Source organism: Enterobacter sp. Ap-1006 (assembly GCF_011752835.1).
In the GTDB taxonomy this organism is placed as follows: Bacteria; Pseudomonadota; Gammaproteobacteria; order Enterobacterales; family Enterobacteriaceae; genus Cedecea.
Genome location: NZ_VWWU01000005.1, coordinates 341373 through 399043, shown reverse-complemented (window position 1 = coordinate 399043; position 57671 = coordinate 341373). Strand labels below are relative to the sequence as shown.

The window sequence follows — 57671 nt, the reverse complement described above, 5'->3', positions numbered from 1 at the left end:
GAATCGCGGTTAGAGAGATACACCGAAGGAATATTCAGCGCGCCCAGCGCATCACGTACGATGGCCGCTTCTCCGCGGCTACGAACCAGAATCGTCATGTCCGATGCCCTGAGCGGCCGGGCGTCATCCCCCTGCCAAAGCAGCGCATCCCCCCGTTGCCCGGCGGTGAGCCAGTCTCGAATTTGCCGAGCACACTGCGATGCCATCGCTTGTTGGTAATCACTTACACCGACGCCATCCCCCGGCTGGAGCCACATTTTCACCGCCGACTGGCTTTCACCCTGGACCGTAAACCGTAGCCCACCGTTACGGGGCGCTGATTTAACCGGCAGGAACGGGATCTGGCGGAATAAGAACGGGTTCTCAACCTGCTGGAACAGCGTGTTTACACCGTGGATCATTGAAGGAGACGAGCGCCAGTTAGTGTCCAGTGTGTAGTGGGCACTAACTTCCTGACGCGCCTTCATGTAGGTAAAAATATCGGCGCCGCGGAAAGCGTAAATAGCCTGCTTGGGGTCACCAATCAACAGCAGCGCGGTGTCCTGCTGCTTGATATACAGGCGGCGGAAGATACGGTACTGCTGCGGGTCGGTATCCTGGAACTCATCGATCATCGCCACCGGGAAACGGCTGCGGATCGCCGTCGCTAAGGCGTCGCCGCCGGGCTGATGCAGAGACTCATCGAGCCGACTCAGCATATCGTCAAAGCCCAGCTCGCCGCGACGGCGCTTCTCTTGCTGAACAATATAGCGAATTTCCGCCATGGCTCTGGCAATCACCAGGTCACGCAGCGTTAGCGGCTCTGCAAGCAATGCGTCGATGGCGGTAAACAGGCTATGCCGGGGCGCTTCGCCTTTTTTGGTTTTCTCTTCAAGCGTGCTTTGCGCAAACTTCGCCAGCGCCTCAGGGAGCTGATAACTGGTGGTTTCCAGCTGCGCCCACTGGCCAACAATTTCCAGCCAGTTTGGCAAATGTTTACTGCTGTAGCTGCGTTTATCCACGCCAGAATCGCCAATCAGGCTTGCCAGCTCACCTGCGGCTGCTCTCCACTGAGCTTTAACCCCGTCGATAGCGGCGATTATTTTTTCATGGCGAGCCAGCAGCGTTTCATCATCCGCCGGAGGCTGTTTCAACTGGGGCTGTTCACCCTGAAGCCAGCTATTGATATCCCTTAAAAGTGCTTCCGGACCCGACCACTCCTCACTCATCGCCTGCGCGACAGGTTTTGGCAGCGGGTAACAGTGACGCCGCCAGAAATCAGCACAGGCGTGACGGCGCAGCAAGGATTCATCCTCGAGTAGCTGCTGCTCGAACAGCATCCCGGACTCAAAAGCGTTGAGGCTGAGCATCCGCTGGCAAAAGCCGTGGATCGTGAAGATAGCGGCCTCATCCATCTGCTGTTCGGCTAACAGCAAGGTACGGGCAGCGAGCTGCTTGTCCGTAATCTGGGCAAGCAAGTTTTGTAGAAGTGGGTTTTTGGTGCGGTTACGGATACAGGCGATACGCAATTCGTGGATATTCGCCCGAATACGGCCACGCAGTTCTTCGGTGGCCGCTTCGGTGAAAGTCACCACCAGCAGTTCTTCAACCCCCAGCGGACGGGGGAAAGCATTCTCTCCCCCTAAGCCCAGCAGCAGCCGCAAATAAAGTGCGGCAATGGTAAAGGTCTTACCGGTCCCCGCGGAAGCTTCTATCAACCGTTCGCCGAACAGCGGCAAACTTAAAGGATCAAGGGGCTGCGCAGTTACATCGGTCATTATTTCTCGCTTACTAGTGGTAACGCCTGCTGCAGACTGCGTGCCCCCTCCCAGGTTTTCCACCCTTTTGGAGCTGCATACTCTGCTTTGCCGTTATGGCTGCCGGAAATCTGTGACAACACCGCCATCCCCTGGGGAGCTATCACCGCCTGATGGAAGAAATCAGCCAGCTTCTGCGGCGTTAATTTCTTAATTTCGGCTATCACTTTATCACGGGAATCAAACGCCATGTTTCGGCGGTCGAAATCTTTGCTCAGCTGCGCCGCTTCTTCCGCAAGCGTTTGAGGCGCCTGCTGCATCTGGGCAATCATCCCCTGCTGAATTTGGGCAAACTCGGCGTCGCTCATGCCGCGCAGCTTTTTCTCGATAACCGGATAAAACGCTTTAAACCGCTCATACAGGTAAGCTGGCTGCTTATCGCTGCTCTGAAGCAGGAACCCCACTCCCCACTGGCGACCAATGGACATAGGGAAAGCAAACACCGCATATCCAAGCTGCTCTTGTGTACGCAATTGATTATAGAACCAGGGCTGAATGATTTGCCCCAGCATTGAGCCATAGGCCGTGCTGGTGGCTTCGTTATAGCCTTTGGGTACATAAACCGCCGCCAGCGCCGAGTCGGTGCTGCTTCCGGCTTTTTCAAACATCGCCAGATGCTGCTTATTAATCAGCACATCGTCATTGCGGCACCATTCTCCCCCCTTCGGAGCCAGCTGGGCTTTGACGTTTTCCGCCAGCTGTTTGGTCTGCTCTGGAGACATGTTGCCAATGACCATAAACTCAGGCCGGGAATTGGTTTTCAACCGCTCACGATAATCCAGCACGTCCTTAAGCGTCAGCTCCGGCAGCAACGCCCGACGGGTACTACGCTCAAAATAAGGCACCTGCGAAACCATCTGCACCGGTGCAATCGCCTGCTCAAAGGCTTTGCCTTTGTCCGCCGAATCCATCATCTGCGCATACCAGGACTTGGCCTGATCCAGCTGTTCCTGCGTTGGGGAATAGCTGAAATAGCCCTTCAGCAGCGCTTCAAACAGCTGCGGCAGGCGCTGCGTATAGCCGTTGGCGTTAATCATCAGCCCGCTATTGGCGTTAGATGAGAAACTGATGCCGCCAACCGATGCCTGATTGCTGAGTTCATCCAGCGCAATGCCCGCAAGGTAATCATTGATGGCAAACAGCACCTGATTCTTCGCGCTGTTCATCACCTGAGGATTACGCAGCACAAGCGTCACGTCTGCTTTTGGCTCGTTGCCAAAATAGCGGCTCGGCATATACACCACGCGCAGATCCGGCTCGTGGATCAGCAGCTCAGGATGGTCGTACTGCTTCTGTGGCTTATAAAGCGTGAAGTCATCGGGAATGTAAGGATTCAGCTGAGGCAGCTCAAGCTTGATAGCATCTGCCTTCTGCTGCCAGTCGGCAAAGGTCTGCGCAGGAATTTTGTCAACTTCGTAAGGCGCATCAACGAAATAAGCCGTTTTATTGTGTGGCTCCTGCGGGCTGATATACCACACGCGGGCATTTTGCGGCGTCATCATATCCAGACGCGCTTTAATCGCGTCAGGATCGTACTGGTCAGCGATATTTGCGGAATCTAACGTATGGGTGACCGGGACGCGCAGCATGGTATCAGCCAGCCATTCGATGTAGTCCATATCACGGGTGATGGACGGGTAACGGAAGTCGAGATCCAGCACGTGTGCAAGCTCGTCAAAGTAACGTTTATCGATACCTTTGGCGCGCAACCGATCGAGATAGCTGAATATCGCCGCAACCACCTGGTCACGATTGGCCAGGCCTTTATCAGTCAGGGAGACGGAGATGGCGAAAACACCGCTGTTACCGGCCACCATCGGGTCAGAATCCGCGCGTATGCTCTCCGCAAGCCCCTGCTTTTGCAGCCAATCCGACAGCGTATTGTGGCTACGGTTGCCGATCAGGTACCCAATCAACTCATCGGTTTTGCTGCGGAATTTATCGCTATTGTTATCAATGCGAAACTCAACGCGAACCACCTTGCGCGGCATGACCGGCACATAGTGGATGAAGATACCTTTTTGCGCGTCAGTCACCACCGGTACATCGATAACCGGCTTTTCGATATTTTTGTCAGGAACGCGGCCGTAAGTTTCAGCGGCAATCTTCGCCAGTTCAGGCAAAGGCTTGTTGCTGTAGATAACGGCCTTCATCAGGTTTGCCGAGTAGTACTTATTTCTGAATGCCACCAGCGCGTCGAGCAACTTGCTGCCGGGTTTGTCACGCAGTGTTTCAAGGTTGCCGCCGGAGAAACGCGCCGCCGGGTGTAAAGGGTTGATTGTTTCGGCGCTAACCTGTGCCATGCGCATCCCGTCACGCGCACGGGCCATCGTCAACTCGGCGTTTACCGCGTTACGTTCACGCTCGGCATATTGTGCCGCGAGGTTAGGTTCAGCAATGGCGTCGGCCAGGCGGTCTACGGCACCGTCGAGCGCATCGTTTTCTACTTCAAGATAAAATGCGGTTCGATAGGTGGCGGTACTGGCATTGTGGCTGCCGCCATGTTTTTTGAGGAATTCAGACAGGCTATCCGGGTCCGGATATTTTTTGGAACCCATCAGCGTCATATGTTCCAGAAAATGGGCAAGCCCAAGGTGAGCATCTGGATCTTCCAGTGAGCCAACCGGCACCACCAGCGCTGACAGCGACTTCACCGCCTGCGGATCGGAAACCAGCAGCACGGTCATACCGTTATCTAAACGAATAGCCTGATACTGACGAGGATCTTTTTCACTTTTACGGATGGTGTCCTGAATCGGTTGCCATCCATTATCTGCCTGACTGCAGGGTGCCCAAAGAGCAACGAACAAGAAAAGCGCGGTAAACCAGGTGCTGCATTTAGGCATTCACAAACCTCGTCTTCACTAACTTACTCATCATTAACAACTTTTCGAAGCTATCCGTCGAACGCCGTTGTTATACTTCGCCAGCCCTGAGCAAGAAATCGCATCATAATTGAACTCACCGGGCTGTGCAATTTTTATACAATCCTTGTTCAGGATTGGTTGAATCTGAACAGAGGCAGCAGGTAGCGCTCGGCCTCTGCGATAATCGCTTCGTAATACTCGGCATCAAGGGTACGGTACAGACGTTGCAGCCAAATATCAGCCCCTTCCCCTTCCACCATATGGTTTCCTTCCCAGGCAGCAAGCAGCTTAGTACGGGCTTTCTGCTGCGTCTCCTCATCCCATAAAATGGCATCATTTTGTGGGTCATAACAGGTTTTTATCCACGCGCCACCGCTGTTATGCAGCAGCAGTAATGGCTGACGGAGACCTTCTTTATAACCCTCAATCAGTTGCAACAACCAGGCTTTAGCTTCGTCCTGTGCCATATGAGGGAAACGCCACTGTGAATCTTTGCGCCCGAACATTCGGCTTTCGCCCGAATAGCCGCTGGCACAGTAAACCAAATGTTCAATCCACAGCTGCATGCCATGAGCCACATTCAGCACCGAAGGGCGCCAGCGCAGCAAACCATCAGCCTGTACGTCCGACAGCCAGCCCGTCACTCTGGTTCCGTCTATGTGAAGATCCACTTCACAGCTTTCCCCTTTTTGCCGTTCGGCCAGCACTTTTTCAGCCAGCGTTTGCATTTCATTCCGCTGGTTTTCCCACAAGATTTCACCGAAGGCCCCGTAAGGTAAAACGCCAGCTGCCCGGTAACGCACAAACAGCTGGTGCGGATCATCTTGCTGAACCAGAGCATTAAGCAGGTGCTGGTTTAACTGAAAACGATCGAGTACATCGAGGGTAAAAGGCTCTTCATCCGGCAATTCGGTATCTTCCAGGCGGAAGTTAATGCCGAGACGCATTTGGAAAAATGCCCGCACCGGGTGCCGCCAAAAGCGCTGGAGCTGCTCAAGGGAGATGTCGTCCCAGGGCTCCGCAATCAAAGGCTGAATAAAGTGGGCATGCGCTACGCCACTGCCGCTTGCCGCTGGCAGCCACTCCTGAGCAAAGCTTTGCCCATCGCCTCCGGCAAGGTAGTTGGTGCTGTCAAAAGGTGTTCGGGCATGAAGTGTGACCAGATGCTTTCTCACATACTCACTGCTGTCATCTGCATTACATTCAGCATCTCCGGGGAGGTAGTGACTGCGAGCGATGTAATCCAGCAGTTCTTCCACCAGCACCGACGGGTAACGCCTGCTGTTGTCCTGAATCGAACGGCCAATATAGCTGATGTACAGCCGCTGCTGGGCTGAAATAAGTGCTTCCAGGAACAGATAGCGGTCATCGTCTCGGCGGCTGCGGTCCCCACGCTGCGAGTGCTGACTCATCAGGTCAAAGCCCAATGGCGCAAGCGTTCGCGGATAGACACCGTCATTCATGCCCAGCAAACAAACGACCTTAAAGGGAATGGCGCGCATTGGCATCAGGGTACAGAAGTTTACCGGCCCGGCGAGGAAGCGCTGGCTGATGCGCTCCTGGTCAAGACGCTGGGCCAGTTCATCACGCAGCAAGGTTAATGACACGGGCTGCTGGTAGGCTGCATCAGTGCCTTTTTCAATCATCTCCTGCCACTGCTGCTCAATCAGCGCCAGTGCGGCTTCTGTTTCACCATCAGGCAGGAAGAAGCTGTTCAGCATGTCCCTGCATAGCGGCAACCATTCGTCTAAAGGGCGCTCCTGAGTTAACAGCTGACGCCAGCGGTTCAGCTGCATCAGCAACTCCGCAAGCTGCCCCACCAGTTCGGCAATCAGGCCGCTGGACTCATCATAGGGCAGCACAGAATCCCAGACCCCAGCCTGGCTTTCCATCGCATAGCCAAGCAGCATCCGAGTCAGGCCAAACCGCCACGTATGCTGCCCGGTCGCAGGCAGATCCAGTTCTCGAACGTTGTCATCATCAATGCCCCAACGTACACCTGATTCATTCACCCATTTACGCAGATAGCGCAGCCCTTCTTCATCAATAGAGAAACGCGCCGCCAGGGCAGGCACTTCCAACAATGAAAGCACATCTTCTGCTGCGAAACGGCTTTCCGGCAAGCCAAGCAGTAAAATGAACGCCTGCAGGGCCGGGTGAGCCTGGCGCGCTCGACGGTCAGAAATGGCAAACGGCAGCCAACGCTCATCCTTCGCGCTACCAAACACCGCCTGGATAAACGGACTGTAGCTATCAATATCCGCAACCATCACAATGATATCGCGCGGGGTAAGTTCTGGATCGGCTTCCAGCATCGCCAGCAGTTGATCATGCAGCACTTCAACTTCTCGCTGCGGGCTATGGCACTCATGGAATGTCAAAGAACGATCGTTAAGATCCAGCAGCCGTTTACCGCCACTGTGTTCATACTCCTCAGCCGTCAGCCCTAGCACCTGCGAATCTTTCAGCTCCAACAGGTCATTTTGCAGGCCGTGGAGAAGGTTATCGGGTTCTAAATCGACAAAAACATCGATCTCTTCAAAACGCTCCAGCTCGGAAAGCAAAAACGCGTAGTCGCGCCCTAATTTCCCCCAAGAGGCCAGCAAGGAATTCCCCACATCCTGCTCACCAAGCTCATTGAACAACGAAGAGGCATTGTCGTTGTCCTTAAACAAGGTCTGCTCTTGTTCTGTCTGATGCCGACGACGACGGCGGCTGACAAGACGAGCAAGGAACGCGGGATCTTTAATATCCCCCCAGTAGTAGCGGCAGGGGTTGGTAAATAGCACATGGACGTCGATATGCTTACCCAGCGCCTGCAGAGCCTGGAGGTACACAGGTGGCAGAGCGGAAATCCCACAAATAAAGACGCGAGATGGGAGTCCCGTCGGGCAAACCTCGCTTTTCTCAAGAGCGCTAATAAAGCGCTGGTAGAGATTGGCTCGATGCCATTCAGGCTGCCCCAGCTCAGCGGTGTAGCGCACCAGTTCCGCCCAGAGCGGAGCCTGCCAGAGCTGAGACTCTCCCACACCTTCGACAAGCTCGCCCTTCTCCCAGCGACTTAGCCAGCCGGGACGATAGACAAGATACTGGTCATAAAGGTCGGCAATCCGGGAAGAAAGCTGAAACAGCTTACGGCTGCTGTCGTCTACCTGCAGATAGTGGTCAAGCATCCTGAACTCTGGCTTGTGGAGCATATTGGGGATAAGCGTCATCAGCTTCCAGCTCATGCTCTGCTTGTTGAACGCGCTCACTTCCGGAATATCGGGCAAGACCCTCACAAACATGTCCCAGATAAAGCTGGCGGGCAGCGGAAACTTGATGTTCGCCGCAATGCCAAACTTCTGTGCCAGCGTCATTTGCAGCCACTGCGCCATCCCGGTGCTTTGCACCAGTACCACTTCCGGCTCAAAAGGGTCCGGCAATGGCTGGCGCTCCACAATGAACTCCATAATGGCTTCCAGCACATCAAGGCGGTTGGAATGGTAGACACGCAACATGAAATCGCTACTCCTGACGTTGTTCTGACCGTTGGCACTCGAGCCGCGAAAGCTGCGCTATCCGGCCCTCTGGACTTGTTACAGTAACGTCGATGCTGACACATCCCAAAGACGATGTCTGCTGTCGATGTACATTCCATGCATCAGAAAGTGGCGGAACCTCTGGCTCAGTCTGCTCACGAACCACGCGCCACAGCTGCCTTAGCTGCCATTGGCTGGTGAAACCCTGCTGCAATACACCGTGGTACCCCAGCAATGCGGTCATCACTATCGCAAACAGCGCCAGGGCACATAGCACCTCCGGGAGGCTGAACCCGTGCTGCCGGGAAACTATCGAGGCAGTTTGCATAAGTCATCGTCCAGTAAAGGGCAAAAATCCAGCCAGCCCTGCGCGGAAGCCACTAATTTATTCCCCTGAAGCACACCCCAGCGCCACAATGTGAACGGTAGCGTGGGCCCTGCAACAGAACCGGAAGCAGCCAGTAAGGCCTCACCTTTATCGGTTAGATGCAGGCAGGCGTGCCACTGATTACGCGACTCAAACTGACATTGCCAGGTTCTCTGGGGTTGCCAGTTTTGTTTTTCCCCCCATGCCAGCGCAGATCTTGCAGCCGTCTGATTTTTAATAAACTGAATTTCGGCGGCAACCTCAAAGCGCTGGGCGCTAAGTTGTCGGGAAAGCCCACTCAGCATCAGAGAACCAACCGCAAGCAGCATCAATACCATCAGCAAAGAGGTGCTCCCTTTCTCTTGCTTGCCGCTCATGAATTTTCTCCACTCACCGTGTAGCTAAGCTCCACAGGACGCCCACCTTGCTTCAGATATGCAGCAAGACTCACGAGGAATAAAGGCCTGCCGGTTTTGCGATTCTGGCGAATCACGGAAAAATGCTGCACCACCAATTGCGTCGGGTCAGACATTCTTTCCCAGCCGTTGCCTTCACAATGCTCTACGCCCTTTTGAGTCTCCAGGCTGCCGTTACGCAATCGATAGCCCGTCTGTTCATTTTGACTACCAGGGTTCGTGTCCCACCGGCCATTACCGTTGGCATCCCACTGCAATACCACACAGTTTCCGTTGTTCATAAGCTTTACAGCCTCCCCCTGACACTTCCCTCGGCAATAACCCGCACGCTGTAAATTTTTTCCAACAGTGAACGCCATTTGCCAAAGCGCTTCCTGCTGGGCAACGTAGCTGTACTGGCGTAAAACCTCCCCCTGCAAAGCGGGGAAGAGCCTTGAAGTGCCAAGCAACAGCACGCTGCTCAATGCCATCGCAATAAGCGTTTCGAGTAACGTAAACCCTCTCTGAGCGCTCAACATGACTTGTCTCCGGACATTTCGCACAGCCGGATGCGCCCCCAAACCGAGAGCGTCACTTTCCAGCGCCCGACCTGACTTTTCACAATAAGGTGACCTGGCCAGGCTGTGTTACGAATACCGTAGAAACCTAACCCGGCAGTCATATCCTCCACGACGATATCGTCAAACTCGGGGGTAAACGTCAGATTTGAGTTTCCCGAACAGCTTTCTTCAGCGGCACGGCTTGTCAGGCACCAGCTTTTCCCCAGTTGATGCAGCGCCAAAAGATGGGTTTGGTTGTGCCAGTTGGCATCATTTCTTAGCCGCGAGAGAAAGTGACTCAGTTGCTGAGCCGTTTGCCGCAACTGCACTCTCTGCTGCCACTCGTGCCAGCCGTGAAGCCCACCAGCGCTGAGTACGGCAACAATGGCTATCACCACCATCACCTCAATAATGCTAAAACCACGTTGGTTGATTTTCATGGGAGGAGTGTGGGCCACAGAGGTTGAATCAGCCAGTTCGCAAATCAGATGATGCGACACATATCGGAAGATAATTAAGGTGTTACGGAGAGTTGCATACGCTCTGGAATCAATGCCGAAGAAGCAAAACTGGAGCAAAAAAAACCGGCGCACTCAGGCACCGGTTCTGTCACTCTGTCGGCAGGTTAAATGGCGACAGGCGCTTTGATCGCCGGATGCGGATCGTAGCCTTCAATCTCGAAGTCTTCGAAACGGTAGTCAAACAATGACTCCGGCTTACGTTTGATAACCAGCTTAGGCAGCGCGCGCGGTTCACGGGTTAGCTGCAGACGTGTCTGTTCCAGATGGTTGCTGTACAGGTGCGTATCGCCCCCGGTCCAGACAAAGTCACCCACTTCCAGGTCGCACTGCTGCGCCATCATATGCACCAGCAGCGCATAGCTGGCGATGTTGAACGGCAAACCAAGGAAGATGTCGCAAGAGCGCTGGTAGAGTTGGCAAGAGAGTTTGCCGTCTGCCACATAGAACTGGAAAAACGCGTGGCAAGGGGCCAGCGCCATTTTATCCAGCTCGCCCACGTTCCACGCAGAGACAATAATGCGCCGAGAATCGGGATCGTTTTTCAACTGGTTGAGCACGGTGGTTAGCTGATCAATATAACGCCCGTCAGGAGTTGCCCAGGAACGCCATTGCTTGCCGTAAACCGGGCCGAGATCGCCGTTTTCATCCGCCCATTCGTCCCAAATCGTCACCTTGTTTTCCTTCAGGTACGCGATATTGGTATCGCCATTCAGGAACCACAGCAGCTCATGAATGATCGAACGCAGGTGACATTTTTTGGTGGTAACCAGCGGGAAGCCTTCCTGCAGGTTAAAGCGCATTTGATGCCCAAAAATCGACAACGTGCCGGTACCGGTACGGTCCGCTTTTGGCGTGCCCTCTTCGAGCACTTTTTTCATCAAATCAAGATACTGTTTCATGTCACCTCACGAAAGTTGCTGCTGCGGACGGCGGTAAGCCCAGACCATCATAATGATACCGGCAACAATCATCGGAATCGACAGGATCTGCCCCATGCTGATGTACTGTACCCAGGTGCCGGTGAACTGCGCATCCGGCTGGCGGAAGAATTCGACGATGATACGGAACGCACCGTAGCCAATCAGGAACAGGCCAGAGACGGACCCCATTGGGCGAGGCTTACGAATAAACAGGTTCAGGATGATGAACAGGACAACCCCTTCCAGCGCCAGCTCATAAAGCTGAGACGGGTGGCGAGGCAGTACGCCGTAGGTATTGAACAGCGATTGCCATTCCGGGTGCGTAGCCAGCAGGCCAACGTCTTCACTGCGTGAACCAGGGAACAGCATGGCGAAGCGGAAGTTCGGGTCAACGCGGCCCCACAGTTCGCCATTGATAAAGTTGCCGAGGCGCCCAGCCCCTAAACCAAACGGGATCAGCGGCGCAATAAAATCAGAGACCTGGAAGAAAGTACGCTTGGTGCGGCGCGCAAACCAAATCATCACACAGATAACACCGATCAGGCCGCCGTGGAAGGACATACCGCCGTCCCAGACTTTGAACAGGTAGAGAGGATCGGCAAGGAAGACCGGCAGATTGTAGAAGAAGACATAGCCCAGGCGCCCCCCCAGGAACACGCCAAGGAAACCTGCATACAGCAGATTCTCTACTTCATTTTTCGTCCAGCCGCTGCCCGGACGGCTGGCGCGGCGCCCGGCAAGCCACATGGCAAACACGAACCCGACCAGGTACATGAGCCCGTACCAGTGCAGGGAAACCGGCCCGATGGAGAAAAGCACCGGATCAAATTCAGGGAAACGCAGATAGCCACTATTCATCTGTCACCACAAGCTATTGTTACCTCACCCAAAATAGAAGGTGAGTGGCAAGTACGCACCACTCTCGATGCGCTCCGAAAGCAGCGGATCATAGCACAAACAGCCAGAGTGATTGATTACGGAAGTTGTAAAAGATGTGTAATGTCCCGGTGGTACCGGGGCATTCAGGGCGTATCCGGGAGTGTGAACCAACACCAGGCATCGAAGAAAGCGAACAGGGAAACCCCTTTGGGGTTTTCGGAAGATGAGCCACAACAAGGGAAAAACCACGCTTTTTCCCTTGTTGTCAGACGGGGAAAATGTCCCGGTGAGATCGGGACATTGAGAACGGATCAGCGCCCGCCGCGAATCAGGCCACCCATGCCGCGGCGCTCCATAAAGGCCGCTACCTGGTGGCGCACTTCCGTCGCCATTTGAGCCTCAAGGGTACGCTGAGCAAGCACTTCGGCTTCTTCAAGCTGAATATGGCGTAACAGGTATTTAATACGCGCGACGGAACGGCCGTTCATTGAAAGATGACGGTACCCCATGCCCACAAGAATCGCGACGCACATCGGGTCACCGGCCATTTCACCGCACAGGCACAGATCGAGGTCATAGCGCTCGGCCTCACGGGCAATCAGGTTCAGCGTACGCAGCATCGCCGGATGCAGGCTATCGTAAAGGTTAGCCACCCTCGTGTTGTTACGGTCAACCGCCAGCAGATACTGAGTCAGGTCGTTTGTACCAACGGAAATAAAATCAATACGCCCGGCCAGATGCCCCAGCATGAACACCATGGAAGGCACTTCAACCATCACCCCAAGCCTGAACTTCGGCAACTGGTAGCCTAATTCCTCTTCGACTTCCCTGCCCGCACGATCGATAAGTCTGCGCGCATCATCGATTTCATCAATGCTGGTGATCATCGGCAGCAGGATACTCAAATTCCCCGTAGCCGCATTCGCACGCAGCATGGCGCGAACCTGGATCAGAAAGATCTCTGGCTGATCCAGCGTAATACGAATGCCTCGCCAGCCAAGACAGGGATTCTCCTCGCTGATAGGCATATACGGAAGCTGTTTATCCGCCCCGACGTCCAGCGTTCGCAGCGTCACAGGTTTGTCGTTAAACATCTGCAACATGCCCTGATACTGTGCAACCTGCTCTTCTTCGGACGGGAAACCGCTTTGCAGCATAAAAGGAATTTCGGTGCGGTACAGCCCGATACCGTCGATACGGCTACCAAGCTGTTCTTCATGCTCAGGACTAAGCCCGGCATTCAGCATGACCTGCACCCGCTCGCCGCTTTTTAACGCCGCGGGCTGCTCCACATCATCTTCCGCCAGGCGACTAAGTTCGTTCTCCTCGGTCACCAGGCGCTGGTATTCCTGCAGCAAAACCGGCTCAGGATCCACCAGCAATTCACCGCGATAGCCGTCCACGATCAGCATACGGCGATGTAGAGCCGATGGCTGAATATCAGCGCCCATGACGGTTGGGATACCGAGCGCACGGACCATAATGGCGGCATGAGAGTTTGCCGCACCATCGCGCACGACAACGCCCGCGAGACGGTTTTGCGGCAGTTCGGCAAGCGTGGTGGCTGAAAGTTCGTCGGCAACCAGCACAAAGCGCTCAGGCCAGGTATTCGGGCTTTGAATCGTGTCATCGAGGTGGAACAACAGGCGCTGCCCCAGCGCTCTGAGGTCGCCCGCTCGCTCTTTCAGGTAGCTATCTGAAAGGCTGGCAAACTGTTCAGCAAACTTCTCCACCACCGTTTTCACGGCCCATTCAGCGACCAGGCCTTTATCTACCTCAGCAAAAAGCTCACGCCGCAGGCGGGCGTCGGTCAGCAGGTGAGAGTAAAGATCGAAAATCGCCGCAGTCTCTTTCTGAGCCCCGGCGGCAAAACGCTTGCTGTAGCGGCGGAATTCCCCGGAAGCCTCTTCCAGCGCGGCGGTCAGACGCTCACGCTCAAGCGCCGTGTCCAGGGTCGACGCTTCAAAAACTTGCTCCATCAGCGGGACGGTTGTGTCCATCCAGCCTTCGGCAATCGCCACGCCAGGCGACGCAGGCAGCGCGCGGATACGGGTCTGGCGATACTGTCCAAACAGGGCCGCTAACTGAGACTGCGATAATATCCCGGCCATTTGCGTTGCCAGCGTAACGAGGAAAGACTCTTCGCTCTCATCGTACTGCCGGTGTTCACGCTGCTGAACAACCAGCACTCCCAGAAGCTGACGGCGCTGGATAATAGGCACGCCGAGGAACGCACGAAAACGCTCCTCTTTTACCGCGGGCACATATTTAAAGCTGGGGTGTTTTTGCGCATCTGCAAGGTTAATCGGCTCCGCGAGCCGCCCAACCAGGCCAACAATACCTTCATCAAAGGCAAGCGTGACGGTGCGGCCGCGCGGTTTCTTTAACCCGCGCGTCGCCATAAGGTAAAAACAGCGGCGCTCGTGGTCGGCGAGATAAACCGAGCAAACCTCGGTATCCATCGCAAGGCAGATGTCAGTCACCAAAATGTCCAGCGCCTCATTGAGGCGCGGGGCACTGGCGACCTTTTCGACTATTTCTCGCAGACGGGTGAGCATTTTTCGCGTGACTTAACCTCTTTTACGTCGCCATGCCGGCGAGTTATTGCGTGGTGGCGTAACTTCCTGCAGTGGCATCACCACGCTGGCGAACTCTTTCATTACCCGGCGATAGACATCGCGCTTGAATGAAACAACCTGACGGACCGGATACCAATAACTGACCCAGCGCCAGCCATCGAATTCCGGCGTACTGCTGGTTTGCATGTTGATCTCACCGTCGCTGCTCAGCAACTGCAAAAGAAACCATTTTTGTTTTTGGCCGATACAAACCGGCTTTGTGTCCCAACGCACCAAACGTTTAGGTAATTTGTAACGCAACCAGTTTCGGGTCGAGGCAAGAATGCGAACATCTTTTCTTTGTAGACCGACTTCTTCGAAAAGCTCCCGGTACATTGCCTGTTCAGCGGACTCGCCAGGATTAATACCCCCCTGGGGAAATTGCCAGGAATGTTGGCCAAAGCGTCGCGCCCACATCACCTGTCCCTGCCGATTACATATTACGATCCCAACGTTGGGGCGGTAGCCATCATCATCGATCACCGGACTACCTCAAAACAAACTTAGATTGCATCGATTGTTTCATACAAGTGTCAGGCGGTAAACCACTCTCTCGGCGGCGCTCGCATGGAATAACATTTGAATAACTCACAAAAGAGAGCCGGGTTATAAACAGGGGACGATCAAAATCGGCGGTTTTATTCACTTTTTCTGTGGATATAACTGTGAAGAACTACCGAATTACATCGGGACAACTCAGGACAACTAAAATAAGGAGCAATCCTGACACACATTAAAGCCTTTAAATTTCATAATCATAATACTATAAAAATGACACACGAGTTTCATAATGTGATGATCATCACATATGAAGATCGCCTACTGATGAAAGATCGCACAATGTTGTTTTTATCCACAGATTGTGCCAACAAGTTAGTCACAAATCGGTGATAAATTGTATTTTAGCGCCTCGTCAAGGCTGTAAATGGAACCAGTAGTCATGCTTTTTCCCAGTTATCCCACTTTTCTGTGGATAACATGGTGTAAGATCCTGTTCATTGTCAGTGACCAGATTTGGAAAAGCCTTTTTAATGTTGCTCCAACGAAACGGCTGCCTTTAAAAACTCATTATAAATCAGAATATTGTTAATCTTATCCTCAGACGACTAAACTAAGCTTTCGCTGTGCACAAAGTGCGTTCATTTTTTAACCAAAAAACATCAACGAGTTATGCAACCAATACGTCCGCTCATCACGCCCCCACGCAGTGAAGCCGAGCTGCTCCAACAGGCGCAAAGCGTCGCCGGTTATACTCTGGGCGAACTGGCCGCCTGCGCTGGCTTACAGACGCCGAAAGACCTGAAGCGCGATAAAGGCTGGATTGGCGTGCTGCTGGAGCTGTGGCTGGGTGCCAGCGCGGGCAGCAAGCCCGAACAAGACTTTGCCGCGCTCGGGATCGAACTGAAAACGATCCCGGTGGATAGCCTTGGCCGCCCGCTGGAAACCACGTTCGTCTGCGTCGCGCCGTTAACCGGTAATAGCGGCGTCATTTGGGAAACCAGCCATGTGCGGCATAAGCTCAAGCGCGTACTGTGGATCCCGGTTGAGGGAGAAAGGCAGATCCCGCTTGCCGAGCGGCACGTGGGTTCTCCGCTATTATGGAGCCCTTCAGAAGAGGAAGAACAGCAGCTGCGCCTGGACTGGGAAGAACTGATGGATTTGATCGTGCTGGGCCAGGTGGAACGCATTACCGCCCGTCACGGCGAAGTGCTGCAGCTGCGGCCAAAAGCCGCCAACAGCCGGGCGTTAACAGAGGCTATTGGCGCTGACGGCTCACCTATTCTCACGTTACCTCGCGGCTTCTACTTAAAGAAGAACTTCACTGCCGCTCTTCTCGCACGGCACTTCACGCTCTAATAGCCGCCGCAGAGAATGGAATCCAGGGTTCTGTCAGCAAGTGCCGGGGAATGTTACATTTCCCTCGCCCTATTAAGAATTTACCGCTTTCTTTCCCCTGTTCATCAGGTTATTACTAAACTTATTAATAAGATCCCTTCCTGACGAGGAACATACCGATGACTAAATGGGCAGTAGCAATCTCCGCCATTGGTCTTGCCTTTGCCGTTTCAGGCTGCAGCAGTGACTACGTAATGGCCACCAAAGATGGACGAATGATTTTGACCGAGGGCAAGCCGAAGGTCGATGAAGATACCGGCCTGGTAAGCTATCGTGACCAGCAAGGTAATGAAATGCAGATCAACCGCAACGACGTTTCCCAGATTATTGAGCGCTAATCTCGCAGGGTCAGCCCCTCGGCTGGCCTGATGATTTTTCTTCTTTTCCCCTCTTTCGCTTTGCTCCGGCCTCTGCCATGTTTATAGACCTTTTGTCGGGTAACGATGCCTGACGAGTCAAAAGAACAACAGGAAGCCGGCTATGCACTATCACCGTATCCCCCACAGTTCACTTGAAGTCAGCACGCTGGGGCTGGGAACCATGACCTTTGGTGAACAAAACAGCGAGGCCGATGCCCACCAGCAGCTCGACTACGCCGTCAGTCAGGGCGTGAATCTGATTGATGTCGCGGAAATGTACCCGGTGCCGCCGCGCCCGGAAACCCAGGGCTTAACCGAGAGTTATGTCGGCAGCTGGCTTAAAGCTCGCGGCAACCGCGAAAAACTGGTTGTTGCTTCCAAAGTCACTGGCCCAACCCGCAACAATGACGCGGGCATCCGCCCAAACCAGATCCTCGACCGGAAAAACATCCGCGAGGCGCTGGATGCCAGCCTCAAACGCCTGCAAACCGATTACCTCGACCTCTACCAGGTTCACTGGCCGCAGCGTCAGACCAACATGTTTGGCAAACTGGGCTACACCTGGAGCGACACAACCTCGCTGCCGGTAACGCTGCTGGAAACCCTTGAAGCGCTGACCGAGTGCCAGCGTGCCGGGAAAATTCGTTATATCGGCGTCTCGAACGAAACCCCGTGGGGCGTGATGCGCTATCTGCAGCTTGCGGAAAAACACGATCTGCCGCGCATCGTGACCATTCAAAACCCCTACAGCCTGTTAAACCGCAGCTTTGAAGTTGGCCTGTCTGAAATCAGCCAGCACGAAGGCGTTGAGCTGCTCGCTTATTCCTGCCTCGCCTTCGGCGTGCTGTCGGGCAAATACCTTAACGGAGCCAAACCGGCCGGCGCTCGCAACACGCTGTTTAGCCGCTTCACCCGCTACAGCGGCGAGCAGTCGCAAAAAGCCGTTGCGGCCTACGTAGAAATAGCTAAACGCCATAATCTCGACCCGGCGCAAATGGCGCTGGCCTTCGTTCGCCGTCAGCCGTTTGTGGCCAGCACGCTGCTCGGCGCCACGACGCTGGAACAGCTGAAAACCAACCTTGAAAGCCTGCATTTGACGCTAAGCGAAGAGGTGATTGAGGAGATTGAAGCGGTGCATCGCCTCTATACTTACCCGGCACCGTAAAAAACTAAGGCCCTCCAAAAGAGGGCCTTTTTGCTATTTATGTTTGATTTGCCACAGCCACAGGGCGCTAATCGCCAGCGCAAACACCGCCCCAAATCCAATGCCAATGCCAACGATGGACGCCCCGGTTTTCACCGCCAGTGAGAACAGACCCAGCATCAAAAGCATGGCCGTGTTTTCACCAAGGTTTTGCACGGCAATGGCGTTACCTGCCCCGACCGTGTGCTTGCCGCGCTCCTGGAGCAGCGCGTTAAGCGGCACCACAAAGAAACCGCCCAACAGGCCAATCAACACCAGCAAAGCGTAAGACGGCAACAGAGAATGCTGTAGAGCAAAAATCAGTACGCCAACGCCGATTAAAATCCCGGCGGGCATGCAGCGGGCAACGGTTTCCAAAGTCACCAGCTTCGCGGCTGCTCCGGCCCCCACCACAATCCCAACCGCAACCATCGCGTTAAGGTAAGTCGGCGTCGCGTTATCCGTGATCCCTAACGCCACCGGTACCCACAGCACCAGCAGGAATCGAAGCGTCACGCCCGCCCCCCAGAATAGGCTGGTGCCTACCAGCGAGAAGCGCGTTTCTCCGCTGCGCCAAAGGCTGCGGCAGGCGGAAAAGAAACTGTGCGTCATCGGCTTGAAACGCCACGACTGGCCGGGGCGCGCGGCGGCAAGTTTAGGGATAAAGACGTTGGCAACCACCGCCCCGCCGTAAACCAGCGCGCAGACAACCAGCGCCGCCGTCAGATTCCAGTCTGCCAGAACGCCGCCGGCAACGGATCCCAGCAGGATCGCCGCAATGGTAGAAGACTCCATCAGGCCGTTGGCCTTCACCAGCCGATCGCCAGTGGTCAGCTCGCCGAGAATGCCGTATTTAGCCGGTGAATAGGCCGCCGCGCCGATGCCCACCAGCGTGTAACCGACAAAAGGATTCAGCCCCAGCGCAATCACCGCCGCACCCACAAGCTTCATGCTGTTCGCCAGCATCATCACTCGCCCTTTGGCGAAACTGTCGGCCACCTGTCCCACAAACGGCGCAAAGAGGATGTACGCGCCAACAAACACCATTTGTAGCACGGGCTGGCTCCAGTCCGGGTAGAACTGCTGCTTGAGCACCGCGAGCGTGGCGAACAACAGCGCGTTATCGCCAAAAGCCGATAAAAACTGCGCCGCGGTGACCGCCATCATGCCCCGGGACCACAACGAACCGCTATTGCCAGCCTGTTCAGCCATGGGCTTTCTCCGCTTCATCAACCTGTGCTTTCAGGGTGACAAAATCTGGTTTTCCGCTGCCTAGCACAGGCAGCTGTTTGAGGAAGCGAATATCGCGTGGCACCGCCAGCTCAGGCACGCCGTGCTCACGCGCATAATGCAGAAGTTTTTCGCGGTTAAGCTCGCTGTCGGTGGTAAACATCACCAGCGCTTCGCCTTTAGCGGCGTCGTGCTTAACGACCGTAGCATGCAGTTTGTCAGGCGAAATGCCGATCGCCATCTGTTCGACCATCTCAAGCGACACCATCTCCCCGGCGATTTTGGCAAAGCGCTTCGCGCGCCCCTGAATCACGCAATAGCCCTGCTCGTCAAAGGTCACGATATCGCCGGTGTCGTACCAGCCGGGTTCCATCTCACCCAGGCCATTTTCAGCCTCAGGCTTCTCCAGCACGCCCGGATTTTCCACGCGCAGATAGCCGTTCATGATGTTTGGCCCTTTTAGCTGCAGCCTTCCGCCCTTTTCAATACCGGGCACCGCCAGCAGGCGAGCATCCATTGCCGGAAGAATGCGGCCCACGGTGCCCGGTTTCGCCGCCATCGGCACGTTGATAGACACCACCGGCGCGCACTCGGTCACGCCGTAGCCTTCCAGAATGCGCAGGCCAAACTTGTCCTGCCACAGCTGCTTCGTGCTTTCCTGCAGCTTTTCTGCCCCGGCAACTACATAGCGCAGGCGGAAGAAATCATACGGGTTAGCAAAACGGGCATAGTTGCCGAGGAACGTCGAGGTGCCAAAGACCACCGTGCAATTGCGGTCGTAAATAAGTTCCGGCACCACGCGGTAATGCAGCGGGCTTGGGTAAAGAAACACTTCCGCCCCGGTCAGCAGCGGCGTGAACAGCCCCACCGTCAGGCCAAAAGAGTGGAAGAGCGGCAGCGCGGACATAAACCGGTCATCGGCGGTGAAGTCCGCGATGGTGCGAATCTGCTCTACGTTGGCCAACAGGCTTTTATGGCTATGCACCACGCCTTTTGGATTACCCTCCGAGCCGGAGGTAAACAGCACCATCGCCGCCTCTTCCGGCTGCTGTTTCACCTGGGCCAGGCGAGGCGCAAGCAGATGAGCAAAGATCCACACTTTATCCTGCAGGGTGATGGTAGACCTTAAATCTTCCAGATACACCCAGCGCACCTGCGTCAGCTGTTCCGGCAAGTGCCACAGTTTGCCCTTATCCAGGAACTGCCGGGAGGTAAAGACCGTCTTAATTTGCGCCGCAGTAATCGCGCTGGTCAGCCCTTTTACGCCAGCCGTGTAGTTCATCATTGCCGGAATACGGCCCCGGGATGAAGCGCCAAAAATCACCGCCGCGCTGATCGCCGCATTCGGCAGCATCAAACCAATGGTTTCACCCTGTTCGCTGTATTTATCGAGGATTCGGCCCACAAACAGCGTTTTTTTCAGCAGCGAACTATAAGTATCTGGCTTGAAATTAATGTCTTCAATACAGTTTTTACGCGAGCCGTACCGATCCTTCGCCGCCAGCAGCGCCTCAAAAAGCGTCTCACGCGGGCGCACGGCCATGCGCGCTTCCATCATGATTTGGTGCAGCATCTCGCCGGCCATTTTACGGCGATCCCTGGCCCGTGGGGCTTCCGGCATTGCAATCGACGTTGGCGGCAGAAGATGCAGGGTAATACGCGGGAAAGCCCGGCGTTTTACCAGCCCTTTCAGGCGGCTAAAGAAAGTCAGCTCCGCGCCGTCAATGCGCAAAGGTACCACCGTGGCCTGTGCTTTGGCCGCCACAAATCCGGCTCCGTCGTAGATTTTCATCAACGATCCGGTCACGCTGATGCGTCCTTCCGGGAAAATCACTACCGGGCGCCCCTGTTCCACCAGGCGCACCAGGTGCTTGATAGACATTGGCTTGGTCGGGTCCAGCGGGACAAAATCAATGAGCGGCTTAAGCCAGCGCATAAACCACTGCTGACTTATTGAGGAGTAGACCGCAAATACGGGGCGCACCGGCAGAAAAAGTGCAACCAGGATCCCGTCCAGAAATGAGACATGGTTTGGCACAATCAGCACCCGCTGTCCTTGAAGCACCTGCGGATCGCCGGAAAGGGTTACCCGGAACAGAATGCGAAATAGCGCACGGAAAAAAGCAAGAAGCATAGCGACTCTCTTTGTCGTCTGTCGGTCAGCATTAAGTGTAGAGTCGCAGAGTACACCAGTTGCGTTAAGTGCGGGAGGGGGCTCAAAAAATGGCAAAAAAAAACCTGCGCATCTGCGCAGGTTGGTGCAAAAGAATTGTACTCAGCAGAGTACCAGGAATTCTCACCAATCAATACCTCTGGGATCTGAATTGTCTCGTGCCGCCAGCGGCGAAACCAGCGGCAAAAAGCAAGGGAATGAGCCCAAGTGCAACCAGGTGTTTAAATTCTCGATTCTTGTTACAGGCGGCTGGATTCAGGCAAAAAAAAACCTGCGCATCCGCGCAGGTTGGTGTAATTCATAGGATCAGCAAATAATCGCTGACTTCACCTATCAATACCTCTGGGACCACAAATGTAGCAGCGGCGTCTTCCATTAAGCTATGCTGAAATCGCAACAGCCGACTGCAAAATGTAAGCAAAGATTTGGGCGGAAACGTTTAAAAATCCGCGACATGCACTAAAAAGAGGCAACCTCGTGAAGCAAGTGTAACCGTTACACGCTTTCACCTTGATTTTGCTCTACTTTGCAATATCCCCATCAGTTGTTGCCTTGCAGTCATCAGGGAATTCCGTAAAACTAAACGCAGTGTAAACGATTACCCCTAACAGGAAGGCTTTTCATGGCGACAATTAAGGATGTGGCTCGGCTGGCTGGTGTGTCTGTCGCCACGGTTTCACGCGTCATCAACCACTCCCCAAAAGCCAGCGATGCCTCAAAGCAGGCGGTGAATAGCGCCATGGAAGCGCTGAATTATCATCCCAACGCTAACGCGAGAGCCCTTGCCCAACAGGCCACGGAAACCATTGGCCTGATCGTGGGCGACGTTTCCGACCCCTTCTTTGGCGCGATGGTTAAAGCCGTGGAGCAGGTTGCCTACCGCACCGGCAACTTCCTGCTTATCGGCAATGGCTACCACAGTGAACAAAAAGAGCGCCAGGCCATTGAACAGCTTATTCGCCACCGCAGCGCAGCGCTGGTCGTTCACGCCAAAAAACTCCCTGATGAGGAGCTAATTTCGCTGATGAAGCAAATCCCCGGCATGGTGCTCATTAACCGCATTGTGCCAGGCTTTGAGCAGCGCTGCGTTGCGCTGGATGACCGCTACGGCGCCTGGCTTGCGACGCGCCATTTGATTCAGCAGGGACACACCCGCATCGGCTACATCTGTTCCAATCACCAGATATCGGACGCAGAAGACCGCCTTCAGGGCTACTACGACGCGCTCCGCGAGCACGATATCCCCGTCAACGAGCGCCTGGTGACCTTTGGTGAACCCGATGAAAGCGGCGGCGAGCAGGCCCTGACGGAGCTGCTGGGACGCGGCAAAAACTTCACCGCCGTGGCCTGCTACAACGACTCAATGGCCGCGGGGGCGATGGGCGTGCTTAACGACAACGGCATTGATGTTCCCGGTGAGATTTCGCTGATTGGCTTTGATGACGTGTTAATTTCACGCTACGTGCGGCCCAAGCTGACCACGGTTCGCTATCCGATTGTGACCATGGCGACTCAGGCAGCAGAGCTGGCGCTGGCGCTGGCCGAAAACCTGCCGCTGCCGGAAATCACCCATATGTTCAGCCCGACGCTTGTGCGCCGACACTCGGTGGCCTCTCCAGGCGACAACGCTTAAAGCGTAAGTTGATAAAGATGTACGGGCTGGTCGGGGTAATCCAGCCCGTCGCCAATGTAGCGCCAGCCAAACCGTTCATAATAGGTCTTACAGGCCGAATACAGATACAAAGACTCAAAACCCAGCTGGCGGGCGTATTCCACGACGTGCCGCTGTAAAATCTCGCCCAGTCCCTTTCCTCGCTGGCTTTCAGCAATATACAGCGCCGCCAGCCAGGGCCAGAGATCCTGCCGGCTGATCAAATCACAGCGCCACAGCCCCACGGTCCCCACCATCTTTTCGCCCTCCAACGCAATAAACGTCAGGGGCATTTCGCCTTCCCGCTGGCTGGCGGCAACAATAGACGCAAAAAAGCCTCGGCTTTCCTGACTGCCAAACGCCTGCCAAAGCCACTCCGTGACTTGCTCTGCGTGCTGAGGGGCCTGGTATAACGGGACAATTTTCACAACGATATACTCCTAAAAAACCACACCAAATTCTGAAAGCGTGATCCGGGACGACAATTTGCACGGCGAAACGGCAAGGCCGCTTGCGGGCGAAACTCCTGTGATAAACTGCTGGAAAATCGCGACAGCGTCCAGATCGGGAAGGAAACAATGGTAACAATGTTAGATGTCTCGTTACGCGCAGGGGTTTCCAAAGCGACGGTATCTCGCGTGTTAAACGGCACCGGACAGGTTAAAGCAAGCACCCGCGAACAGGTGTTTAAGGCCATGGAAGAGCTGGGCTATAAGCCTAATTTTCTGGCACGATCGCTGGCAAACCGCAGCAGCAACAGTATCGGGCTGGTTGTCTCCACCTTCGATGGCTTCTACTTCGGTCGCCTGCTGCAGCAGGCTTCACGCCGCACGGAATTCTACGGTAAACAGCTGATTGTCACCGACGGGCATGACACGCCTGAAAAAGAGCTGGATGCCGTACAAATGCTGGCGGACAGGCACTGCGATGCCATCGTTCTCTACACGCGTTTTATGAGCGAACGGGCGTTGATGTCGCTGATGAATGCGATTCAGGTGCCGCTGGTCGTCATTAACCGGGACGTCACCCAGGCCCGTGAACGCTGTGTCTTCTTCGAGCAGCAGGATGCCGCCTTTCAGGCCACCGAATACCTTATCCAGCAAGGTCACAGGGAAATTGCCTGCATTACCGTGCCTATTTCCACGCCAACCGGCAAGGCGCGCCTGATGGGGTACCGGAAAGCACTGCAAAAACATGGCATTGCGTGGGATGAGAACCGGGTGAAATACGGAGATTCCAGCATGACCGAAGGGCACCACCTGTGCCAGGAGCTGCTGACCAGCGGCGTGACCTTCAGCGCGCTGTTTTCCTGTAACGACGATATGGCGCTGGGCGCCTCTAAAGCGCTGCACCAGGCCGGGATCCGTATTCCACAGGATATTTCGCTGTTCGGCTTTGATGACGCACCTAGCGCCCAGTGGCTGGAACCAGCGCTGTCATCCGTCTATCTGCCCATCGACAACATGATCATTACCGCCATCGATCAGGCCATTAAGCTGGCGAGCAACGAACCGTTAGCCCCCATCCCGCCATTTGTGGGGACGCTGGTACTGAGGGACTCCGTTGCGCCCGGCCCCTTTTTCGAGGCCGGACGGAAAGTCTCAAAGTAGCTCGAGCGCCAGCAGCTCCTGAATCGTCTGGCGGCGGCGAATCAGGCGCGCGCTGCCGTTATCAAACAGCACTTCCGGCAGCAGCGGACGACTATTGTAGTTAGAGGACATAGAAGCCCCGTATGCGCCGGTATCGTGCAGCACCAGGTAATCACCCGGTTTTACCGGCGGCAGCAGGCGGGTTTCTACCTTGCCGCCTTCCTGCTGGGTAAACACATCCCCGGACTCGCACAGCGGCCCCGCCACCACGGTTTCTTTCGGCTCCAGTGCGGACAGATCCCTCCCGTCACCCGCCAGCGCAGAAATATGGTGGTAGCTGCCGTACATAGACGGACGCATCAGATCGTTAAAACCAGCGTCAATCAGCACAAAGTGGCGGGATCCCATATCTTTCACCGCGCGCACCTGCGAAACCAGAACCCCGGCTTCCGCCACCAGGAAACGCCCCGGCTCGATCTCCAGCTTCACCGGGTGCCCCAGATGAGCGGCAATTTTTTCGCGCGCGGTATTCCACAGGCCGAAATAGTGATCGGTATTGATCGTTTCCTCACCTTCACGGTAAGGAATGGACAGCCCACCGCCCGCAGAAATCGCCTCAAGATCCTGACCGAAGTCGATGACCTGCTGCACCATCGCGCCGCAAACCTGTTCGAGATGGCCATAATCCACGCCGGAACCAATGTGCATATGAATACCCACCAGATGAATGCCGTAGCGCTGCATAGCTTCCAGCGCTTTCGGCATATCACTCAGCCAGATACCGTGCTTACTGTTCTCGCCGCCGGTGTTGGTTTTCTGGCTGTGCCCGTGCCCAAAGCCCGGGTTAATACGCAGCCAGACACGGTGCCCTGGCGAGACTTCGCCGAGTTGATGCAGCATATCCACAGATCCGATATTGACCGGGATTTTCTGCTCGGCAACCAGCGCCAGCGTGGCGTTGTCGATCACGTCGGCGGTAAAGACGATATCATCCGGGTTTTCCAGCGGCTTGTAGCCTGCCGCCAGCGCGCGCTCGATTTCCCCCTGCGACACCGAATCCACCTTCACGCCCTGCTCACGCATCAGTTTCAGGATGTGGATATTCGAGCAAGCCTTTTGGGCAAAGCGAATCACATCGAACTGGCGCAGTTGGGCAATTTGCTGGCGAATGATCTCCGCGTCATATACCCAAACAGGGCAGCCAAATTCAGCGGGCAGGGTCAGCAAGTTTTGCGCGTTCAGCGCGGTGGTGGTGTCGTGCAGCGAGCGTGGCATGGTGAACTCCGGTAAACGTCATTTTCCCTATTACGCCACAGAAAGTGAGGGATAAAAAATATCGTTTTCTAGCGAGTCTATTCAAATATGATATGGTTTAGAAAATGCCCCTCACCCTAACCCTCTCCCCAGAGGGGAGAGGGGACACTAAATTGCCCCGATGCAATTTCTGTTTCCCCTTCAAGGAAGAGGGCCGGAGTGAGGATGAACGCACCCAGCTTCAGGCAAACTAGTTTTTCCCCCTCGTTCTTCCAGGGAGAGGGCCGGGATGAGAGTGATCGCACCCGGCCTCGAGTAAACTAGTTTTTCCTCCTCGCCCTTCCAGGGAGAGGGCCAAGGTGAGGGTAATCACTCCACGCCTCGAGCAAACTAGTTTTTCCCCCTCTCCCTTCCAGGGAGAGGGCCGGGGTGAGGGTAAACAACATCAGCGGAACAACACCATGCCAGCCATCAACCTGCGCCACATCGAAATCTTCCACGCCGTGATGACGGCCGGCAACCTCACCGAAGCCGCAGGCCTGCTGCACACCTCCCAGCCCACGGTCAGCCGGGAGCTGGCACGCTTTGAAAAGCTTATCGGCCTGCAGCTGTTCGAGCGCAGTCGGGGCCGCCTCTACCCCACCGTTCAGGGGCTGCGGCTGTTTGAAGAAGTTCAGCGCTCCTGGTACGGGCTGGATCGTATTATTAATGCCGCCGAAAGCCTGCGTGAGTTCCGCCAGGGCGAACTGTCTATTGCCTGCCTGCCGGTATTTTCTCAGTCATTTCTGCCGCGCCTGATACACCCTTTCCTGGCCCGCTACCCGGAGCTCAGCCTGAACATCGTGCCGCAGGAATCCCCGCTGCTGGAAGAGTGGCTGTCCGCCCAACGCCACGACCTGGGGCTGACGGAAAACATCACCACGCCTGCCGGGACGGAACGCCAAACCCTACTCACTCTGAATGAAGTTTGCGTGCTGCCCGCCGGGCACAAACTAGCCGCGAAAGCAGAACTCACACCGCAGGATTTTGCCGGGGAAAATTACATCAGCCTGTCAAGAACCGACAGCTATCGGCAACTGCTGGACTCGCTGTTTCAGGAATATGACGTAAAACGAAGAATGGTGGTGGAAACGCACAGCGCCGCGTCCGTCTGCGCGATGGTTCAGGCGGGGGCTGGCGTGTCTATCGTCAACCCGTTAACCGCGCTGGATTACCACGAACGCGGCGTGGTGGTACGCCCGTTCAGCGTGGCGGTGCCTTTTACCGTCAGCCTGATTCGACCCCTGCACCGCCCGGCATCAGCGCTGGTCAGCGCGTTCAGCGACCACTTACAGCACAACATGCATCTGTATAGCGACCCGCTCAACGCGCTGCTCAACCGCTAGCTTATTGCCCGGTCACCGGCTGCTGATGCCCCGTGCCGTTGCTAAAGTTAATCAGGCAAAGTATCAGGCCAACCACTGCCAGCGCAGCCGCGGCGACCGGCACCGCCGTCAGGCCGAAGCCACGGTCAATGACCGTGCCGCCGACCCAGGCACCGAGCGCATTGCCGACGTTAAAGGCCGCAATATTCAGCGTGGACACCAAATTAGGTGCTTCTTTGCCGTGCAGCACCACATTGATTTGCAGCGCAGGTACGGTGGCAAACGCCGCCATCGCCCACAGGAACAGCGTGATTTCCGCCAGCCATGCGGCATGGCTTGTCCAGCTGAACAGTAACGAGAAAACCGCAATCAGGCTGAAGCTGAGGATCAGGCTGAACGAGACTCGCCAGTCCGCCAATCGCCCACCCAGAATGTTCCCCACCGTCAGCCCCGCACCAATCAGGAACAGCGTCCAGCTCACGCCCTCTGGCGTAATGCCCGTCACCTGTAGCAGCATCGGTGCAACATAGCTGAACAGCGCGAACATCGCCGCAGAGAAGAACACCGTCATACTAAGCGATAGCCAAAGCTTGCCGTGCGCCAGCGCTTTGATTTCGCTTTTTAAGTCAGTGGCTTCTTCATCTTTCTGCGACGGCAGGCTCACTCCCAGCGCCAGGAACGCAATCACCCCAATAACGGCCACGCCCCAGAAAGTAGCTCGCCAGCCGTAAAGCTGTCCGAACCAGGTGCCAATCGGCACGCCCAGCACGTTAGCCAGCGTCAAGCCGGTAAACATCAGCGCCACCGCAGAAGCCTTGCGCCCGGCAGGCACAAGGCTTGCCGCCACAACGGCACCAATCCCAAAGAACGCGCCGTGGCACAGCGCCGTAATAACGCGCGCCAGCATCAGGAAGTTGTAACTCAGCGCGAGGGCGCACAGCAGGTTGCCAACAATGAAAATCACCATCAGCAAAATTAACGACAGCTTGCGCGGCAGTCGGGCGGTCAGCAGCGCCATGATGGGCGCGCCAATGGCGACCCCCAGCGCATAGCCGCTGATTAGCCAGCCGGCGACGGGAATGGAGACATGGAGATCCCCTGCCACTTCGGGCAGCAGTCCCATAATCACGAACTCCGTCGTGCCGATGGCGAACGCACTCATCGCCAGCGCCAGTAAGGAAACAGGCATTGTATAACTCCGGTTGCAGACATGATGAAAAGCCATTGCTGTGTGCAATCGCCTGTAGTGTGAGGATTTCAGAGGAGCAGCTTTTTGGAATAATGTGCGCTACATAACAAATTTATAACACATTAGCGGCCGGGCATGACCCGGCTCGTCGTGGGGAAAAAACACTATTTACGTTTATTTAATTGATATATAAGGATAAACTCTTACTCTTCACCGCACATAAAGCGAACTGCATCGGCGGCGTGGATTGCGGCGGTATCAAACACCGGCAGCGGGCAGTCCTGCTGGCTGAGCAGCAGGCCAATTTCGGTACAGCCGAAAATAACCCCTTCCGCCCCCTGCGCCTGCAGCGCCTGAATTACCTGCTGGTAATAGCGCTTCGACTCAGGGTTGATCACCCCGAGGCACAGCTCATCGAAGATTATCTGGTTGATACGCTGACGCTGCGAGGCGTCAGGAATAATCGAGCGGATCCCGAACTGCGCCTGCAGGCGGCCACGATAAAAATCCTGTTCCATAGTGTAGCGCGTGCCCAGCAAGGCCACCTGGCTTACGCCCTGAGCCGCAATCACCCGCCCGGTGGCGTCGGCAATGTGCAGAAACGGCAGCGAGCAGCGGGATTCAATATGCTCCGCGACTTTGTGCATAGTGTTTGTACACAGCACAATGCCTTCAGCCCCGGCCTTTTGCAGCCCCAGCGCCGCCTCGGCCAGCATCTCACCGGCCTTGTCCCACTCGCCGGCAGACTGACAGGCCTCAATCTCGTGAAAATCGACGCTGTGCAGCACAATTTTGGCCGAATGCAGCCCGCCCAGACGCTGTTTGATCCCTTCGTTAATTAATCGGTAGTAAGGAATGGTGGATTCCCAGCTCATGCCGCCCAGCAGCCCAATCGTTTTCATTCTTATCCCCTTTTGCTATTTCCCTCCGGTTATAACCCTTATTCCGCTAAGAAAAAAGCCTCCGAAGGGAGGCCGACATCAGCCGACGGCTAATGCATCAGGTAAGGATAATGCTCGCTGAGCGAGTGGCTCTTCTTCCCCCCAGAACCGGGCGATCTCGGCCTGAACCCAGTCGCTAAAATAGCCTACTCGCGGCAGCTCCCGCTTGCCCTGGGGGATCTCCAGCCAGTAACCATTTCCGCTTTCAAGCTCCAGCTCCGCCAGCGGCACCAATAACCCGCCACGCAGCTCGTTACGGATCATCATCCTGTCGAGCACGGCGTAGCCTGCCCCGGTCACACAGGCGTTGATCACCTGATCCTCGGTGCTGAACTCCAGCCCGCCGGAAAGCAGACTGTCATTTTCTCCCGTCGCCGCAAGCCAGCGCGACCAGTTATCCAGTCGGATGTCACCGTTAAGAATATGCAGCTGTGGCTGCGAGGCCAGCGGGGGAAAGACGCCATCAATCATCAGCAGCGGGCTGGCCACCAGCAGCAGTTTTTCATGGCACAGCCACTGCCCCCGTCCTTCACTTTCCTGGCGGGTGCCAAAGCGGATGGCGCAGTCAAAATCGCTGTATTTCTGCCGGGTTTCGCTGATAAGGGCAATTTGTAGCTGGCCGTTGCGCTGGCGAAGCGCCACCAGCCGCGGTGCCAGCCAGCGGGTGGCAAAGGTCGGAGCAACCTGCAGGCGAAGATGCTGGAGAGGATTGCGCAGCTGAACGTGACACACGCCCTCTTCAAGAATATCCAGCGACTGGCGTACCACCGGCAACAGCAGCATCGCGTCCTGGGTCAACTCCAGCCCGCTGTGGGTACGCACGAACAGCAGCTTGCCGAGAAACGCTTCGAGCTGTTTGATTTGCCGACTGGCCGCGCTCTGGGTAATGCACAAGGCCTGCGCCGCTTTGCTAAAGCTAAGCGTCCGGCAAGTCTCTTCAAAGACCCTTAACATACTGAGTGACGGGAGTTTTCTCATTGTTGTCATTATCCGCGGGCGAGCGCCAGCCATGTTAATAATATGTTTCTAACCTGCCCTGAAACACCATCCCCCGCCGCAGCTATTTCTGCAAAACAGGAGGAGGATCACATGCGTTTTTTGCCTGGGGGTATGACTAAAACGCACTCGCCTGCTGAGGCGCTTTGCTGCCACATTGTTAACGCACTTGAAACATAAAAAATACAAATACCCTACAAAACCACCTCACAGGAGGAGGCATCATGTCCCACCTGACACAACAGTACACCCGTATGGATGACGTGCCGTTAAACCGTTTCCATATCAAAATCGCCGGCCTGACCTTCGGCGCACACTTTACCGACGGCTACGTGCTCGGCGTCATCGGCTTCGCGCTGGCCCAAATTAAACCTCAGATGGGGTTAACGCCCTTCTGGGAAGGGATGCTCGGCAGCTCGGCGCTGCTCGGTCTGTTTCTCGGCAGCCTGGTGTTGGGCTGGATCTCCGATTACGTTGGCCGCCAGAAGATCTTCTGCTTCAGCTTCGTGGTGATAACCCTCGCTTCGGCGCTGCAGTTTTTCGCCACCACGCCAGAACAGTTGTTCTTCTTGCGGGTAATGGTCGGCATCGGCCTCGGCGGTGACTTCTCCGTCGGCCACACTATGCTGGCCGAGTTTTCCCCCCGAAAACATCGCGGCGTCCTGCTCGGCTCATTCAGCGTGATCTGGACCTTTGGCTACGTAGCCGCAGGCTTTGCCGGGCACTTCCTGACGGCGCTAGGGCCGGACGCCTGGCGCTGGCTGCTCTCTTCTTCCGCCCTGCCCGCGCTAATTATTCTGCTGATGCGCATCGGCACGCCGGAATCCCCGCGCTGGCTGATGGGCAAAGGGCGACGAGAACAAGCGATGGCGATTGTCCATAAACATTTCGGCCCTAACGTGCTGCTGGTGGATGAAGCCCCCGTCGCCTCAAAACAGCGCTTTATGTCGCTGTTCGGGCCGAAATACCGCCGCCGCACCGCCTTCAACAGTCTGTTTTTTGTCTGCCTGGTGATCCCGTATTTCGCCATCTACACCTTCCTGCCGTCGATTCTGCAGGTGATGGGACTGAACAATAACTTCACCACCGACCTGCTGCTGAACGCCCTGCTGATCGTCGGCGCGCTGCTCGGGATCCTGCTGACGGTGGTCTGCTCGCGCCGCGGCTTCCTGATCGGCTCGTTCGTCTTCCTCGCCGCCTGCCTGGTAATGCTCAGCATCATTCCGGTCAGCCAGCCCGGCTGGTTAATTCTGTTCTTTGCCGCCTTCACGCTGGTGATGTCGGCAGTCAGCAATCTGGTGGGCGTCTTCCCGGCTGAAAGTTTCCCGACGGAAGTGCGCTCGATGGGCGTCGGCTTTGCCACCTCCATGAGCCGCCTCGGCTCCGCCATCGGCACCGGCTTACTGCCGCTGGCCATTCTGAATTACGGCATGCAGGCCACCACCGGCATGCTGGCGCTGATCCTCGTCATCGGTGCCGTTGTCTCTCTCGCCTGGGCACCTGAAACCAAAGGGTTAACCCTGGTCGATGCCGCTCACGACCCGGCCCAGCGCCACGGCAATGCCGCCGCTGAACCGGCTAAATAACGCTCACGCTTAACAGGAGAAGTCTCGTGGAAATGTATATCGGAGAAGGGTTTGAAGGTAACGGCGTTAACGCCTCGCATATCAACATCATGATTGGCCCACGCAGCGGCGTGGTTGGTCAGGCGTTTTCCAGTAGCCTCGCGTCACCCAGCCAGGGCCATTGTCCGTTTATGGTGGTGATCAAGCCTAACGTTCCGGCCAAACCGATGACGCTGTACGTCAACAAAGCGGAAATCAGCGGCGAGCTGCACGGCAATGCCACCTGGGGCGCTTCTCAGGCAGCCATCGCCAAAGCGGTCACCGAAGCACTGCTGGACGGCACGCTGCCGCCGGAAGCGGAAGACAACTGGTGCATCGTCACCGCCAACTGGGTCAATCCCGGCTGCAACGATATCGACGAGGTGTACCACAACAACTACCGCGCCTGCCGCCAGGCCATCCGCGCGGCCATGGGCAAACTGCCTCAGCGCAGCCAGATTGCCGACGCCCTGCCACAGCTCGGTAACCCTTTCTACACCCCAAAAGCCTGAGGAGGCGAAATGGAATACGTCAACCTGGGCCACAGCGGCCTGAAAGTCTCTCGCCTGTGCCTCGGCACCATGAACATGGGCAGCAAACAGTGGAAACCGTGGATTTTTGACGAGTCGCAAAGCGAGCCGCTGATCCGTCACGCGCTGGAATCCGGCATTAACTTTATTGACCTCGCGGACTTCTACTCCAGCGGCGCGGGGGAAGAAGTGGTCGGCAACGTGTTAAAACGCATTGCCCGCCGCGATGACCTGGTCCTCACCACCAAAGTCGGCTACCCCATCGGCACCGGCTTTAACAACCAGGGCCATTCACGCAAGCACATCATGGAAAGCATCGACGGCAGCCTGAAGCGCCTCGGCACCGACTACGTCGATATCTACATGCTGCACTACTTCGACGTGAATACGCCTGTCGAAGAGACCTGGGCGGCGATGAACGACATCGTGCGCAGTGGCAAAGCGCGCTACGTCGGCGTTTCCACCATGTACACCTGGCAACTGGCGAAAATCCTTTGGTGCTGCGAGCGCTACGGCTACGCGAAACCCATCAATATGCAGCTACAGCTGAACTGCGCCTACCGCGAAGAAGAGCGGGAAATGATTCCCTTCTGTCGCGACCAGGGGTTAGGCGTTTCGGTGTTCAGCCCGCTCGCTCGCGGCCTGCTGAGCTGTGACTTTACCTCCGTGCGCAACCAGACCGACTTCTTCACCCAGGAGATGTACGCGGACATCACCTCCCGCAACGTCGCGCAGTCCGTCAGCCATGTAGCTCAGCTGCGCGGCCTGCCTCCGGCACAAATTGCTCAGGCGTGGGTCCTGAACCATCCGGGCGTGGACTGCATGCTGGTGGGCGCAGATTCTGTACAGCAAATTGACAGCGCAATTGCCGCACTCGGCACACCGCTGGATGAAGATGAGCGCTACGAACTGGAGCGTAACTACACGCCGTGCGACGTCATCAACGACTACACCGCAGGAAAACGTATTGCGCGTGAGAGCCGCGCCGCTCGCGGCCTGTTTATCGACAACGTAACCACAAGGAACATCGCATGAGCAGCTTTGACGCACTGGTTCGTACCGGCTGGTACTGCAACGGTGAATGGCGGGACGCCAACGAGCTCTATGCCGTATTAAACCCGGCAACCGATGAAATAGTGGCTCAGGTAGCCAACGCCGGAGCAAAAGAAACCGAGGCAGCTATCGCTGCCGCACACGCCGCCTTGCCCGCCTGGCGAGCATTAACCGCCAAAGCCCGCTCGCAGATCCTCCAGCGCTGGTTCGCGCTGATCATGGAGCATCAGGCCGAACTGGCGGAACTGATGGTCACCGAACAGGGCAAAGTACTGACAGAAGCCAAAGGCGAAGTGGCCTACGCCGCCAGCTTTATCGAATGGTTTGCCGAGGAAGCCAAACGCGCCAACGGCAAAACCATTCCTTCCACAAAAGCGGGTAACCAAATTCTCACCTTCAAGGAGCCGGTTGGCGTGGTCGCGGCTATTACCCCGTGGAACTTCCCGCTGGCGATGCTGACCCGCAAACTCGGCCCCGCGCTGGCAGCGGGCTGTACCGCCGTGATTAAACCGGCGAACGAAACACCGCTTTCGGCCTTCGCGCTTATCGTGCTTGCCGAACGGGCAGGCGTCCCGGCCGGCGTGATTAACGCCGTCACCGGTGACACCATGGCAATAGGCAGTACGCTGATGGCCAGCCCAACAGTGCGTAAAATCTCCTTCACCGGCTCGACGCCAACCGGCAAGCTGCTGATGCGCCAGGCGGCGGATACCGTGAAAAAGCTGTCGCTGGAGCTGGGCGGTAACGCGCCGTTTATCGTCTTTGACGATGCGGACATTGACGCCGCCGTGGAGGGTGCGATGGCGGCCAAATTCCGCAACAGCGGGCAAACCTGCGTGTGCGTTAACCGTTTCTACATCCAGGCCGGCGTGTATGAGCAGTTTGTTGAGAAACTCGCTGCCGCCGCGCGGGCGCTGAAAGTTGCCCCTGGCCTGACGCCGGGTGCCCAGCAGGGGCCGCTGATTCACCAGAAAGCGGTTGAGAAAGTGGAAGCCCACGTGAAGGACGCTCTTGAGCACGGCGCGCGCCTGCTGTGCGGCGGCGAGCGGCACGCCCTCGGCGCATCGTTCTACCAGCCTACCGTGCTGGCCGACGCTACCGAAGCCATGCTGCTGGCCCGCGAGGAGACCTTCGGCCCGCTGGCGGCCTGCTTCCGCTTCAGCGATGAACTGGAGGCGATTGAACGCGCCAACGCCACGCCGTTTGGCCTTGCAGCCTATCTTTATACCCGCGATCTGGCTCGCGCCTTCCGGGTTACACAGCAGCTGGAAAGCGGTATGGTCGGCGTTAATGAAGGGATTATCTCCACGGAAGTCGCGCCTTTCGGCGGCGTGAAGGAGTCCGGCCTGGGCCGCGAAGGCGCCGACTGTGGACTAGAAGAGTACCTGGAAACCAAGTATGTGAATCTGGGTGGACTGCTGTAACTGTTGCCTTAGCGATGCGGCCCTCTCCACGAGGAGAGGGCGCATCATATTATCTCCGTAAATGTTTCCAACCGATAAGCGTGATGCCCACGGCGCATACGATCAGCGTCATATCCAGCCGTTGTCCCCAGCCAGCAACGAAAAGCCCGGCGCCAATCAGTACGTAATAGACCAGGCCGAAAAGTGCGCCTGCCGTGCCCCGGCAATCCGTGTAGGCGCTGAGCGCAGTGCCAAGTACCACCGGAATTGCCATCGAAAAGGCCAGCATCACCATAAACATCGGTGCCAGGAACCACGGGCTGGCCGACAGCAGGCCAACGCCCAGGCTCCCGATCAGGCCCCAGATACAGGCGATGCGTAAAAGCGTGGCTGAACTCGTGCCGCGCTGGATGAGTTGATGGTTAAGCTGCGCGCCAGCCAAAGAGCCAAGCGCCAGCAGGACACCGCTCAATCCAAATGTACCGGGCTCCATGCCAAACCGCTCAAACATAAACGGCGCCAGGCCGTAATAGCTGAACAGGCTCACGTTAAACAGCGCGACCAGCGCCGTAGCTCGCCAGATCTGCATATCTTTCAGCATTCGCACCGCGACGCTGGCGATGGACTGACTCTGATGCTGCGCAGAGCGCGTTTCTTCCAGCCGCCAGGCGCTCCAGATAAAGAGCAGCAGGGCAAGCGCCACAAGAGCATCAAACACTCCCCGGAATCCGCCCCAGGAAACAAGCATCCCGCCCGCCCACAGGCCTATCGCCGGGCTTACCGCCAGCGCAATACCCATAAAAGCGAAGATCTTTGCCAACGTCTGCCCGCTAAAGCGGTCCCGGAGTATCGTCTGGGTGACAACCGACCCGGCCGCCGCACCAAAGGCCGCGATAACGCGTGCCGCGAGCAGCAGTCTGAAATCGTGCGCCAGCAGCGCAAGGACCGACCCTACTGCGTAGCATGCCAGGCCCAGCAACAGGGCTGGCTTACGGCCGGCCAGATCGCATACTCGCCCCCAGACCAGAACGCCGAGGGCAAAGCCCGGGAAATAAATGGACAGCGTCCAGGATGCATCCTGCGCGCTGACCGCGAAATACCCGGCAATATCGGTCAGTGCCGGGCTATAAAAGGTTTCCACAATCTGCGGAAACATCAGTAGCGCCGTTAAGAGCGCCATACCGCGATGTGTTTTCACAATACGTCCTCCTCAAAAAGAGGCGCTATTGTAGGAAAACGTCAGATGAATAATTATAAACATTATGACATTTAATATCGGAAATCAGACATTATGAGCTGGCTAAGTGCGGATGCAGAATTTAACCCTGACGCGCTGCATAACGGCGTGATTGGCGTACAGGCTGAACTTGGGGATCATGATTCCGGGCTACATCGACACCGGATGGGGCAGTTGCTGTTTACCCGGGAAGGCTGCGTGAAGCTCACGCTGGATGAAGGCCAGGTACTCTCTTTGCTGCCGCCGGGTAAAGTCGCCTGGCTCCCCGGGGGCGTCAGCCATCGGGCCGAAATGAAAAGTAGCGTGGCCTACCGCTCAATCTGGTTTGATATGAAACGTTACCTCACGCTGCCCGCCACCGCGCTGGTGCTCAACGTCACGCCGTTGCTCAACGAACTGCTGGAGAGGATTTCGGCCAGCCCCTGGGAAACTGACTGGGAACAAGGCGCCCCGATGCACATGGCCGCCCTGTGCGTAGCGGAACTGAATGCCGCACAAGAAGTCCCGATGACGCTGCGCTTCCCGCAGGATAAGCGCCTGCGCCACCTGACTGGCGACACGCTGCCGCCGCCGCTCAACGAACTGGCCAGCGTAACCGGCGCAAGCGAGCGCACCATTGGCCGTATTTTCCTCCGGGAAACCGGCCTCTCCTACCAGCCATGGCGGCAGCAGTGGCGTTTAATGAAGGCGGTGGAAATGCTGGCCAGCCACGCGCGGGTTACCGTTGTTGCCTCGGAGCTAGGTTTTTCCAGCGACAGCGCCTTTATCTACTTTTACCGCAGCATGACCGGCCAGACGCCGGGCATGCTGACGGCGAAACAGACTTAACGTCGGCTGATGGCCAGCTTCGCGGCAAACAGCAGAAACACACAGCCGGTGACGCGATCCATCCACTTCACAACGCCAGGCTTTCTTAGCACGCCGGAAGCGTAGCGCGTGGCAAGAATCAGCGTCAGGGACCACAGCGTGCCAAGCACCGCATGAATAGAAACCAGCAGGAAAGTCCAGAGGATCGGCGAATGGCCGGAGGGGATAAACTGCGGCAGGAAAGAGACGTAAAACACGCCCATTTTCGGGTTAAGCACATTGCCGAGCATACCGCGTAAAAACCAGTTGTTGGCGCGGGTTGATTCCGCAGAAGCGAGACTGAAACTCTGGCGAGGGCGCAACAGCAGCTGAATACCCAGCCAGCATAAATACGCGGCACCGCACCACTTCAGCAAGGTATAGGCAAATTCAGACACCGCCAGCAAAGCGCCAAGCCCGAAGGCAACCAGTGCCCCCCAGACAAAACAACCTACGTCGATGCCCAGCGCGGCATGAAAGGCTTTTTTGCCCCCTTCGGCGGCGGCAGTTCGCAGGATAAGCGCGGTATCAAGACCGGGGGTAAGCGTGAGCAGCGTGGCGGCTAGCGTGAAAGCGAGAAGCGCATCGGCGACGGACATTTTTCTAACTCCGAAAACGATAAATCTACTGAAATTCAGCTCAGCCGACAATGCCCTGATGCCGTTATTTTTCGCCGTAAACTGTCCCGTTCATTGCCGCGATAACGCCCGCTGTTCCCCTGTCGATCAGGTCAAGAAAAACGGCGGCGGCGGCGGCATTGCTCAGCGTCTGGCTAAAAGTTCGGTGAGCCTGAATCAGCGCGGCGCTCCACGTGGCCAGCACCAGGCCCGCCGCCAGCTGAGTGTGCGGGTCGCTTTTTTCAAGGCCGGCCCCGGCGGCCAGCTCATGCGCCAGCGCCTGGGCAAATTCATCCCGAATCTCCCTGGCTCTCGCTTTCAGTGCCGGGCTGTGCTCAATCGTCGAGACAAACCCCTGCCCCGCCACGGAGAAAGCCACCACCGGGCTATTCTGCTCCACCAGATGGTGAGCAAAGCGGCGCAGCGCTTCCAGCGGCCCCGTGTTTTTATCCCGCTGACTCAGCGCACGGCGCAGCATCTGCAGCCCCTCTTCTTCGCGGTCGAAGAACATCTCCTCTTTGCGCGGGAAGTGGTTGAACACCGTCATTCTCCCCACCTCTGCCGCCGTGGCGATTTCGTCAATCGTCACCTGTTCAAAGCCCTTTTCCAGAAACAGCCGGGTGGCGATATTAGAAATTTTCTGGCGGGTGGCGAGTCGGTTCAGGGTTCGGCGATCGACGGACATTGACAGGATCCTGCGGAATGGATAATTATGTACTGAGTATATATTGGTACTTAGTACAGGTAAACATGAACAAAGCGCTGGTTGTCATTTTCTCCACCATTTGCCTGGATGCCGTCGGCATCGGCCTGATCTTTCCGATTCTGCCGCGCCTGCTGGAAGAGGTAACGCACACCTCGGATATCGCCCACTGGATCGGCATCATGACCGCGCTGTATGCCCTGATGCAGTTTGTTTTCGCCCCGCTGCTGGGGGCGCTGAGCGACAACTATGGTCGCCGCCCCGTGCTGCTCGTATCCCTTATCGGGGCCGCCGTGAATTATTTGATCATGGCCTTCGCCCCGCACCTGTGGATGCTGCTGCTGGGCCGCGCTATCGCCGGGTTGACCAGCGCGAACGTCTCGGTGGCGATGGCTTACATCACCGACGTCACTCCGGCGGATAAACGCGCCCGTCGCTTCGGGCTGTTTAACGCCATGTTTGGGGCCGGGTTTATCATCGGCCCGGTGCTTGGCGGCCTGTTGGGCGATGCCTGGGTGCGGCTGCCGTTTATTGCGGCTGCCGGGCTAAACACCGTTAACCTGCTGATGGCGCTGTTTATGCTGCCGGAATCCCGCGAGCCCGCCCGCCAACGGTTCAGCTTTGCCGTACTCAATCCCCTGCAGCCTCTGCGCCGCATTTTTACCCTGAAGGGATTAATCCCGATTGCGATGGTCTTTTTCATTCTGAGCGCAACCGGCGAAGTGTACGGCACCTGCTGGGCGCTTTGGGGGACCGATACTTTCGGCTGGAACGGGCTGTGGATTGGGCTTTCTCTCGGCGCTTACGGCATCTGCCAGACGTTGACGCAGGCGCTGCTTCCCGGCCCGATAACCCGCTGGCTGGGGGAGCGCGGCGCGGTGCTGTTTGGCATTTGTAGCTCGTGTATTGCGCTGACGATGCTGGCCTTTGTGCAAGCAGGCTGGCAGGTGTTTGTGATTATGCCGCTGTTCGGGCTGGGCGGCGTTGGCGCCCCGGCCCTGCAGGCGCTAGCCACCCGGAAGGTAGATGAAGCCAGCCAGGGCCAGTTGCAGGGAATTCTGGCCTCGGCGGTCAGCCTCGCGTCTATCATTGCCCCGCTGGGCTTCTCAAGCTTCTACTTTGTGGTGCAGGATTCGTGGCCAGGCGCTATCTGGCTGTCGGTGATTGTGGTGTACGCCGTTGCCGTGCCGCTGGTATTGTTCAGCACCCGCGGCAAAAGTGAAATACAGCCAATAAGCCCATAAAGCAGCCAGAGAGCGATGGCGGAAAAATCACATCGTAACTTGCAGGCCTATTTTAACTTCTCCAGCGGAAAGGGCCTGTCCTGTACCACGGTTTTCATCACCAGCGTCGAGCGGAGATGCTGCACGCCGGGCATGGCCGATAGTTTTCTGTCATACAGCGCCTGGAACGAAGGCAGGTCCCGGGTTACGACCTGCATCAGATAGTCCGGGTCGCCAAACAGTCTCTGCGCCAGCACAATTTGCGGGATATCTTCCACAGCTTCTTCAAACGCGCTGACGGCCTTTCTGTCCCCTTCTTTGAGCGTCGCAAAGACCAGAGCCACAAAATTAAAGCCCATCTTGCCCGGGTCGAGGTTAGCCCGATAGCCCGTAATGACCCCCTCTTGCTCCAGCGCTCTGAGCCGACGATGGCACGGCGAGAGGCTGAGGTTAACCCGCTCGGCCAGCTCGGTAATGGACAGACGCCCATCGGCCTGGAGTTCAGCAAGAATTTTTCTGTCTACGCTATCCATTTGGAATATTCTCTCTTTTAACCAGAGTTTTCAGCATAACATTGAAAGCCCATTGCCGGGGATTAACCGTATTCTTTCTTTCCCGTTATCCAAGAGAGAAATACCATCATGGCGATGAGCCTTGCCGCAGGATTCTGGCTGGTTTCGTTCCTGCTAATCATCACCCCTGGGGCTGACTGGGCTTACACCATCAGCGCCGGAATCAATGGCCGCAGAATTATTCCCGCCGTGGCCGGACTGATGTCGGGCCACGCTATCGCGACAATCATTGTTGTTGCCGGCGTGGGGGTTTTGCTCGCCGGGCATCCGCTCGCTTTATCCGTCCTCACGCTGCTGGGTGCGCTCTATCTGCTCTGGCTTGGCCTCACTATTTTGCGCAGCCCTCCCGGGCTGAACGCCGCCGCTCAGAACAACGGCAACTGGCAACAGTGGGCCATCAAAGGGATGTGTATCAGCGGCCTGAATCCGAAAGTGTTTCTGCTTTTTCTGGCCCTTTTACCGCAGTTTACCGATCCCCAGGGGAAGTGGTCAGTGGCGCAGCAGATGTCCGCTCTGGGTGCGATGCACCTGGTGACCTGCACCCTGATTTATCTCTTGATTGGTTACGGTTCAAGAGCGCTCTTAAGCACCCGCCCTCAGGCCGCTCGCAGGGTGAGTATGCTTTCGGGTGTCCTCATGGTAATCATTGCGCTGCTGCTGATTTACGAGCAGTTGAAATAGTGAAAAAAGGAGGCAGGATACCTGCCTCTGATGGACTACGCCTGATGTAGCGTAAAGACACGAATACTGTTGATCAGCATGCCGGACTGCTCCTTCAGGGAACCGCTGGCCGCGGAGGACTGCTCAACCAGGGAGGCGTTTTGCTGAGTGGTGGTATCAATCTGCCCCATCGCAGCATTAATTTGCGCGATGCCGTCGCTTTGCTCATGACTCGCACGGGCAATTTCATCCACCAGCTGCTGCACGCGGGCAACGTTTTCAACGATTTCCTGCATGCCCTCATCCGCTTCCGTGACCAGCTTACGGCCATCGGTGATTTTGTTCACCGACGCGCTAATGATGTCACGAATCTCTTTCGCGGAGGCCGAACTTCTCTGCGCCAGCGTTCTCACTTCCCCGGCTACCACGGCAAAACCACGCCCCTGTTCACCGGCTCTGGCAGCCTCAACGGCGGCATTTAATGCCAGGATATTTGTCTGGAAAGCAATTCCTTCAATGGCCGCAATGATATCGGTCATCCGGCCTGCATCAGCATGGATTTCGCCCATGGCATCGGCCACCACGTGCATACGTTCGCTGTTAGCCTTGACCATTTCTCCGGACTCATTAAACAGCGTATTCACCCGATGGGCATGACTGGCGGTGCTCTTGATCGTCGACGTTAGCTGCTCTAAGGTCGCGGCAGTTTGTTCGACGCTCGCCGCCTGTTCCTCTGTCCGTGAGGCCAGATCCTGGTTCCCGGCATCAATTTCATCCGCTGCCAGGGCAATACTTTCCGCCCCGCTGCTGACGTTCCTAACCGTACTCCCAAGCGAAGTAATCATTTCCTGCAATGAATGCATGAGCTGCCCCAGCTCGTCCTTCGCATGCACATGTACTTTGGCGGTGAGATCGCCCTGCGCCACCCTGCCGGCAACGTTAACGGCCTGCAGCAGCGGATGCGTAATACTGCGGGTTATGTACCAGGCCGTTGCCGCCCCCAGCGCCACACCCAGCGCCACTAGCAGCAACATGAGCAGCTCATTATTACGGGAGTTTTTCTGAATGCTGGCATGCGTGTTGTCGATAAGCTGTTTTTGGAAATCCAGCAGAGCCTGCAGCCCCTGCCGATATTCTTCGCTTATCGGAATAAAACGTTCCGAGATATAGCTATCCATGCCCTCATGTTCGCTCCGCTCAGCCCGGGCCAACCCTTCGGAACGAACCTGCAAATACTTTTCACGCACGGGGACAAGATTCGCCAGCAGGTGTTTGCCGGTTTCCAACGCAATCAAAGATGTGAGCTGGGACTGGACCCGGGTGGTGACCGCCGAATTCTGCGCGATGCTGGCGAGCAGTTTCTTACGCAGCATCGCATTTTCAGTTCCCATTGCCGCGATAGCGTTCCCGCTGCTCTTGTCGACCTGCGCCAGCCATTCCTCGACCAGCCTTTCCTTCAGCAAATGCTGGTTAATCATCTCATCGACGGCGTGAACATTATTCCGGCTGAACAGGCTGGCGCCGATCCCCATCAGAATCATTAAAAACAACAGCAGGAAAAAACCGCCGCTCAGCCTGACGCCTACACGCAAATTACTTAGTTTCATTCTCGTTCCTTAGAAAACCACATCCCGGAGTGCCCCCGGCGCCTGGCGCGAGGGAATGGCGTGTTTTGTAACCACGTTGTTAACCGATATCGGAGGTCACGGTTATTTCTGCAGGCAAAAACCAGGGGGGAACGGTCGATAAAGCAGCATTTTGGCCCGAAGTAATGCTTTAATGTGATCCGCATCACAATGAAAAAGTCATTGAAAAATAAAAGGCCCCGGCATATTCATGCGTCGGAGCCTTTTATTATTTGCTCTAAAGTTAGAGATTAAAACGCCTGCCAGTGTTCCTCTTCTCTTTTTAACGCCCGGCGCGGTGCCAGCTGGGGCGATAATATTACGCTTGCCTCATCGCTTTCCCCCAGATGCAGGCTGCTGGTTCTTTTTTCCAGCTCGAACACTTGTTTATTCAGCACTTCTGAAGATCCGGCCAGCTCTTCCACCACCGCTACGTTCCCCTGGGTGACTTTCTCCAGTTCGGAGAGCGCCGTGGTAATTTGCTGAATACCTTTTTCCTGTTCGTTGGTGGAGATAAAAATATGACCCATCAGCGCGTCGATATTTTCTGAACCCGAAACAATATCCTTCATATTTTTTTCCGCTTCGGAGACCAGGCTTGCGCCCTGCAGAACGTTTTGGTTGGTGATATCAATCAACGACTTAATGTTCTTGGCCGACTCGGAGCTTTTGTGCGCCAGGTTCCTGACTTCACCAGCCACCACCGCAAAGCCTTTGCCGTGTTCCCCGGCGCGGGCGGCTTCCACCGCGGCGTTCAGCGCCAGGATATTGGTCTGGAAGGCAATGCTGTCGATGATGGTGATAATTTCCGTCATCTTATTGGCACAATCGGTTATCGAAGTCATGTTGCTGGTCAGCTTCTGCATCAGGTCGCTGCCGTGGTTGGCTGAACGATGCGCGCCGCTGGTGATGTCGCTCAGCTCACGGGTGCTGTCGGCATTGTTTTTTGTCCCGGCGGAAATCTGTTCCATGCTCGATGCCGTCTGAATCAGCATCGCCGACTGCTGCTCGGTTTTCACCGACAGCGTGGCGCTTTGGTGCGCCAGGCTTTCCGAAAGCGCTTTGGCCGACTGGGACGATTTGCGAATATCCATTACCAGGGTAGTAATTTCGGCGGAAAGCGTATTTATGCCCGGAATCAATCGTCCGGCACAATTATTACCAAACTCAGGGATATGCACCGATAAATTCCCCGAGTTAATTTCGTCAATGCTCCGCTTAACGTTATTAATGGGCCGTACAAGATATATCGTCATATACGTCCACAGGGAGAAGAGTAAGACAACCCAGGCAATATTAAACATGGCTAAAACAAGCACGCTGGCTGATAAAGTAAATGCTAAGAAGTCTATAACTAAAAAGGATATTGCCAAAAAATAGACAATAACGCTTCGAACGCTGGCATTCTTAAGCATAGATAATCCTGTGCGAGACTTGGGCGGGTATATTATTTATTACCTGGATTTATGGAAAAGCCATCTTATAAAATAAATCAGCGTTTAATCCCGACATAAGTCAACTGAAAAGATTTTAAATCCGCACTTTTCGTTTAAGAACGACGCCTTTCTGAATATATCCGTGACGTTACGACAAAGTCACTTTATTCCATGCCTCAGCAAGTCACTTGCATTTTGAAAGTCACTATGCCAATTTGTCGCCAGACGCTAACCCGTAACCGGATCGACCCATGAAAAACGAACCTCTGTGCAGCGCTCCCTGCCCCATTGCCCGCAGCCTCGGCCGTATCGGCGACAGCTGGAGCATCATGATCCTGCGGGATGCCCTGGCCGGTTTTACCCGCTTCGATGAATTCCAGAAAAGCAGCAACGTGGCGCCCAATATTCTTTCGCGCCGCCTGAAAGAGCTGGTTGATGATGGCTTACTGGAGAAGGTTTGCTACAGCAGCTCGCCGCCGCGTTACGAATATCACCTCACCCAAAGCGGGCGTGATTTCCGCATGGTGATTCTGGCACTGGCTGAATGGGGCAACCGCCACTTCGCGCCCGAAGGGCGTCAGATGCAGCTGGTTGAGCGCGAAACCCAGCGCCCGGTAGAGCCCATCCTTACCGATAAAGAAACCGGCGAGTCGATTGAGCCAGGAAAATACGCCATGGTGCCGGGCCCGGCGGCCTCACCGATGATGAAATACCGCCACGACTACCTGCAGCGTAAACAAGCCGGCGACGCCGGGCTTAAATTCCAGCCAGAACCGTACAGAGAACCCCAGTGATGAGCGCCGCCCATAAGAAAAAATTGATTACGCTGACCGTACTTGGTGCCGCGGTGTTGGCGGCCGCAGGCTATGGTGCATGGTGGTGGCACAGCGGGCGTTTTATTCAGTCTACCGACGACGCCTACATCGGCGGGGATATCAGCGCCATTTCAACCAAAGTCTCCGGCTACATTCAGCAAATTGCGGTGCAGGACAACACGGCGGTGAAAAAAGGCGACCTGCTGATCCGCATTGACGATCGTGATTACCAGGCCGCGCTGGCGAAAGCCCTTGGGGAAGTTGCCGCCCAGCAGGCTGCGCTGGCGGATATCGCCGCCACGCGCCAGCTGCAGCAGGCAACGATTGAAGGTTCCACCGCTTCTTTAGCGGCAGCGGCGGCGGCAACGGACAAAACGGCCAACGACAACCGCCGCTATAACGCCCTGGAAGCCTCGAGCGCCATTTCAGCCCAAATACGCGACAACGCCTCGGCGGATTATCGCCGGGCGCGAGCGGAACAAAGCAAAGCCCTGGCCGACAAAGCCGTCGCCCAGCGCCAGCTCGCGGTGCTTGATGCCCGTGAAAAACAAACCCAGGCCGCGCTGGAACAGGCGCAGGCTAACCTGGCGATGGCGAAGCTGAATCTCAGCTATACCGAAATTCGCGCCCCGTTCGACGGCGTGATCGGTAACCGCCGCGCGTGGACCGGCTCCTTCGTGACCAGCGGCACGCAGCTACTCTCGCTGGTGCCTTCCCAGGGGCTTTGGGTCGATGCCAACTTCAAGGAAAACCAGCTGGCGCACATGCGAGCCGGTTTACCGGTGACCGTGGTGGCCGACGTGCTGCCGAACCACACCTTTAAGGGCCACGTTGCCAGCGTCTCTCCGGCGACCGGCTCCCGGTTCAGCATTCTTCCGGCGGAAAACGCCACGGGGAACTTCACCAAAATCGTTCAGCGGGTTCCGGTGCGGATAGCGCTGGAAGGTGACGGCGCAAAACTGGATGTGCTTCGTCCGGGGCTGTCGGTCATCGTTACCGTCGATCAAAAGAGCACGCGATGAGCACCGCCCAGGCCGCACCGATGCCGCAGGGCATCTCTATGCCAATGGCAAAAAAGATCTTCGCTTTTGCCAGCATGTGCGTCGGGATGTTTATTGCGCTGATTGATATCCAAATCGTCTCCGCGTCGCTGCGGGATATCGGCGGCGGCCTTTCGGCTGGGGATGATGAAACTGTCTGGGTGCAGACCAGCTACCTGATCGCCGAGATCATTATTATTCCGCTGTCCGGCTGGCTGGCGCGGGTGATGTCCACCCGCTGGCTGTTTGCCGCCTCGGCGGCAGGCTTCACCCTGATGAGCCTGCTCTGCGGCTGGGCGTGGAATATTCAAAGCATGATTGCCTTCCGTGCCCTGCAAGGGCTGGCGGGCGGCTCGATGATCCCGCTGGTGTTTACCACCGCCTTCGCTTTCTTTCAGGGCAAACAGCGCGTTATTGCCGCCGCGACCATTGGCGGCCTGGCTTCGCTGGCGCCGACGCTTGGCCCCACCGTCGGCGGCTGGATCACCGAGAACTTCAACTGGCACTGGCTGTTCTTTATTAACGTCATCCCGGGGATTTATATCGCCGTCGCCGTGCCGCTGCTGGTGAAGGTAGATAGCCCGGATTTCTCGCTGCTGCGCGGCGCGGACTATTTCAGTATTTTGCTGCTGGCGGCCTCGCTCGGCTGCCTGGAATATACGCTGGAAGAAGGCCCGCGCTGGGGTTGGTTTGATGACAACACCATCGCCACAACCGGCTGGATAGCGCTGCTGTGCGGCATCGCCTTTATTATTCGAACGCTGCGCCACGCCCAGCCGGTGATGGACCTGCGGGCGCTCAAGGACAGAACCTTTAGCCTCGGCTGCTATTTCTCGTTTATGGCCGGGGTGGGCATTTTCGCCACGATCTATTTAACGCCGCTGTATCTCGGCAGCGTACGTGGCTTTAGCGCGCTGGAAATCGGCCTGGCGGTGTTTTCCACAGGCCTGTTCCAGGTGATGTCGATTCCCTTTTATGCCTGGCTGGCAAACCGAGTGGATCTCCGCTGGCTGCTGATGGCCGGGCTGATCGGCTTTGCCATTTCGATGTACAGCTTCGTGCCGATCACCCACGACTGGGGCACGGACCAACTGCTGCTGCCGCAGGCGTTTCGCGGCCTTGCGCAGCAGTTCGCCGTCGCGCCTACGGTGACGTTAACGCTGGGCAGCCTGCCGCCCGCGCGGCTTAAGCTTGCCTCCGGGCTGTTCAACTTAATGCGTAACCTCGGCGGTGCTATCGGCATTGCGCTGTGCGGCACGGTGTTGAATGACAGAACCAACCTGCACTACAGCCGCCTGGCCGACCATCTCAATACCGCTAATCTCGCGATGACGGATTTTGTCCAGCGCAGCGCCGCCAGCCTGGCCGCGCAGGGCTTGTCCCCGGATGCCGCCACCAGCGGGGCGCTAAAAAACTTGTCCTCTCTGGCTCTGCGCGAGGCACGAACTCAGGCATTTTCGGATGCTTTTTACCTGATCATGATAGGTTTTTTGATTGCTGCGATGCTGGTTCCGTTAATGAAAAAGCCGCAGCCACACTGATATTTCAGGAGAATAATGATGGGCGTTTCAGCGAAAAGGATTGTGGTCACGGGCATGGGAATCGTCAGCCCGCTGGGCTGTGGCGTGCAGCATGTCTGGCAGTCGCTGCTGGCGGGAAAATCCGGCATCTCGGCGCTGGATGAAAACGTCGTGGCAGATATCCCCTGCAAAGTGGCCGGTCAGGTGCCGTCCGTAGAACAGGATCCTGAGCACGGCTTTGATCCGCTGGCGACGATCTCCGCCAAAGAACGTAAAAAGATGGATCGGTTCATCGAGTTTGCACTGGTTGCCGCCCATGAAGCGCTCGCCCAGGCTGGCTGGTCTCCAGCTTCGCAGGAAGAGAAAGATCGTACCGCAACGGTGATTGCCACCGGGATCGGCGGCTTCAGCGAAATAGCCAACGCCGTGCGCACCACGGACGAACGCGGGCCACGTCGCCTGTCGCCGTTTACCATCCCCTCTTTCCTCGCCAACCTTGCCGCCGGGCATGTGTCCATTGCGCACGGCTTTCGTGGGCCGATTGGAGCCCCGGTGACCGCCTGTGCCGCCGGAGCCCAGGCCATTGGCGATGCCGCCCGCTTGATCCGCAGCGGCGAGGCTGATATTGCCCTTTGCGGCGGCGCAGAAGCGGCCATTCACCGCGTCAGCCTGGCCGGATTTGCTGCCGCGCGCGCGCTGTCTACCGCCTCCAACGACAATCCCGAAGCCGCCTCACGCCCGTTCGACCGTGACCGGGACGGTTTTGTGATGGGCGAAGGCGCCGGGCTTATCGTGATTGAATCCCTGGAACACGCCATGGCTCGTGGCGCAACGCCGCTGGCTGAGCTGGTCGGCTACGGCACCAGCGCGGATGCCTGGCATTTGACCGCCGGGCCGGAAGACGGCAACGGCGCAAGGCGAGCAATGGAGGCGGCCCTTCGCCAGGCCGGTATTGCAGCCGCGGATGTTGACCATATCAACGCGCACGCAACCTCGACCCAGGTCGGCGACAAAGGCGAGCTGGCGGCGATTAAAGCGCTTTTCGGCACGCATCCGGTGGCGGTGACGTCAACGAAATCCGCCACCGGCCACCTGCTGGGCGCGGCGGGCGGCATCGAGGCTATATTTACTATTCAGGCATTGCGTGACCAGGTTGTGCCCCCGACGCTGAATCTGCATCACCCCGATGAAGAGGCGGCCGGGCTGGATCTGGTGGCGCTTACAGCCCGGCCGCAGGCGCTGAGCTATGCGCTGTCGAACGGGTTTGGTTTTGGCGGCGTGAATGCCAGCCTGCTGTTGAAACGGTGGGAATCCGGGGAATAACAGGACCCTCACCCCGGCCCTCTCCCTGGAAGGGAGAGGGGGAAAAACTGACGGAAAATCTCTGCTCGATCCAGCCCCCTCATCCCTCCTGTATGTTCCGGGGAGAGGGGAAAAACTAAACTCGATCCAATCCCCTCGCCCCTCCTGTACGTTCCGGAGAGAGGGGAGAAACTAAACTCGATCCAGTCCCCTCTCCCCTCCTGTATGTTCCGGGGAGAGGGGAAAACTAAACTCGATCCAGTCCCCTCTCCCCTCCTGTATGTTCCGGGGAGAGGGGAAAACTAAACTCGATCCAATCCCCTCGCCCCTCCTGTACGTTCCGGAGAGAGGGGAGAAACTAAACTCGATCCAGTCCCCTCTCCCCTTTGGGGAGAGGGTTAGGGTGAGGGGCAATCATCCCCCGTCTGTCTCAAACTCCTGCTGCAACCACGCCCTAACCTGCCGCACATCTTCTCTCCGGGCCTTTTCGTGGCTGGTCACAAAATAATAGTTCGCCCCAGGCAGCGCGCCCGGCAGCGCAATATGCAACAGACCCTGCTGTAACGCCCGGCGAATCAACAGCTCGCTTGCCAGCAAGATCCCCTGCCCGGCTATCGCGGCCTGAATCGCATGGGTTTCGTCGTCAAAATGAATACCGCTCTGCACATCCAAATCTTCAGGCCCAAAGACGGATTTCCAGTGCTGCCAGCTGGGTTCGGGGCTGGGCACATGCCGGTTATCAATATGAAAAAGCGTCATTCCCGCGAGATCCTTCACGCTCCTGAGCTTTAGCTGCGGGCTTGCCACCAGCACAAAGCTGTCGCTATGCAGCAGCGTGCTGTCGAGAGATTCGTCGGCCTGCATGCTGTAACGCACCGCACAATCCGCCATTTTTCCGTGGAGATCGGCCAGCGCTACGCCGCTGTGAAAGCGCAGCTCCAGCGAGGGATGCTGCTGATGTAAAGACGGTAAACGCGGCACCAGCCAGTTAGTCAGGAAGTTCGAAGTAGTGCTGAGCGTGAGCGTGCCGGGCTGAGATATCGTTGCTATGGACTCAACGGCCTCGCGCAGCATGGTGAACATGTTCCCGGAGGCACGAAACAGAATCTCCCCCGCCGCAGTCAGCGCCACGCCCCGAGCAGAGCGAGTGAACAATCGCTGCTCCAGCGAATCTTCCAGCAGGCGAATTTGGTGGCTGATGGCGGTGGGCGTCACGCCAATTTCTTCCGCTGCCGCTTTAAAGCTGGCGTGGCGTGCCACGGCATCAAAGGCCCGAATGGCCGTGAGTGGCGGGAGTCGACGATTTTTCATGAGTGAATTTAACTCATCCCTGGCTGAATAATATGATTTTGATTGCACCATAAACAAAGGCGTAGCCTGTTATTCACGCTCATCAAATGATGAAAATGATTCATCACAGAGAAAATAGCAGGAAACGTCGATGACACAAACTTATGCGATACCCGCCGCCGGGTCCTGGCGCGCTTTATCCGCGCCCGGCATTGCACAGGCGCTGATTGCGCTGGACTATGCAATTGTCTACGTCGCGCTCCCCACGCTGGCGCAGAGCCTGAATCTTTCTCTCAGCGAGATGCAGTGGGTGGTTTCCCTGTATGGCCTGACGTTTGCCGCCCTCTTGCTGGCGGGCGGCAGCCTCTGCGACCGGCTGGGGGCTCGCCGGATGTTCAGCCTCGGCATGGCGCTGTTTTTACTCTCGTCAGCGGTTGGTGGGCTGGCGCAGAGCGGCACGCTGCTGCTCATTGCCCGCTGCGGACAAGGGATGGCGGCAGCGTTGTTACAGCCTGCGGTACTGGCGCTGATGGCGCAGCGCTTTCACGGCGAGGCGCACCGACGGGCGCTGGCGATATGGAGCGCCATCGGCGCGCTGGGCCTGGTTGCGGGCGTGATACTGGGCGGGATCCTGGCCGCGCTGGACTGGCGAACCATTTTCTTTATTAACATTCCGCCGGGGCTGCTTGCGCTGTGGCTGGTTCGCCGGGATTATCTCCCGCTCAGCACGCAGGGCGAAAAACAGCAGACGGGCATCGGGTCACTGATCGGGTGCTTCGCCGCCGGGGCACTGGTCTGGGCGCTGATGCGCTATGGCGAAACCGGGCAGCCTGACTATGTTGCCAACCGCTTCGCCGTTGCCATGGGGATCCTGTTTATTCTGCACGAGTGCTACGCCCCTCAGCCTTTACTGGCCCGCTCGCTTCGCGCTCTGCCGGGCCTGCAAACGGGCTGGCTCAGCAGCGCCTGTTATATGGCAAGCGTGGGGAGCCAGTTTTATGCCATGACGCTATTCTGGCAGCAGACGCTGCAGCAGGATGCCGTTACCACCGGGCTGATGTTCACGCCGCTCGCGCTGTTAATCGTGGCGGGCAATACGCTTTTTACCCGCCTGACGGCCCGTTACGCCAGCGCCATGGTTTTGGCCGTCGGGTTTGCCTGTTCGGCGCTGGGGCTGGGGCTGCTGTCCGTCGGGTTGGCGTCCCCGCTGTCTGCAGTATTTATCAGTGGTATCGCGTTAAGCGGGCTTGGCCACGGGCTCATCTTCCCGGCGATGTTCGCCGTGGGGCTGTCATCCACCCCGCCTGTTCAACAGGGACGCGCCAGCGCCCTGATGGCCACCAGCCAGTATATGGCCGGGGCAATGATGCTGGCGGTGCTTTCCGTTGTGCTCGGGCAGGCTCCCGATATAACACAGTGGGCAACGGCTTTCCGGCTGCTGGGCGCTGCCGCTGTGGCAGGCATGCTGCTTGCGGCATGCCAGAAAGCGAGTTAAACAAGGGAAATTTGCGCGGGGAAAGGTGAGAGAGATTCGGGCCGGATGAATGCTACATTTATACTAACTGTTTAATTCTTCTCCCTTATCATCGAATTTTCCCGCGTTAAGGATCCCAATATGACCCAGCAAGCTGACCAGGCTGACGCTAAACACTACCTTGTGCGCCTGATTGCGGTCGTACTTACCGGCATTCTTGCCGGCATCGCGGGGATGCTTCTCGCGCTGATTTTACACGCCATTCAGCACCTGGCTTTTGGCTACAGCATTGACCAACTGGTTGGGAGCGAGACGTTCCTTGAGGGCGTGACGGACGCCACGCATTTACGCCGGGTCGCGGCGATTCTTGGCGGCGGGGCCGTCGCCGGGTTTGGCTGGTGGCTGCTCGCGCGTTACGGCAAGAAAAGAGTGTCTATCGCTGCCGCCGTGGCAAATCCTGCCGTGCCGATGCCTACGGGCACCACCACTGTTCATGCTTTGCTGCAAATCATTACCGTTGCGCTGGGTTCCCCGCTCGGGCGTGAAGTGGCCCCTCGGGAAATGGGCGCGCTGGCGGCCGGGCTCCTCGCCCGGAAGTTCAGCCTGCAGCCGGATGAAACCCGGACGCTGATTGCCTGCGGCGCGGGCGCGGGCCTGGCGGCGGTGTATAACGTGTCCCTTGCCGGAGCGCTGTTCACGCTGGAAGTGCTGCTGATCTCGTTCAGCTGGGAGAAAGCGCTGGCGGCGGTCATCACTTCGGCAGTAGCGGCCTGGGTCGCCACGCTGGGGCTGGGGGATGAGTCGCAGTATCACTTCGCTTCTTTTGCGCTTCCCCACGCGTTTATCGGCTGGGCCATTGTTGCCAGCCCGCTGCTGGGTTATGCAGCCTGGCTGTTCCGCAAGGCGACAACAAGCGTGAGAACGCAGGTAAAAACTAACTGGCAGATGCCGGTATTTTGCCTGCTGGCCTTCGCGCTGCTGGCCGTGCTTAGCCTGTGGTTCCCGCAGCTGCCGGGCAACGGCAAAGGCCCGATGCAGCTCGCCATCAGCAACGGCCTGGGCTTTAACTTCGCGGCGATTTTGCTGGCGCTGAAAATGCTGGTGATCCTCGCCGTCCTGCGAGGCGGCGCTGAGGGTGGGCTACTAACACCGGGCTTAACGGTAGGTGCTTTGCTGAGCCTGCTGCTGGCGGTGGTCTGGCAGTTTGTTTTCCCTGGCGGAGACGTGGGCAGCTTTGCGCTGGTCGGCGGCGCGGCGTTTTTAGCCGCTTCGATGCAGATGCCAATCACCGCCGTGGCGCTGGTGATGGAGTTTACCCATATGGATCACAGCTATTTTGCCCCCGCGCTGCTCTGCGCCGCCGGGGCTTATACAACCTGCCGAATTCTGGATAAGAAATACCGGTACTAACCTCTTCAGTGGGAAGAGATAAATACCGACTCTGCGAGCGGGGCCGGCATGGAAAAATGCTGCCGCATACGCGCCACCTCGTTAAGCGGCGTGAGTCCAAAAAGACGCTTAAATTCGCGGCTGAACTGCGACACACTTTCGTAGCCCACGCGGGCGCTTGCCGCCGAAGCGGTAAGATCGTTTCGCAGCATCAACAATCTCGCCTGATGCAGCCTTGTGGATTTGAGATATTGCATGGGGGAAGTGTTGGTCACCGCTTTGAAATGGCTGTGGAAAGTGGGCACGCTCATGCCCGCTTCTTTTGCCAGAGCATCAACGTCCAGATGCGCATCAAATTCAGCATGAAGCTTGCGCAGCGCCTTCGCCACTTTGCCAAACTGCCCCTGCATCGTCAGCGCGCTGCGTAACGTCTGCCCCTGCGCGCCCGTCAGTACCCGGTAATAAATCTCCCGCATCATAGCCGGCCCCAAAAGATCGGCATCCAGCGGCGTCGACATCACCTGGAGGAAACGCAGTACGGAGGCGCTCATCGCTTCGTCCATCGGGCTGGACATCATGCTGCGCGGCTCGCAGGCCAGCTCAGTGCCTCGGCCATCGAGCGCCAGCATCACCTCCGCAGCCAGCGTGAAGTCTAACCTCATGTAGATAGCCAGCATGGGTTCTTCGGCGCTGGCCTCCGTTTCCATGGTGAACGGCACGGGCACGGAAACCATCAGGTAGTGCTGGGCATCATATAAATAGACATCCTCACCTAAAAAACCCCGTTTACGCCCCTGCACCACAATCACAATGCCGGGCTCATAAAGAACCGGGGTTCGCATCAGCGGGCGATTAGAGCGTAAGAAACGGACTTCGTTCAGCGCGGTGAGATTGTAGCCTTCATGCGGGGTTAACCGATCCAGAAGCTCAACCATTTGTTTACTGGCCAGAAGGCTGGCGTTTGTCATAGCGGTTCATCTGGCTAAGGGAAATGTTGGCAGAGTCTGGCAGTGAAACCTCACCTCGTCCAGATACCTCATAGGAATAGGCAAACATCAGAGAGGATCCAGGCTACTCACTCGGTCCTTCCAGCCCTACGATTTACCTCCTATTAACGGAGGACATAATAATGAGCCAGTCGAAGTTATTTTTAATTACCGGCGTCAGCAGCGGCTTTGGCCGTTCGCTGGCAGAAGAAGCCCTGAAAGCCGGACACCGCGTGGTTGGAACCGTGCGTAATCACCAGGCGAAGGAAGCCTTTGAGGCGCTGGCACCCGGCAAGTGTTTTGCCCGAATTCTGGACGTCACCGACTTTGATGCCGCAGCCCCACTGGCGGCTTCGGTGGAACAGGAGATTGGCGCTATTGATGTACTGGTCAACAACGCAGGCTACGGGCACGAGGGGGTGATGGAAGAATCCCCGATGAGCGAACTGATTCACCAGTTCAACGTCAACGTATTTGGCGCCGTCGCGATGATAAAAGCCTTTTTGCCTGGGTTCCGCACTCGTCGCACGGGCCATATTATCAATATCACTTCGATGGGCGGCTTTATCACCCTGCCCGGTATCAGCTACTACTGCGGCAGCAAATTCGCCCTGCAGGGCATCTCCGAAACGCTGAGCAAAGAGCTCCTGCCTTTTAATATCGCGGTGACCGCCGTGCAGCCCGGTTCCTTCAGAACCGACTGGGCCGGACGATCTATGGTGCGAACCCCTCGCAGCATCAGCGATTATGACCAGAGCTTCGGCCCGATTCGCGACGCGCGCCAGAAACGCAGCGGGCAGCAGCCGGGCGATCCGATCAAAGCCGCCAAAGCAATTTTGGCGCTTATCGACAGCCCTCATCCGCCGGCAACCCTGCTCCTGGGCAGCGACGCGGTTACCTTCGTCAAAGAGAAGCTTGTGCGAATGGAAGCAGATATTGAGGCGTGGGAAACGATAAGTCGTTCGACTGATGTGCAGTAGCGGCCCACAAACTAAAAAGGCCCGGTACCCCATAAAGGCTACCGGGCCTGGTGCTTAAAAACCGTTATTTGGCTTCGTTGGCGTCCGCGTTTCTCAGCATGTTTCTGACCGGAATAATCAGCGCGGCCAGCACAACGGCGCAGATAACCAGGGCGATAGAGACGTGGGAGAACAGCTCCGGCATCGAGCTAAGCTGATCTTTTTTGATGTGCCCGCCCATAATACCCGCCGCCAGGTTACCCAGCGCGCTGGCGCAGAACCACAGCCCCATCACCTGGCCGCGCATTTTCTGCGGTGCCAGCAGCGTCATGGTCGCGAGGCCGATTGGGCTCAGACACAGCTCACCGAGGGTCAGCAGCAGAATGCTCCCCACCAGCCAGAACGGGGACACGCCGCTCTGCGTCGCCAGCACCTGGTTTGCCGCCGCCATCATCACCGCAAAACCTGCCGCCGCAAACAGAATGCCGATAACGAATTTCGTCATGCTGCTCGGGTTCAAATTACGCTTAGCCAGCGACGGCCAGAACCAGCTGAACACCGGGGCTAACAGGATAATAAACAGCGCGTTGATCGACTGGAACCAGATCGTCGGGATTTCAAAGCTGCCCATCTGGCGGTCGGTGTAATCACGCGCAAAGATGTTGAAGGAGGTCGGCTTCTGCTCAAAGGCAGACCAGAAGAACGCCGCCGCAATCAGCAGGATCAGGCAGGCCAGCAGGCGCGAACGCTCGCTGCTGGTTAAGCCAGCAAAGAAGAACATAAACAGGAAGTAGAGGCCCACGCAGGTAGAAATGATGTAGGCGGAGCTTTTCGCAATTACCGTCGGATTGAACGGAATCGTTCCGTTGGCGATCAACACTACCAGCCCGGCAAGCAGCGCCATGGCAAGCGTCACCCATTTACCAACGTTTTTACGCTCGGTCGTCGGGCGGTTCCAGGTGGAATCCAGGCCGACTTCTTTGTCGTAGCGGCGCATTTGCGGAATGGCGTAGAAGCGGAAGATGAACAGCGCAATCAGCATCCCTAAGCCACCCAGGCCAAAGCCCATATGCCAGCCATATTTCTCATGCAGCGGGCCGATGATCAGCGGGGCAATAAACGAGCCCATGTTGATGCCCATGTAAAACAGCGAGAAGCCCCCGTCGCGGCGGGTATCTTCTTTTTTGTACAGCGTCCCGACCATTACGGTAATACAAGTTTTGAACAGCCCGGTTCCCAGGACGATCAGCAGCAGGCCGACAAAGAAGAAGGTGTTGCCCACGAATGCCGACAGCGCAATTGAGAGGTGGCCGAGGGCAATAATTAGCGAGCCATACCAGACGGCGCGGCGCTGTCCGAGCCAGTTATCGGCCAGCCAGCCGCCCGGTAAAGACGTGATATACACGCCGCCGGCGAAAATCCCAACAATGGCGGATGCCTGCTCAATCGGCAGCCCCATCCCACCCTGAAGCAGCGCGGCGCTCATAAACAGAATGAGCAGCGGGCGAACCCCGTAGAAAGAAAAACGTTCCCACATTTCGGTGAGGAAGAGCGAACTTAACGGGTACGGATGCCCGAAAAATGTTTTTGTTTTCGTCGCAGAGTGACTCATCTGTGAACTCCCATAGGTTATCTCTTTTTGATGCGGTGTTGATAAAACGCCGTTCCCGGCGTTCAGTTGCAGATTTTTAATCATAGGCTGGTCGTTAGCCAGCGGCGGCTACTTTAGCGTAGATCGTTGGAAAATCATCAGGACGAAGAGTAACTTTAGTGTCTAATAGAGGGTTTTTAGATTAAAAATCGACTTAACTCTCATTTTTCATGATAAAAATCTCATTAAATGCGCTTTTATCTTGACAATAAATTCTCAAACAACTAAAAACAAAATTCATTAAAAACAATATTTTAAATAAAAATCACTCTTTTTCACGAAACACTCGCCATTAACCTACAACTCATCTGGGTTTACCCCATTACCTAAGCCAAAAATCGCGTTAACCGCCCATCTATGTATCACTGGGGAATAAAAAATCGGCACCGCTTCTGCGCGTATCCCTGAAACATCACCTCACTGACACGAAAACTTCATCTTTTGCTTATACTTTCACCAACAGGAAGTTAGGAGGAGCTGACATGTTTAGTATCGATAACGTACTTGACGATCTTTGGCCTCAGGCTAAGCCTGCACCCTGGCAAAAAAATCTGTTAAGACGCCTGCTGCATGAGGAAGAGTTTCAGGCCTTTGCCGGGCAATACCCTCATCTTCGTGGCCTCGACATGGTCGAACAGGTACTGGACCACCTGCAAATCCGCTGTAATATATCTCCCCGTGAATTAGAAAATATCCCTGAAAGTGGCCCTGTGGTGATAATGTCCAACCATCCCACAGGCACGCTTGATGGACTGGCGCTGCTGTATGCCGTTTCCCGCGTCCGCCGCGATGTTAAAGTCGTCACCAATCGCCTGCTCAATCACCTCGAGCCGCTGAGTTCTCTGTTTATCCCGGTCGACAATATCAATGGCCGCACGCCTAAATCATCGCTTGTGCAGATGGAGCAGCAGCTGCAAAACGGCGGCGTACTGATCTTTTTCCCGGCGGGAGAAGTGGCTCGTTTATCCCGGGAAGGCATTGCCGACGGGCACTGGCACACCGGCTTCATTAAGCTTGCCGTGAAGTACCGCGTACCGCTTCTGCCGGCCTTTATCCACGCGCGTAACAGCGCCCTGTTTTATGCTGGCGCGATGGTTTCCCCTGCGCTGCCGTTGCTGCTGCTGATGAAGCAAATGTTCCGCCGCCGCAACTCCACTTTGCCAATCACGCTTGGCCAGCGCATTCCCTGGGAAAGTTGGCATAGTCCACAGCAAATCCCGCGCGAACTGGCTAAAAAGTGCCGCCAGCATGTTCAGCTGCTGGGTAAAGGGCTTTCCGGCAAATTCACAACGGAAAGCGCCATTGCCCGGGCGGAAGACCGGGCCACGCTGCGCCGGGAGCTGGCTAAAGCCGAGTGTCTGGGCCGAACCGCCGACGATAAAGTGATTTATCTTTGGCAGCGAAACGACACCAAAGAAGAGGCTCCGCTGCTGCGCGAGCTTGGTCGCCTGCGTGAGATAGCATTTC

At 56.6% G+C, this 57671-nt stretch carries 48 protein-coding genes (2 of these 48 cut by a window edge); 21 read left to right on the top strand and 27 right to left on the bottom strand.

Annotated elements, in window-relative coordinates:
* The 11 genes from recB to rppH form a co-directional block, all read right to left on the bottom strand.
* A protein-coding gene (recB, locus tag F3J28_RS17755) for an exodeoxyribonuclease V subunit beta (RefSeq protein WP_166878314.1) crosses the window boundary here: on the bottom strand, nucleotides 1-1757 show its beginning. The gene continues 1789 nt to the left of window position 1, outside the view; the window shows 1757 of its 3546 coding nt (coding positions 1-1757); it begins with the start codon at nucleotides 1755-1757; its stop codon lies off the left edge, out of view.
* Nucleotides 1757-4642: a pitrilysin gene (ptrA, locus tag F3J28_RS17750; protein WP_166878311.1), complete on the bottom strand. Its 2886-nt coding sequence runs from the start codon at nucleotides 4640-4642 to the stop codon at nucleotides 1757-1759. The genes recB and ptrA overlap by 1 nt, the downstream gene beginning before the upstream one ends.
* Before the next feature lie 149 nt (nucleotides 4643-4791).
* Entirely contained in the window at nucleotides 4792-8163 is a 3372-nt protein-coding gene (gene recC / locus F3J28_RS17745) for an exodeoxyribonuclease V subunit gamma (protein WP_166878309.1), read from the bottom strand.
* Between the two features lie 7 nt (nucleotides 8164-8170).
* Entirely contained in the window at nucleotides 8171-8512 is a 342-nt protein-coding gene (locus F3J28_RS17740; protein ID WP_166878306.1) for a prepilin-type N-terminal cleavage/methylation domain-containing protein, read from the bottom strand.
* Complete coding sequence (locus F3J28_RS17735) at nucleotides 8494-8928, bottom strand: DUF2509 family protein (protein ID WP_166878303.1); 435 nt, start codon at nucleotides 8926-8928, stop codon at nucleotides 8494-8496. Before F3J28_RS17735 ends, F3J28_RS17740 begins: the two co-directional genes overlap by 19 nt.
* Complete coding sequence (locus F3J28_RS17730; protein WP_166878300.1) at nucleotides 8925-9485, bottom strand: prepilin peptidase-dependent protein; 561 nt, start codon at nucleotides 9483-9485, stop codon at nucleotides 8925-8927. Before F3J28_RS17730 ends, F3J28_RS17735 begins: the two co-directional genes overlap by 4 nt.
* Nucleotides 9479-9946, bottom strand: coding sequence for a prepilin peptidase-dependent protein (locus tag F3J28_RS17725; RefSeq protein WP_166878297.1), 468 nt, complete (start codon nucleotides 9944-9946; stop codon nucleotides 9479-9481). Before F3J28_RS17725 ends, F3J28_RS17730 begins: the two co-directional genes overlap by 7 nt.
* Before the next feature lie 185 nt (nucleotides 9947-10131).
* Complete coding sequence (gene thyA / locus F3J28_RS17720) at nucleotides 10132-10926, bottom strand: thymidylate synthase (RefSeq protein ID WP_008458459.1); 795 nt, start codon at nucleotides 10924-10926, stop codon at nucleotides 10132-10134.
* Between the two features lie 6 nt (nucleotides 10927-10932).
* Nucleotides 10933-11805, bottom strand: a complete 873-nt coding sequence (gene lgt, locus F3J28_RS17715) for a prolipoprotein diacylglyceryl transferase (protein ID WP_008458462.1) — start codon at nucleotides 11803-11805, stop codon at nucleotides 10933-10935.
* 332 nt (nucleotides 11806-12137) lie between these two features.
* Entirely contained in the window at nucleotides 12138-14384 is a 2247-nt protein-coding gene (gene ptsP, locus F3J28_RS17710) for a phosphoenolpyruvate--protein phosphotransferase (RefSeq protein WP_008458464.1), read from the bottom strand.
* A 12-nt stretch (nucleotides 14385-14396) separates the two neighbouring features.
* Nucleotides 14397-14927, bottom strand: coding sequence for an RNA pyrophosphohydrolase (gene rppH / locus F3J28_RS17705; protein ID WP_008458467.1), 531 nt, complete (start codon nucleotides 14925-14927; stop codon nucleotides 14397-14399).
* Between the two features lie 687 nt (nucleotides 14928-15614).
* Here rppH and mutH point away from each other — a divergent pair.
* The 3 genes from mutH to F3J28_RS17690 all read left to right on the top strand — a co-directional run bounded on the left by mutH (nucleotide 15615) and on the right by F3J28_RS17690 (nucleotide 17864).
* Nucleotides 15615-16301, top strand: coding sequence for a DNA mismatch repair endonuclease MutH (mutH, locus tag F3J28_RS17700; protein ID WP_008458468.1), 687 nt, complete (start codon nucleotides 15615-15617; stop codon nucleotides 16299-16301).
* A gap of 158 nt (nucleotides 16302-16459) precedes the next feature.
* Nucleotides 16460-16678 (top strand): YgdI/YgdR family lipoprotein, encoded by a 219-nt coding sequence (locus tag F3J28_RS17695; protein WP_008458470.1) that lies wholly within the window; start codon nucleotides 16460-16462, stop codon nucleotides 16676-16678.
* 142 nt (nucleotides 16679-16820) lie between these two features.
* Nucleotides 16821-17864 carry an NADP(H)-dependent aldo-keto reductase gene (locus F3J28_RS17690; protein ID WP_008458473.1) on the top strand — a complete coding sequence of 348 codons (1044 nt, stop codon included), beginning with the start codon at nucleotides 16821-16823 and terminating at the stop codon, nucleotides 17862-17864.
* Between the two features lie 33 nt (nucleotides 17865-17897).
* Here the strand turns inward: F3J28_RS17690 and lplT are convergent, their stop codons facing one another.
* Nucleotides 17898-19094, bottom strand: a complete 1197-nt coding sequence (gene lplT, locus F3J28_RS17685) for a lysophospholipid transporter LplT (protein ID WP_008458475.1) — start codon at nucleotides 19092-19094, stop codon at nucleotides 17898-17900.
* Entirely contained in the window at nucleotides 19087-21246 is a 2160-nt protein-coding gene (aas, locus tag F3J28_RS17680) for a bifunctional acyl-ACP--phospholipid O-acyltransferase/long-chain-fatty-acid--ACP ligase (protein ID WP_166878294.1), read from the bottom strand. Before aas ends, lplT begins: the two co-directional genes overlap by 8 nt.
* A gap of 661 nt (nucleotides 21247-21907) precedes the next feature.
* Between aas and galR the strand changes: the two genes are divergently transcribed.
* Nucleotides 21908-22918, top strand: a complete 1011-nt coding sequence (gene galR, locus F3J28_RS17675) for an HTH-type transcriptional regulator GalR (protein WP_166878291.1) — start codon at nucleotides 21908-21910, stop codon at nucleotides 22916-22918.
* Here galR and F3J28_RS17670 read toward each other — a convergent pair.
* The gene (locus tag F3J28_RS17670; RefSeq protein WP_166878288.1) at nucleotides 22915-23364 is read right to left on the bottom strand and encodes a GNAT family N-acetyltransferase; all 450 of its coding nucleotides are present in this window, start codon (nucleotides 23362-23364) and stop codon (nucleotides 22915-22917) included. The genes galR and F3J28_RS17670 overlap by 4 nt on opposite strands.
* A gap of 150 nt (nucleotides 23365-23514) precedes the next feature.
* On the opposite strand from F3J28_RS17670, the gene F3J28_RS17665 reads away from it, so the two are divergent.
* Nucleotides 23515-24546: a LacI family DNA-binding transcriptional regulator gene (locus F3J28_RS17665; RefSeq protein WP_166878285.1), complete on the top strand. Its 1032-nt coding sequence runs from the start codon at nucleotides 23515-23517 to the stop codon at nucleotides 24544-24546.
* Here the strand turns inward: F3J28_RS17665 and lysA are convergent.
* Entirely contained in the window at nucleotides 24538-25800 is a 1263-nt protein-coding gene (gene lysA, locus F3J28_RS17660; protein WP_166878282.1) for a diaminopimelate decarboxylase, read from the bottom strand. The two genes, F3J28_RS17665 and lysA, sit on opposite strands and share 9 nt — an antisense overlap.
* Before the next feature lie 440 nt (nucleotides 25801-26240).
* On the opposite strand from lysA, the gene F3J28_RS17655 reads away from it, so the two are divergent.
* Nucleotides 26241-27164, top strand: coding sequence for a LysR family transcriptional regulator (locus tag F3J28_RS17655; RefSeq protein WP_166878279.1), 924 nt, complete (start codon nucleotides 26241-26243; stop codon nucleotides 27162-27164).
* A gap of 1 nt (nucleotide 27165) precedes the next feature.
* Here the strand turns inward: F3J28_RS17655 and F3J28_RS17650 are convergent, their stop codons facing one another.
* The 3 genes from F3J28_RS17650 to F3J28_RS17640 form a co-directional block, all read right to left on the bottom strand.
* The gene (locus F3J28_RS17650) at nucleotides 27166-28332 is read right to left on the bottom strand and encodes an MFS transporter (protein WP_008458489.1); all 1167 of its coding nucleotides are present in this window, start codon (nucleotides 28330-28332) and stop codon (nucleotides 27166-27168) included.
* Nucleotides 28333-28535: 203 nt separating this feature from the next.
* The gene (locus F3J28_RS17645) at nucleotides 28536-29234 is read right to left on the bottom strand and encodes an aspartate/glutamate racemase (RefSeq protein ID WP_166878276.1); all 699 of its coding nucleotides are present in this window, start codon (nucleotides 29232-29234) and stop codon (nucleotides 28536-28538) included.
* A 78-nt stretch (nucleotides 29235-29312) separates the two neighbouring features.
* Nucleotides 29313-30251, bottom strand: coding sequence for a LysR substrate-binding domain-containing protein (locus F3J28_RS17640; RefSeq protein ID WP_166878273.1), 939 nt, complete (start codon nucleotides 30249-30251; stop codon nucleotides 29313-29315).
* Nucleotides 30252-30493: 242 nt separating this feature from the next.
* Between F3J28_RS17640 and F3J28_RS17635 the strand changes: the two genes are divergently transcribed.
* Genes F3J28_RS17635 through F3J28_RS17620 form a run of 4 tightly spaced genes read left to right on the top strand, consistent with a single transcriptional unit; the run spans nucleotide 30494 to nucleotide 34880 of the window.
* Complete coding sequence (locus F3J28_RS17635) at nucleotides 30494-31855, top strand: MFS transporter (RefSeq protein WP_166878271.1); 1362 nt, start codon at nucleotides 30494-30496, stop codon at nucleotides 31853-31855.
* A gap of 26 nt (nucleotides 31856-31881) precedes the next feature.
* On the top strand, nucleotides 31882-32385 hold the full coding sequence (fae, locus tag F3J28_RS17630; RefSeq protein WP_008458495.1) for a formaldehyde-activating enzyme: 504 nt from the start codon (nucleotides 31882-31884) through the stop codon (nucleotides 32383-32385).
* A gap of 9 nt (nucleotides 32386-32394) precedes the next feature.
* Nucleotides 32395-33438 (top strand): aldo/keto reductase, encoded by a 1044-nt coding sequence (locus F3J28_RS17625; protein WP_008458496.1) that lies wholly within the window; start codon nucleotides 32395-32397, stop codon nucleotides 33436-33438.
* On the top strand, nucleotides 33435-34880 hold the full coding sequence (locus F3J28_RS17620) for an NAD-dependent succinate-semialdehyde dehydrogenase (RefSeq protein ID WP_166878268.1): 1446 nt from the start codon (nucleotides 33435-33437) through the stop codon (nucleotides 34878-34880). The genes F3J28_RS17625 and F3J28_RS17620 overlap by 4 nt, the downstream gene beginning before the upstream one ends.
* 49 nt (nucleotides 34881-34929) lie before the next feature.
* On the opposite strand, the gene F3J28_RS17615 is transcribed toward F3J28_RS17620, so the two are convergent.
* A complete protein-coding gene (locus tag F3J28_RS17615; protein ID WP_502706569.1) occupies nucleotides 34930-36057 on the bottom strand; it encodes a multidrug effflux MFS transporter in 1128 nt (375 codons plus the stop codon).
* Between the two features lie 93 nt (nucleotides 36058-36150).
* On the opposite strand from F3J28_RS17615, the gene F3J28_RS17610 reads away from it, so the two are divergent.
* Nucleotides 36151-36924 (top strand): AraC family transcriptional regulator, encoded by a 774-nt coding sequence (locus F3J28_RS17610; protein ID WP_166878265.1) that lies wholly within the window; start codon nucleotides 36151-36153, stop codon nucleotides 36922-36924.
* Here the strand turns inward: F3J28_RS17610 and F3J28_RS17605 are convergent.
* Both F3J28_RS17605 and F3J28_RS17600 read right to left on the bottom strand, forming a co-directional pair.
* Complete coding sequence (locus tag F3J28_RS17605) at nucleotides 36921-37541, bottom strand: LysE family translocator (RefSeq protein WP_166878262.1); 621 nt, start codon at nucleotides 37539-37541, stop codon at nucleotides 36921-36923. The genes F3J28_RS17610 and F3J28_RS17605 overlap by 4 nt on opposite strands.
* Before the next feature lie 64 nt (nucleotides 37542-37605).
* Nucleotides 37606-38244 (bottom strand): TetR/AcrR family transcriptional regulator, encoded by a 639-nt coding sequence (locus F3J28_RS17600; RefSeq protein ID WP_166878260.1) that lies wholly within the window; start codon nucleotides 38242-38244, stop codon nucleotides 37606-37608.
* A 65-nt stretch (nucleotides 38245-38309) separates the two neighbouring features.
* On the opposite strand from F3J28_RS17600, the gene F3J28_RS17595 reads away from it, so the two are divergent.
* Nucleotides 38310-39506 carry a TCR/Tet family MFS transporter gene (locus F3J28_RS17595; RefSeq protein ID WP_166878257.1) on the top strand — a complete coding sequence of 399 codons (1197 nt, stop codon included), beginning with the start codon at nucleotides 38310-38312 and terminating at the stop codon, nucleotides 39504-39506.
* Between the two features lie 47 nt (nucleotides 39507-39553).
* Here the strand turns inward: F3J28_RS17595 and F3J28_RS17590 are convergent, their stop codons facing one another.
* Nucleotides 39554-40018 carry an Lrp/AsnC family transcriptional regulator gene (locus F3J28_RS17590; protein ID WP_166868158.1) on the bottom strand — a complete coding sequence of 155 codons (465 nt, stop codon included), beginning with the start codon at nucleotides 40016-40018 and terminating at the stop codon, nucleotides 39554-39556.
* Between the two features lie 108 nt (nucleotides 40019-40126).
* Here F3J28_RS17590 and F3J28_RS17585 point away from each other — a divergent pair, with 108 nt between their 5' ends.
* Nucleotides 40127-40738 (top strand): LysE family translocator, encoded by a 612-nt coding sequence (locus F3J28_RS17585; RefSeq protein ID WP_008458507.1) that lies wholly within the window; start codon nucleotides 40127-40129, stop codon nucleotides 40736-40738.
* Nucleotides 40739-40773: 35 nt separating this feature from the next.
* Here F3J28_RS17585 and F3J28_RS17580 read toward each other — a convergent pair whose 3' ends face one another.
* Both F3J28_RS17580 and F3J28_RS17575 read right to left on the bottom strand, forming a co-directional pair.
* The gene (locus F3J28_RS17580; RefSeq protein WP_166878254.1) at nucleotides 40774-42324 is read right to left on the bottom strand and encodes a methyl-accepting chemotaxis protein; all 1551 of its coding nucleotides are present in this window, start codon (nucleotides 42322-42324) and stop codon (nucleotides 40774-40776) included.
* 269 nt (nucleotides 42325-42593) lie between these two features.
* Nucleotides 42594-43757, bottom strand: a complete 1164-nt coding sequence (locus F3J28_RS17575; RefSeq protein ID WP_166878251.1) for a methyl-accepting chemotaxis protein — start codon at nucleotides 43755-43757, stop codon at nucleotides 42594-42596.
* A gap of 272 nt (nucleotides 43758-44029) precedes the next feature.
* Between F3J28_RS17575 and F3J28_RS17570 the strand changes: the two genes are divergently transcribed.
* The 4 genes from F3J28_RS17570 to fabF are packed head-to-tail and all read left to right on the top strand — an operon-like array spanning nucleotide 44030 to nucleotide 48476.
* A complete protein-coding gene (locus F3J28_RS17570; RefSeq protein ID WP_166878249.1) occupies nucleotides 44030-44572 on the top strand; it encodes a winged helix-turn-helix transcriptional regulator in 543 nt (180 codons plus the stop codon).
* Entirely contained in the window at nucleotides 44572-45615 is a 1044-nt protein-coding gene (locus tag F3J28_RS17565; RefSeq protein WP_166878246.1) for an HlyD family secretion protein, read from the top strand. The genes F3J28_RS17570 and F3J28_RS17565 overlap by 1 nt, the downstream gene beginning before the upstream one ends.
* Nucleotides 45612-47174 (top strand): DHA2 family efflux MFS transporter permease subunit, encoded by a 1563-nt coding sequence (locus F3J28_RS17560; protein ID WP_166878244.1) that lies wholly within the window; start codon nucleotides 45612-45614, stop codon nucleotides 47172-47174. Before F3J28_RS17565 ends, F3J28_RS17560 begins: the two co-directional genes overlap by 4 nt.
* Nucleotides 47175-47192: 18 nt before the next feature.
* Nucleotides 47193-48476, top strand: a complete 1284-nt coding sequence (gene fabF, locus F3J28_RS17555; RefSeq protein WP_166878371.1) for a beta-ketoacyl-ACP synthase II — start codon at nucleotides 47193-47195, stop codon at nucleotides 48474-48476.
* Between the two features lie 393 nt (nucleotides 48477-48869).
* Here the strand turns inward: fabF and F3J28_RS17550 are convergent, their stop codons facing one another.
* Nucleotides 48870-49766, bottom strand: a complete 897-nt coding sequence (locus tag F3J28_RS17550; RefSeq protein WP_166878242.1) for a LysR substrate-binding domain-containing protein — start codon at nucleotides 49764-49766, stop codon at nucleotides 48870-48872.
* Nucleotides 49767-49896: 130 nt separating this feature from the next.
* Between F3J28_RS17550 and F3J28_RS17545 the strand changes: the two genes are divergently transcribed.
* Both F3J28_RS17545 and F3J28_RS17540 read left to right on the top strand, forming a co-directional pair.
* Nucleotides 49897-51240: an MFS transporter gene (locus F3J28_RS17545; protein WP_166878240.1), complete on the top strand. Its 1344-nt coding sequence runs from the start codon at nucleotides 49897-49899 to the stop codon at nucleotides 51238-51240.
* A 120-nt stretch (nucleotides 51241-51360) separates the two neighbouring features.
* A complete protein-coding gene (locus F3J28_RS17540; protein ID WP_166878238.1) occupies nucleotides 51361-52629 on the top strand; it encodes a chloride channel protein in 1269 nt (422 codons plus the stop codon).
* Nucleotides 52630-52634: 5 nt separating this feature from the next.
* Here F3J28_RS17540 and F3J28_RS17535 read toward each other — a convergent pair whose 3' ends face one another.
* Nucleotides 52635-53576, bottom strand: a complete 942-nt coding sequence (locus F3J28_RS17535; protein ID WP_166878236.1) for an AraC family transcriptional regulator — start codon at nucleotides 53574-53576, stop codon at nucleotides 52635-52637.
* A 161-nt stretch (nucleotides 53577-53737) separates the two neighbouring features.
* On the opposite strand from F3J28_RS17535, the gene F3J28_RS17530 reads away from it, so the two are divergent.
* The gene (locus F3J28_RS17530; RefSeq protein ID WP_166878234.1) at nucleotides 53738-54574 is read left to right on the top strand and encodes an oxidoreductase; all 837 of its coding nucleotides are present in this window, start codon (nucleotides 53738-53740) and stop codon (nucleotides 54572-54574) included.
* Nucleotides 54575-54638: 64 nt separating this feature from the next.
* Here F3J28_RS17530 and F3J28_RS17525 read toward each other — a convergent pair whose 3' ends face one another.
* Nucleotides 54639-56165, bottom strand: coding sequence for a peptide MFS transporter (locus tag F3J28_RS17525; RefSeq protein ID WP_166878233.1), 1527 nt, complete (start codon nucleotides 56163-56165; stop codon nucleotides 54639-54641).
* A gap of 521 nt (nucleotides 56166-56686) precedes the next feature.
* On the opposite strand from F3J28_RS17525, the gene olsF reads away from it, so the two are divergent.
* Nucleotides 56687-57671, top strand: the 5' portion of a protein-coding gene (gene olsF / locus F3J28_RS17520) for a bifunctional ornithine lipid synthase OlsF (RefSeq protein WP_166878231.1). 731 nt of this gene lie beyond the right edge of the window; 985 of the gene's 1716 nt are visible here — the first part of the coding sequence; its start codon is at nucleotides 56687-56689; its stop codon lies beyond the right edge, outside the window.

Bases quoted from the DNA above. Each gene is read 5' to 3' on its own strand.
- F3J28_RS17600 (WP_166878260.1), bottom strand. From the start codon at position 38,244: ATGTCCGTCGATCGCCGAACCCTGAACCGACTCGCCACCCGCCAGAAA.
- aas (WP_166878294.1), bottom strand. From the start codon at position 21,246: ATGCTTCTTGCTTTTTTCCGTGCGCTATTTCGCATTCTGTTCCGGGTA.
- F3J28_RS17725 (WP_166878297.1), bottom strand. From the start codon at position 9,946: ATGAAAATCAACCAACGTGGTTTTAGCATTATTGAGGTGATGGTGGTG.
- F3J28_RS17625 (WP_008458496.1), top strand. From the start codon at position 32,395: ATGGAATACGTCAACCTGGGCCACAGCGGCCTGAAAGTCTCTCGCCTG.
- F3J28_RS17525 (WP_166878233.1), bottom strand. From the start codon at position 56,165: ATGAGTCACTCTGCGACGAAAACAAAAACATTTTTCGGGCATCCGTAC.
- F3J28_RS17635 (WP_166878271.1), top strand. From the start codon at position 30,494: ATGTCCCACCTGACACAACAGTACACCCGTATGGATGACGTGCCGTTA.
- F3J28_RS17640 (WP_166878273.1), bottom strand. From the start codon at position 30,251: ATGAGAAAACTCCCGTCACTCAGTATGTTAAGGGTCTTTGAAGAGACT.
- F3J28_RS17650 (WP_008458489.1), bottom strand. From the start codon at position 28,332: ATGCCTGTTTCCTTACTGGCGCTGGCGATGAGTGCGTTCGCCATCGGC.
- F3J28_RS17565 (WP_166878246.1), top strand. From the start codon at position 44,572: ATGAGCGCCGCCCATAAGAAAAAATTGATTACGCTGACCGTACTTGGT.
- F3J28_RS17575 (WP_166878251.1), bottom strand. From the start codon at position 43,757: ATGCTTAAGAATGCCAGCGTTCGAAGCGTTATTGTCTATTTTTTGGCA.
- F3J28_RS17690 (WP_008458473.1), top strand. From the start codon at position 16,821: ATGCACTATCACCGTATCCCCCACAGTTCACTTGAAGTCAGCACGCTG.
- F3J28_RS17665 (WP_166878285.1), top strand. From the start codon at position 23,515: ATGGTAACAATGTTAGATGTCTCGTTACGCGCAGGGGTTTCCAAAGCG.
- F3J28_RS17540 (WP_166878238.1), top strand. From the start codon at position 51,361: ATGACCCAGCAAGCTGACCAGGCTGACGCTAAACACTACCTTGTGCGC.
- recC (WP_166878309.1), bottom strand. From the start codon at position 8,163: ATGTTGCGTGTCTACCATTCCAACCGCCTTGATGTGCTGGAAGCCATT.
- F3J28_RS17590 (WP_166868158.1), bottom strand. From the start codon at position 40,018: ATGGATAGCGTAGACAGAAAAATTCTTGCTGAACTCCAGGCCGATGGG.
- F3J28_RS17580 (WP_166878254.1), bottom strand. From the start codon at position 42,324: ATGAAACTAAGTAATTTGCGTGTAGGCGTCAGGCTGAGCGGCGGTTTT.
- F3J28_RS17550 (WP_166878242.1), bottom strand. From the start codon at position 49,766: ATGAAAAATCGTCGACTCCCGCCACTCACGGCCATTCGGGCCTTTGAT.
- ptsP (WP_008458464.1), bottom strand. From the start codon at position 14,384: ATGCTCACCCGTCTGCGAGAAATAGTCGAAAAGGTCGCCAGTGCCCCG.
- F3J28_RS17610 (WP_166878265.1), top strand. From the start codon at position 36,151: ATGAGCTGGCTAAGTGCGGATGCAGAATTTAACCCTGACGCGCTGCAT.
- F3J28_RS17645 (WP_166878276.1), bottom strand. From the start codon at position 29,234: ATGAAAACGATTGGGCTGCTGGGCGGCATGAGCTGGGAATCCACCATT.
- fabF (WP_166878371.1), top strand. From the start codon at position 47,193: ATGGGCGTTTCAGCGAAAAGGATTGTGGTCACGGGCATGGGAATCGTC.
- lysA (WP_166878282.1), bottom strand. From the start codon at position 25,800: ATGCCACGCTCGCTGCACGACACCACCACCGCGCTGAACGCGCAAAAC.
- F3J28_RS17570 (WP_166878249.1), top strand. From the start codon at position 44,030: ATGAAAAACGAACCTCTGTGCAGCGCTCCCTGCCCCATTGCCCGCAGC.
- lplT (WP_008458475.1), bottom strand. From the start codon at position 19,094: ATGGCTGAACAGGCTGGCAATAGCGGTTCGTTGTGGTCCCGGGGCATG.
- F3J28_RS17730 (WP_166878300.1), bottom strand. From the start codon at position 9,485: ATGTTGAGCGCTCAGAGAGGGTTTACGTTACTCGAAACGCTTATTGCG.
- mutH (WP_008458468.1), top strand. From the start codon at position 15,615: ATGCAACCAATACGTCCGCTCATCACGCCCCCACGCAGTGAAGCCGAG.
- galR (WP_166878291.1), top strand. From the start codon at position 21,908: ATGGCGACAATTAAGGATGTGGCTCGGCTGGCTGGTGTGTCTGTCGCC.
- F3J28_RS17605 (WP_166878262.1), bottom strand. From the start codon at position 37,541: ATGTCCGTCGCCGATGCGCTTCTCGCTTTCACGCTAGCCGCCACGCTG.
- F3J28_RS17595 (WP_166878257.1), top strand. From the start codon at position 38,310: ATGAACAAAGCGCTGGTTGTCATTTTCTCCACCATTTGCCTGGATGCC.
- lgt (WP_008458462.1), bottom strand. From the start codon at position 11,805: ATGAATAGTGGCTATCTGCGTTTCCCTGAATTTGATCCGGTGCTTTTC.
- F3J28_RS17740 (WP_166878306.1), bottom strand. From the start codon at position 8,512: ATGCAAACTGCCTCGATAGTTTCCCGGCAGCACGGGTTCAGCCTCCCG.
- ptrA (WP_166878311.1), bottom strand. From the start codon at position 4,642: ATGCCTAAATGCAGCACCTGGTTTACCGCGCTTTTCTTGTTCGTTGCT.
- F3J28_RS17560 (WP_166878244.1), top strand. From the start codon at position 45,612: ATGAGCACCGCCCAGGCCGCACCGATGCCGCAGGGCATCTCTATGCCA.
- F3J28_RS17620 (WP_166878268.1), top strand. From the start codon at position 33,435: ATGAGCAGCTTTGACGCACTGGTTCGTACCGGCTGGTACTGCAACGGT.
- thyA (WP_008458459.1), bottom strand. From the start codon at position 10,926: ATGAAACAGTATCTTGATTTGATGAAAAAAGTGCTCGAAGAGGGCACG.
- F3J28_RS17655 (WP_166878279.1), top strand. From the start codon at position 26,241: ATGCCAGCCATCAACCTGCGCCACATCGAAATCTTCCACGCCGTGATG.
- F3J28_RS17535 (WP_166878236.1), bottom strand. From the start codon at position 53,576: ATGACAAACGCCAGCCTTCTGGCCAGTAAACAAATGGTTGAGCTTCTG.
- F3J28_RS17695 (WP_008458470.1), top strand. From the start codon at position 16,460: ATGACTAAATGGGCAGTAGCAATCTCCGCCATTGGTCTTGCCTTTGCC.
- F3J28_RS17530 (WP_166878234.1), top strand. From the start codon at position 53,738: ATGAGCCAGTCGAAGTTATTTTTAATTACCGGCGTCAGCAGCGGCTTT.
- F3J28_RS17735 (WP_166878303.1), bottom strand. From the start codon at position 8,928: ATGAGCGGCAAGCAAGAGAAAGGGAGCACCTCTTTGCTGATGGTATTG.
- F3J28_RS17545 (WP_166878240.1), top strand. From the start codon at position 49,897: ATGACACAAACTTATGCGATACCCGCCGCCGGGTCCTGGCGCGCTTTA.
- F3J28_RS17585 (WP_008458507.1), top strand. From the start codon at position 40,127: ATGGCGATGAGCCTTGCCGCAGGATTCTGGCTGGTTTCGTTCCTGCTA.